The following is a 56,556-nucleotide window of genomic DNA, read 5'->3' as shown; positions in this document are numbered from 1 at the left end:
ACTTGGCTTTTCACCGATTGAGAACCTTACGCTCGATGTCTTTCGAGCAGTCTGCGAGGTCTACACGAGCGGTTCGGCGCAACCTTGGGAGATCGCCTTCAAGATCGCTGAGGAAAACCTCGGTGTGATCGACGGCCCGCTTGTCGTCGCCAGAACCACGGCCCTGCTGCGCGCCCTTCGCTCGGAACGGAAAATCGGATTTTCGTATCTAAGCATCGGTTGCCAGCACGTTTCACCGGACGAGCTTGCCGTCGCAGGCCTTCTCAAGGCCGCGCGCACCGGCGATGAACGTGGAATTCAGCGCGGACTGATGCTGGCGCTCGACCGGTCGAAAACATCGGCGCGTACGCAAGCCGCAGCGCGAGCGCTCGCCGCTCTTCAGCTGCAAATCGGCCCACCTGCATCGGATGCCCCAGCGGGCAACGACGACTTTCAGACCCAGACCGTCCAAGCGGTCTATCTCCACTAGGCGGAGTTCGATCGAATGTCCGCTGCAAGCGCTCTCCTGTCGAATAAGCAAATGGCGCGTAAAAGGTTCTCTTCCGGTTCCATTGGCGAGCAAAGCGGGAGTCATTCCCAATCGCTAGCGCCACCGCGTGATGATCCGGGGACGATCAGCTCCGATGTGCGGTACCGGGTCGACGAGCTGCTTCGGGGCGGTCGCGAAGCCGTGCTGCTCCACCGCGGGCAGGAGTATCGCCTGCGAATTACTTCCACGGGCAAGCTCATCCTCACGAAATGATTTTTACGAGAAAGCCGGGAAATCCACTATGCGCGAAGCGCGACGTCTACTTTTCATCGCTTTGTCGTTCGCCGCGACAGGGCTTGGTTGCCTGCACGTTCTTGCGGCGGCGGAAGAGAATGCGGCAGCAACGCCGCGTATTCTCTCCATCGGTGGCGACATCACGGAGATCCTTTACGATCTCGGGCAGCAAGACAAAATCGTCGCGGTCGATACCACGAGCCTCTATCCCGCCAATGCGTTGAAAGACAAAAAGGCGGTTGGTTACATGCGCGCGCTTTCGGCAGAGGGCGTGCTTTCCGTCAACCCGACGATGATTATCGCTTCGGAGCAAGCCGGGCCGCCTGAAGTGGTGACGGCTTTGAAAAGCAGCGGCATCACCTACGTCGATATCAGCGACAAGCCAAGTGCGGTCGGGGTACCCGAGAAGATCCGTCACGTCGGACGTGTTATTGGCGCCGAAGCTGCTGCGGACGCACTCGCTAAGAAAGTGGAGTCGCAGTTCGCGGCGCTCGAGACCGAGCGCAAGCACATCAAGACGCCGAAGAGGGCCGTTTTCATCTTGGCGATCGTCAATGGCCGGGCCACGGTCGGAGGATCGGGAACTGCAGCCGATGCCATTCTTCGGCTCGCCGGCGTAGAGAACGCCGCAGCGGCGGTCAGTGGCTATAAGCCGGTCAGCGACGAGCAACTGACGGAGTTTGCACCGGACGTCGTCGTTACGATGAGCCGCGGCGGGAGCGATCAGCATAAAGCGGCACAGGCACTGACCTTGCCCGGCCTCAGTCAATCTCCCGCTGCCAAGACCAACAAAATCATCGAAATGGATGGTCTCTACGTCCTTGGGTTTGGTCCGCGCGCGCCAGCCGCAGCGCACGACCTCATGAAGGCAATTTACGCGGAGGCGGGTCAAGCTGCTACGGCGCCGTGACGACGCTTGATGAAACCCGATTTGCAGCTCAGTCGGCCGTTCGACCGAAGCGCGGAAATGTTTTCATCGCGCTATCGCTCCTGCTCGCCGTCATTGCGGTATTCTCTCTCGCGATTGGACCGACAGGTATCTCTTTGCAGGCGTTACCGCGCGCGATCGCAGCGGCGCTCGGGTATGCGCCGGAAGGGACTGCCGAGCGCGACCGCTTGGTCCTTATCGATTTGCGCATGCCGCGTACGTTGCTCGCCGCGTTCGTAGGTGCGGCGCTAGCTACAGCTGGTGCGATGATGCAGGGTCTGTTTCGTAACCCACTCGCGGATCCCGGACTTATCGGGGTATCGGCAGGCGCCGCGCTCGCGGCTGTCGCAACGATCGTGCTCGGCAACACCGTCGGCGCGCCGATCGTTTCTCTGCTCGGCATTTACGCCTTGCCAGTCGCGGCGTTTTTCGGCGGATTGATCACAACAATCGGCCTCGTCGCCATAGCAGCCCGAAGGGGTCAATTGGCAATCGGCACCCTGCTCCTCGCGGGCATTGCGGTGGGGGCGTTTGCGAGCTCCATAAGCGGTTTCCTCGCCTATGCCAGCGATGATCGGGAGCTGCGTGACCTCACTCTTTGGTCAATGGGCAGTCTATCGGGCGCAAGCTGGCAGAAGGTTCTGGCTGTTCTGCCGTTCGCGATCGCGCTGACCTTCCTCGTTCCTCGGCTGACGCGAGCGCTCAACGGCTTTCTGCTCGGTGAGGCGGAGGCGCTGCACCTCGGGATCGATACCGAGCGCACCAAGCGCCTTACCGTCGTAACAACCGCAACAGCTGTTGGCGCAGCCGTCGCCGTCGCCGGCGTCATAGGCTTTGTCGGCCTCGTCGTACCGCACGTCATGCGGTTGATCTCCGGTCCCGACAATCGCGTCGTCATTCCAGGCAGCGCGTTGCTCGGCGCCGCGTTAGTCATTTTCGCCGACATCGTTGCTCGGATGGCTGTTCGACCGGCAGAGTTGCCTATCGGCATCGTACTCGCTTTGGTCGGGGCGCCGGTTTTTCTTCACCTCGTGCTCAAGCGTGGCGTTGGCGGTTGGGAGTAAAGTGATGCTCGAGGCGCGCAATGTCAGCGTGAGGCGCGGCAGCAAAGCTCTCATCGCGCAGGCTTCCCTCGCCATCGTGCCGGGACGGCTCACTGCGATCATCGGGCCAAATGGGGCTGGTAAGTCGACACTCTTGCGCACAATCGCGGGTGAATTGAAGCCGAGTGAAGGCAATGTTTTTCTCGACGGCACAGACATTGCGCGTATTCCCGTCGCGCGCTTGGCTGCGCGGCGATCCGTTGTTTCGCAAGCCTCGACGCTGACATTTCCATTCACGGTTCTCGAAGTCGTGATGTTGGGAGCGACGGTACCCGGGTTCGCGCTGCGTGATGCGGATGCAGCTGCGGCGGCCCAAGATGCACTTACGAGCGTAGGTCTTCATTCATTTGCGCCTCGTCTGATCAACGAACTATCCGGTGGCGAGCGGCAGCGCGTTCATATCGCGCGCGCGATTTGTCAGATGAACACGGCACGGCGCCATCCAGGCGAAAGAGCCGCCATTCTTCTTGATGAGCCGACAGCGAGCCTCGATCTCAAACATCAAGATGATGTGCTCAGCCTCGTAAAAGCGCAGTCACAAAATGGTCGAGCGGTTTTGCTTGTCATACACGATCTCAATCTGGCGGCCGCATTCGCGGATGAGATCGTGCTTATGGCCGAGGGACGCATCGTCGCTCAGGGTGATCCCAATGACATCTTGAATGAAGAACTCCTCAGTCACACGTTCGGGTGTCGATTGCGGGTCGAGGCATTCAGTGATGGCCGAAGACTGGTCTTGCCGAACGCAATCTCTCGTAAGATGGGCAGGGGAGTTGCAGCCGAATGATGACGTTACCGGACGAGTTTCACCGTACAGGCGCGAAGATCGCCGTGCCTTTGGCCATACCGGTCCTGATCTCAACGAACATCTCGCGCGCGGCTGACACCTATGGCAGCAAAGGCTTCGCCGTCATCAACGCAGCGCACAACTATCTCATCTTGCGGCGGCGCGCCGTTGAACTTCACGTTTCGAGCGTCACGCAGATCCCAGAGCCGCATTGCGTATCGGCGTATGTTCGCGTCGCTGACGTCGACGAGTGGCATGCCGCCTTCAGAAATGGCGCCGCCAAACGTCTCTCACCGGTTGAAGATAAGCCGTGGGGTATGCGCGAATTTCACTTTGTCGACGAGGACGGCAATCTTCTGAACATCGGGCAAATGATGCCCGATCATCAGGCGAATTAAACCTTGCCCGCCCTTTGCGATAATGTTGACTTTTTCTGTGTAGAATTTTAGGTTCCGGCGCTGCAGATTGCTTTTGCGAAAGCCTGATGCAGCATATCGATCAAGAATGTGTCTTGGAGCCTTCCGACTTCCCGTCTCTCCGCTCTAAGATCATAGACAGCGGGCCGGCACGCATGAAACCCCAGCTCCCGGCCCGCTGTTCCTGGCCATCATGAGGATCACGACATGTACATTGCTATGAACCGCTTCAAAGTCGAACCCGGCGCGGAGAAGGACTTCGAGCAGGTCTGGCTGTCGCGAGAGGTGAACCTGCACAAGGAGCCGGGCTTCATTTCGTTCCACCTGCTGCGAGGTCCTAAGAAGGAGGACCATGTGCTTTATTCTTCGCACACCGTTTGGCGGTCGTTCGCCGATTTCGAAGCTTGGACGAAATCGGAATCGTTCCGGAAATCCCACTCCGGCGCGGGGACGGCTAAGAAGCTTTATCTCGGACATCCGGAATTCGAAGGCTTCGAGGTCATCCAGGAAGTCGGTTCCGATGGGTCCAATACCGCGTTGACGGCGGCCGAGTGACCGGGATGAGCGAGATGATGACGCCTGAGGCTCAGACGCGGCCTCCATTGCGAGAGAAGCTCGCCAAGAACTCGGACGGCATTCTCGAGCAAATCGCGCGGGACTATGGCGTCAGCACGTTTGAGGCCGTTCAATCCCTTCCTGAGGCTCATCGCACGATCGTGGCCGGTAGCGCGTTTGAGACGATCATGGCGGCGCTGACGGCCTGGGGGTCGATCGTCTTCATCGTGCATACTCCCGATATCGTACTGGAGTGCGAGGGCCCGATACCGCCGGGCTCCATCGGACGAGGGTACTTCAATCTTCACGGCGATAGCCCCATCGGTGGACACATCAAGGCGGAGAACTGTACGGCGATCGCTTTCGTCATGCGGCCCTTCATGGGGCGTGAATCGCGATCGATTCAGTTTTTCAACGCCACCGGCGAAGCGATCTTCAAGATCTTTGTACGGCGCGACGAGAAGCGCGAACTCATCGCCGACCAAGTGAAGCTTTTCGACGAATTGAGAATGCGCTTCCTCGCATAAAGCTCCGGCATGGGGGGCCATGACAGGGGACGATCGGGCGGCGGGAAAATTCCCGACCGCCCGATTTCATTTGATTGAGCGTGATATCTTCAGATGGCGGGAAACCTGACTTCCGCCCTGAGGCCGGGGCTGTTATCCGATAACGCAATGTGAGCGCCGTGCAGTTCGACAATAGCCGCGACAAGGCTCAGGCCCAGCCCGCTGCCGTCGGTGGAGCGCGCCCGCTCCAATCGATAGAGCCGCCGGAAAACATTCTGGCGTTCCTGCTCAGGTATTCCCGGTCCATTGTCGGCGACCGTCACGACGTAGGCGCCGGGCTCGCTCGTCAGCTGAAGGGTGATATCCGTTCCCGAGGGGCAGTGACGGATCGAATTCTCGACGAGATTTGCAAAGAGTTGGACAAGGAGTTCTGGGTCGCCGCGGACCAACGCAGAGCCCGAATGAGATGGGGCATAGAACAACTTGTCGCCGGCGTCCTCCGCCACAACATCGTAGACATCGCGAACATCGGCGAGCAAGGGAGCCAGATCCAGCGTCACGAAGCGCGACTTGCGCGCTCCGGCTTCAATCTGAGTGATGCGGAGCAAGGCATCGAACGTTTCTGAAATAGAATCGAGATCGCCGAGGGCTGCGTCCACTGCGCGTCGAAATTCATCGACGTCGGATGCGCTGCGGCGCGCGTCGTCCAAGCGCTGCCGCAACCGGCCGAGCGGCTTCTTCAGGTCGTGGGCAATGTCTGATGAGGATTGATTGACGTTTTCGATCAACCTTTGCAGGTTGCCCAGCATGCCGTTCACTTGCTGAGCGACTTCATCAATATCGTCCTGCTGGCCGGAAATGGGGACTCGCGCGGAGATCTCTCCCTTGGAAACGCGGGCAAGGGGACGCGAGAAGGCATCGATACGATGTTGCGTCTCGCGTGCAAAATAAGTCGCGCATAGCGCAATCGCCAGAAACGCCGCGACCAGGCCATAGCCCAGAAGCTTCTGTAGAAATGATTTGACCTGCTTGACCTCGCTGTTGTCGCTGCCGACGAGCAGCTTGCCTTTGACAAGAGGGCGCCAGATGGCGAGGAATTCGTCATCCGGCTCGCCGCGGTCGAGGGTGAGAAAGACGTCGGAGCGCTTCAGCGTCATCCACTGATTGGAATCGCGCACGCCGCGCACATTGCCGGCGAGAAAGTTGCCGTTCTTGTCGACGAGCTCCATGATGAAGTCTGGGTCTCGCACTGACTGACTTTCGCTGGCGACCAGCGCAACGAGATCGTCGAACGTTCGCTCGCCGTCGAGAGCCGCGAGGGAGTCGAGCGTCGTCTCGACACGATCGTGAATATCGGCGACCAGCCGTTCACTCGCGACAAGGTAGACGACGGTGAACAGCGCCAGAATGGTCGTTATGAAAAAGATGGAAAACGTCGCCGCCAATCGAAACGGCGTGCGCTTCAGAAGATCACGAGCCGTCATGGACCGTGTATCCGCTCCCGCGAATGGTGTGGATCAGCTCCTTACCATAGGGCTTGTCGATCTTGGCGCGTAGCCGCGAGATGTGCGTTTCGACGACACTCGTCTTTGGATCAAAATGGAAGCTCCACACGCGCTCGAGCAACATCGTGCGCGTGACGACGCGCCCCCGGTTGCGAACGAGCACTTCAAGAAGCCGAAATTCTCGAGGCTGAAGATCGATGACGTCGCCCCCTCGGGTAACCTTCCGGCTGACAAGATCGATCTCGAGATCACCCACCTTGAGGCGTGTCTCCTCGCCTTTGGTATGAGGACGGCGGGCGAGCGCGTTGACGCGGGCGAGCAGCTCGGAAAAGGCAAACGGCTTTACCAGATAATCGTCGGCGCCAGCGTCGAGACCCTCGACGCGATCATCGACCCCGCCCAGCGCGGTGAGAAAAAGGACTGGCACTCCGCGTCCAGCGCTACGGATAGTTTTGATGATCGCGAGGCCGTCGAGGCTCGGAAGCATGCGATCAAGAATGATGACGTCGTAGTTTTCGGCGACGGCTTGGGCGACGGCGTCGCGACCGTCCGCAAGGTGATCGACGGTGTGGCCTTCTTCTTCCAGACCTCGGAGTATGTAAGCTGCGGTGTTCGCGTCGTCCTCAAGCAGCAAAATTCTCATGCCAATCGCGCCTCGCAGTCCCGCCCGCCAGTGGATCATCCATATTCCCGGCGGCAGCATTTAGTACAGGATTGGGCAAGGAACCACGCACAAGTGCATGTTCCTTGGCTCCGTTACCAAAATTTTAGCTGCGCTCACGCGGTTCGATTGCGACCGAACAGGCCGGAACGGCCTTCGACGGCTAAAACAATTGCGCTGGTTATCAGACTGCAAATTGCAAAGCCGGCCGCAATCGGAAACACCGAGCCGTCGAACGCACGAGCTATCAGGCCGCCCGCAAGCGCGCCGACCGCGGTTCCGAAGGCTCCGACCACCGAGGACGCCATTCCGGCATTGTGGCCCTGCGGTTCCATCGCGAGCGCGTTGAAGTTCGGGGCGATCAAGCCAAAAAGGAAAAAGTCGACCGCGAGCGCGACCGCGAAAGTGGCAAAACCCACCGCTCCTACGTAGGCGGCGATCGCGAGCAAAAGAGACACGCAAATCGAACCACAAAGCGCCGAGTGAGAGACGCGACGCATGCCTAGCCGCCCGACCAAGCGCGCGTTGACGAAGGATGCCGCGGCGATCGCGAGAGCTATCGCGCCGAACACAACCGGGAAAATGTCGCCGATGCCGAACACCTCGACAAATATCTGCTGGGCGCTTGCCACATAGGCGAGGAGGGAAGCGAACATGAAGCCGCCACAGACGGCGTAGCCCATCGTGACGGGATTTAACAACGCGGTCGCAAGCGACTGGCGTATCGTCAACGGACGCTCGGCGCCAAGCGCAGGACGGGCCGTCTCAGGCAGACGCACGCCGGACCACACGGCGACGATGGTCGCCATTGCCAGCAGCACGAAGAAGATCCAGTGCCAGTTGCCAATGTGAAGAAGCGCCTGGCCGACGCTTGGCGCGAGCACGGGAACGGTGATGAAAACCATCATCGCAAACGACATGACGCGCGCCATCTGTCGTCCGGCATAAAGATCGCGCACGACGGCAATGGCGATGATGCGCGGCGAGGCGGCTCCTACGCCCTGAACGAGACGCGCGGCAAGCAAAGTTTCGAAGCTCGACGCCCAAAGCGCGGCCACCGTGCCGACGATGAAGACCGCCAAGCCAGCCATCAGCATCGGTTTGCGGCCAAAATGATCAGAAAGAGGGCCGAAGAAGATCTGCCCTAGCGCGAAGCCTGCCATGTACAAAATGACGACGAGCTGCCGATCGTTTTCGCTCTGCACGCCGAAGGACGATGCGATGTCAGGCAGCGCGGGAAGCATGATGTCGATCGCCAGCGCCGTCAGCGCCATCAGCGATGCCGTCAGGCAAACGAACTCCACAAACGAGATCATCAAAGGTTCGGAAGGTACATCCTGTCGCGCCGCGGACGAATGCGCTGCGCGCTGAGAACTTGGCATTTTGTTTCCTGGTTTGTTTTTGGCTCGCCGAGGGCGCCTTGTCGAAAACTCGGGAGCGCACGTCGTGGCAGGTCCACTGCCCAAACAATTCGCCGCTGCTTAGCATGGTAAACTACCGGCCGTCATCCTGCTGCTTCTCGCACTGAGACATGCCTGGGAATTTTTCGCGCCTCATAATCGTGCGAGGGTGACGTGTCGCTAGAGACGCGAGGTGCACTTCGACCACTGCCTGAAAGCACAAGCACTAAACTCGAAGTTTCAAGGCAAGCTTCCTTGCGATCGCTGCCAACTCCGCACTTGAGGTCGGTCCGGTTCTGTCCTTAAAGGGATTGCGGGTTCCGGGGGAGCGGGCCGGCTGCGGGCGATTGGCTCCCGATTTCAACAGACGGCACATGGTCAACTTCTTCATTCACCGTCCTATCTTCGCTTCCGCAATCGCCGTGATCATGGTGCTCGCGGGTACCATTTGCTATTTCCTGCTTCCCGTCGCGCAGCTTCCCAACGTCACCCCGCCACAAGTCGTCGTCACCGCGATTTATCCCGGCGCCAGCGCGCAAGTCGTTGCGGATACGGTAACGACTCCGCTCGAACAGCTGATCAATGGCGTCGAAGGCATGACGTACATGTCATCGACGAGTTCCAATGACGGCTCGTCGAACATCACCATCACTTTCGATGTCGGATATCCGCTCAGCATCGCGGCGGTCGACGTTCAAAACCGCGTCTCGGAAGCTGCTTCGCAATTGCCGCCGATCGTCAATCAGGCCGGCGTCACCATCCGCAAGCAGAACCCGAATTTCGTCTTGATCGTGAACCTCACGTCGCCGGATCATTCGGTCGATCCGGTCACGCTCAGCAATTACGCCTATCTGCAGATCGTCGATCCACTCAAGCGACTTCCCGGCGTCGGCGACGTGCAGATTTTCGGCGAGCGGCGCTATTCCATGCGCGTCTGGCTCGATCCGGACAAGCTTTCGCAGCTCGGCGTCACCGCTGTCGACGTGCAAAACGCAGTTGCCGAGCAAAACATTCAGGTCGCCGCCGGCAAGATCGGTCAGTCGCCGGCGCCGGCCGGCACGCCTTTCGAAATGCAAGTCAACGCCACCGGACGCCTCAATAGTCCGGAAGAATTCGGAAACATCGTGCTGAGAGCCAATCCGAATTCAGGCGCCATCGTCCGGCTGCGCGACGTCGCCCGCATCGAACTCGGCGCACTGCAATATTCCTCGACCGCCTTCTTCGGCAAAGATCCCTCAGTCGTTCTCGGCGTTTTCCAGATGCCAGGGTCAAATGCGCTCGACTTACAAGAGCGCGTCATGGCCAAGATGCAGGAGCTGTCGAAGCGTTTTCCGAAGGGCATCGCCTACGGCATGCACTATGACACGACGCGGTTCGTGTCAGCCGCCATGCACGATGTCGTTTACACCTTGTCGGAAGCTTTGTTTCTCGTCGTGCTCGTCGTCTACATCTTCCTTCAGAGCTGGCGAACGACCATCATCCCGACCATCGCTATTCCGGTCTCGCTGATCGCGACGCTGGTGATCATGCAGATGCTCGGCTTTTCGCTCAACATGCTGAGCCTGCTTGGCATGGTGCTCGCCATTGGCCTCGTCGTCGATGATGCGATCGTCGTCGTCGAGAACGTCGAGCGACAGCTGGAGAACGGCCTGAAGCCGATGGACGCGGCTTTGAAAGCGATGTCGGAAGTGACGGGCCCGATCATCGCAACTACCGGCGTGCTGATGGCGGTGTTCATACCCGTCGCCTTCATTCCCGGCGTTTCCGGCCGCCTCTATAATCAATTCGCGTTGACGGTTGCGATTTCGGTCGGGCTATCGGCGTTCAACTCGCTGACGCTCAGTCCCGCGCTGGCAGCAGCCTTCCTGCGCCACAAGGAACCAACCAAATTCTTTCTGTTCCGCTGGTTCAATACCGGCTTTGACCGGCTTTCGCACGGCTACGCCAACCTCGTCCGCTTCCTCATTCGCATCCGCTGGCTGATGCTCATGCTGTTCGCGGGTGTGCTTGCGGCGACATACTTCATCGCCCAGCGCATTCCGTCCACATTCCTGCCGATAGAGGACCAGGGCTATTTCTTCGTCGTCGTGCAGTTGCCGGATGGAGCGTCGCTCGAGCGGACGGACGCGGTCGCGACCAAAGTGCGCGACATCCTGGAGAACACGCCGGGCGTCGACATCGTGGGCTCGATCAGCGGGCTCAACTTCCTGACGAATGCCGCGCAATCGAATTCGGCGGTCGAATTCGCGATCTTGAAACCATGGGACGAGCGTCCGCCCGAGCAAAGCGCCTCCGCTCTCGTCCAAGCCGTTCGCGGCAAATTGCTGATGATACCCGAAGCGGTCGTGCTCAGCTTCGATCCGCCTTCGATTGATGGACTTGGCACGACGGGTGGATTCGAGTTCCAGGTGGAAGATATTGCTGGGCGCGGAAGTGAGGCGCTGAACGAAGCGACGCAGGCGCTCCTGGCAGAAGCCCGCAAACAGCCCGAACTCGACCCGCAGCAACTTTTCAGTTCGTTCTCGACCTCGACGCCGCAGTTCAAGTACGACCTCGACCGATCGAAAGCGAAGCTCCTCGGCCTCAGCCTGCCCGACGTCTTCAATACGCTGCAAATCTATCTTGGCTCGCTCTACGTCAACGACATCAATCTGTTCGGACGGACGTTCCGCGTCACGTTGCAGGCAGATCAGAATTCGCGGTCAAAAGAATCCAGCCTCTCGCGGCTCTACGTGCGCAATGCGACCGGCGGGATGATTCCACTCAACACGCTTGGCACCTTGAAGCCGATCGTGGGGCCGGAAACGGTGCCGCACTACAACAACTACGCGGCAGCCCTCATCAATGGCGGGCCTGCGCCAGGATATAGTACCGGCCAGGCGATCGCAGCTATGGAACGGGCGGCCGCAACCGCGCTGCCACGTGATTTCAGCTACGAATGGACCGGCATTACGTTCCAGGAACTCAAAGCCGGCTCGATTGCCATCATGGTCTTCGCGCTGGCGAGCGTGTTCGTCTTCCTTATCCTGGCGGCGCAGTACGAGAGCTGGTCGATGCCGTTCATGGTGCTTTTGGCCGTGCCGCTCGCGTTGTTCGGAGCGCTGCTGGCAATCTGGCTGCGTAACATGCAGATCGACGTCTATTCTCAGATCGGCTTCGTGATGCTCATTGGCTTATCCGCTAAAAATGCCATCTTGATCGTGGAGTTTGCGAAGCGACGCCGCCTCGAGGGGCTGTCGATCGTCGAAGCCGCGATGGAAGCCGGACGCCTCAGACTGCGGCCGATCTTGATGACGGCTTTCGCATTCATTCTTGGCGTCGTGCCGCTGATGATCGCATCCGGTGCGGGCGCGGCGAGCCGTCAGTCGTTGGGTACGACCGTGTTCGGAGGCATGCTCGCAGCCACGCTGCTGACGCTTCTCTTCGTTCCGGTGTTTTACGCCATCATCGAAACGTGGCGCGAGGGACGTGATGCCGACACGGAAGGGCGCCCCGAAACTCCGCACCCCGTTGCCGCCGAATAGATAAGGACTTTGCAATGCGCGCTTGGAAAGCAGCTCTTCTTGGCTTGGTCGCCCTTGGCGCGGGCGCCGCTTATTACTACCGTCAAGCCCTTCCCATGCTGCTCGCGGAGGTCGAGGGCACAAGCTCGCAGCCGCCGCAGGGGGGCTTTGTGATGCCGGTGCCTGTCACGCAGGTCGTCAAGCGGCCGGTCAACATCTATCTCGATTACTCAGCGCGGACGGAATCTATCAACGAGATCACTTTGCAGGCGCGCGTTGCCGGTTATGTGCAAAAGCAGCACGTCGCCGACGGCTCGGACGTCAAGCAGGGGGAGTTGCTCTACACCATCGACCCGCGTGACTATCAAGCTGCGCTCGACAGAGCTAAGGCCGAAAAAGAGCGCGATGTCGCGGCGCGCGACTACGCAAGCTCGAATCTCGAGCGAGGCACGGAGCTCACGAAGAGTGGATGGCTCGCCAAGGATACCTTCGACCAGCGATCCAGCCTCCTCAAGCAATCTGAAGCGGCGATCAACGTGGACGAGGCGGCGATCCGCACTGCGGAACTCAATCTCGAATATACGCAGATCCGCGCGCCCTTCGACGGTCGGCTCGGGAAAAATCAAGCTTCGATCGGCGCACTCATCAGCGTTGCAGGCGCGCCGCTCAACACGCTCGTTCAGCTCGACCCGATCTACGTCACGTTCAACCCGGCTGAAACCGATCTTGCGGCCGTTCAAAAGGTCCATAAGAGCGGAGAGGTTGCCGCCGAAATCGTGGTTCCAGGCGATAACAAGGCCGCACACAAAGGCACGATTACCTTCATCGACAACAATGTCGATCGGCTGACGGGCACTCTGACCGCACGCGCTACCATCGCGAACGCGGACCATGTTTTGCTGCCCGGGCAATACGTCCGCATTCACGTACATGCAGGCTCCAATCCGGATGCGCTCTTGGTTCCGCAAACGGCCATTGGTTCAAGCCAGATCGGCAAATACGTCTACGTCGTGGGCGATAAGAACGTGGCCCAGCAGAAGCTCGTGACGCTGGGACCGACCGACGGCGACCTCGTGAGCGTAGTCGGGCTAGACGAGAAGGACGTGGTCATCACGGGCAACTTGCAGAAAATCGGACCTGGTTCGCCCGTGCAGCCGTTGACGTCGCCCGCGCCACAGGCGAAGGCGGCGATCCAGACCGGAAGCACCGTAAACTAGCGCGGGTGCGGCAGGCGCTTGCGCTTACCGCTTGAGCCATACTGCAGCAGCGACGCCGATCAGCATCGCCGGCACAAACACGACGATCGCCGGCGACGCGAGAGGAAGAGAAACGAGGGCCGGTCCGGGGCATAGGCCGACGAGGCCCCAGCCAACACCGAAGACTGCGGCCCCCAATACCAGCTGGCTGTCGATCTGGCGCGCGGTCGGAACTCGGAAGCTCTCGTCCAGCACAGGTTTGGGACGACGAAAGACGAGCCGGTATCCGATGGCCGTCACGAGCACCGCTCCGCCCATGACGAACGCTAAACTCGCGTCCCAGTGACCGGCGACGTCCAGAAAGTTCAGGACCTTCGCCGGATTCGCCATGCCCGACAGCAGAAGCCCAAAGCCAAACAGCAGGCCAGCGATCACGTTGACGAGCAAGATCACGAGCCCCCTCCGAGTACGTGACGCGTCACGAAGACAACAAGCATTGCAGTCGCCATAAATACCGCGGTCGCGACAAGAGAGCGTTTCGACCAGCGAGAAATGCCACATACGCCGTGACCGCTGGTGCAGCCGCCGCCATACACAGCGCCGAAGCCGACGAGCAAGCCGGCAATTGCGGCCAATGGCATATTATCAGTCATGACCTGCGTCACACTTTGACCCAATGCCACGATCCAAACGGCGGGCGCCAGGAGCAGGCCAAGCACAAACGCGAACGCCTCAAATGGCCGGCTCCCCTCCGACGGCCAGATGAGACGGCCCAAGATGCCGCTGATACCGGCGATGCGACCGCTCATAAGCATGAGCAAGACAGCGGCGCAGCCTATGAGCGCTCCGCCTGCGGCGGAAGCGAGCGGTGTGAATTCGGTTTGGACCGGCAAGGCAATCTTCCTCGGCGCGAATGATCAACCGATTTTACGCGGTTTTTACAGCTAACGCGTCGCGGTGATTTAGCACGTTCGCGCGCCGGAAGCTCCCTTTGGGAAAGGCAGCAGTCGAGGCAGCTCGAGAGTATCAATTGGCGGCGTGCTTATCCGTCGGCGAGTTCATAAGCGCGCGCTCGACGGCAAGCTTCAACGCCGTGAGCGCCTTATGCAAAACAATCAAGAGCTCGCGATCCGCTTCGGACAAATCGGCGTGCGCTCCCTCTTCCACCGCGCGACATAAATCGATGAAATCGAGCCGTTCCGGTGACATTTGAACTCTCTGAATTGTCGAAGCAAACAGATCGCTTTTCTGGACAATCCGACAACTGATCAATTGCTTTGCGTATTACAGCAGCAGCATTGGAGTATTCGGCTTGATATTACTACATCGACCTTAGCAGCGGATGGTCTAAACCAACCAGATGGCCGCCCTATGGCTGAATTGGGAATACAGGCGGCGTTTTTGGCTCAGTCCTAAGGCGGATAAATGCGTCTTTCGATGCATCGAATTTCTGCTAGCCGCCGCGCTGCAATAACCACGCAACAAGCGCAGCCTGGCGGTTGGTGCCCGTCTTCGCGAACAGCGCGGCAAGTTGTTTGCGAGCGGTATTGATCGAAATTCCTGCCTGTTTGCTGAACTCCGTCAGCGATTGCCCGCTCAAAAGTGCCTTAGCCAGTCGCGATTCCGCCGCCGTGAAGAATGCTGAACCAAGAACACCCGCCTCGCCGGCACCTCCGATCAGAAGCACAAGAGCAAGTTGCGCATCCATCGCTGGAAGCTTTAAGACGACGAGCGAAAGTCTGAAATTACTGAGCGGCAGCCGGCACTCGACAGGACCTCCGAGGGGCTGCTCTCTCACGAACACAGCATCCAGAGCTTTCATAAATGCCGCTTGGCTGTCTGGATCACGCAGGAACAATCTCCCCAGCGGATCGACGGCGAGCAGTCGTCCTTCCTTCAGCAATTGATCCGCTGGCGGATTTACAGCTTTGATGCCTCGCGTGGTGGAAAGGAGAACCGCTGCGCAGGCAAACTGAGCCGGAAGGCTATTGGTGGCGCGCTCGGGACGCGCCGACTTCGCAAGGGTGGCCGCGCGCCGAAGATGCGGCACCAATAGTTCGAGCTGCTTCGTATATCGATCGATATTATCCTGCATATGCCGGGGACTGGGCGCGATCGCCAATACGAGCAATTCGCGGCTATCGCTGGGGATCGTGCACCCCATGTGATGCGGACTGATCCCCTGCGGTTTCATCCAATCATTGTAGAACTCTGTACGAATGGCGTCCTCGGCGCTCAGCACATCGGTCGCCCGGCGAACGACTAAGGGCGGCAGCTTTCGGAATGCTTGGATTGGGTAAGGATTGATGCCGGCATAATGATCCTGGTAGCTGGCGATATAATCTGGCTCCAATCCGAACGGAAAGGCCAAGGGCGTCGTCTCCGACTCGATGTCGAAAAAATGCAGCATACCCACCGCACCATCGAAGGGCTTGCTGAGCGCCTGCAGAAACGCCGGCCATTCGCCGTCGAAGGCCGTGGCGTAAAGAAGATCCAGCAGCGCTGGCAAGTCCTCCGCAACGAAGGAGGTGATACTCATCAGAAATAACTTTACGCAGGGAAATATGGAACGATCGGCAATAGGAATTGAGATATGGTGCCGTCGGATGAATTCTATTGCAACCCCAATATAGTGACAGCGCCACGACGCCGCTTTCCTTATAGACCCAATTAGTGCTGTTTATCGCGGCGACTGCGATAGTTCCCGGTCAAGATCGAATGACTGGCAACCGCCTGCCTGCAAGAGGGCGTTGACCCCATCTGCCTCGTAGCGCAATTCAGAGATTTCGGCGGCCCGTTTCGTGTCGAAGTCTTTCGCACCAGTAAAAATATCGAATAGCGACGACTGCGTGTTGGGCGTTGAAGCGCGTAACGCCTTGATCCGGGCGATGTGGTCGACGACATAGGCCTTCGGGGCCGCGCAGGGGTCGGACGATTCAACGACAGGGCCACGATGTTTTGCAGAACTGGGACTTGCAGTGCTTGAAGCGACTAAGACGGCGAGTGCGATCGCGCGGCGCAAGGACGGCCCCTCTCCCATTTCCGTTCTCCCCTCGCTGCGCGCCACTTCGCCTGTCGCCCAGTCGCCACGCTCGGCTTGGCGATGGATGGAAAGATAGGCGCAGTCAGGCCCGGCCCAAGCGAGCCGAAAAGGAAAATGAAGTGAGATGACCGAAATGCCACGCAAACTGGGGGTTTAGTGCCCCTTGGTCCGGGGCACTAACGCCGATCACCCGCGCTTCCCGAATCCGCCGGGTTTGCGCGCGGGGGATGCTTGCGATGGGCGCGCCGACGGCGGCGGATCGATGTACCTGACGCCGACGCGATTGGGCGACGTCCACCTCACCTGGACGCGGCGACGCGTATTGGTGAAGGTTTCATGCAGTATGAACGTCTTCGGAAGCCACTCGCTGTCGGGCACAAGAAGCAGTGCGCCCCCACTCGAGACGTCGGCTATACGACATGCCAGCGACTTGCCATCGTCGAGTTCAATCCTCGCCGGCCGACTTACGGGCTGTCGCTCTTCCTTACGCATAAAAAGCACTTTGAAAGAGTCCGTTTAACGAAGCATTTACCCGCGCCTCATTCGAACGGCCTAGGGCGCCAAACTCGTACCGGACGCGTGCCAGCGCCAGGGCGCAAACGGACCTACAAAATCTCGGCGATGTCATGATCTTGCGGACCCATTCAGGTGTAATGAATGATGTTTATGGAAGGCCGAAACAATGTCAATTCGCGATCGGCAAATGATCGCGCGACTGGTAAAGTTTGTAGCGTTTTTTCGCAGAAATTATGCGCGCCCGCGCGCCCGTGAGAGATCGGTCAGTCATCATCCAGACATTGACGTCTTTGGGTGAAGCGAGGCTCGAAAGCCGATCAGGGAAACGGTTTGCCGTCACGATGTCGGAACCCGACCGCAATCCAACCGTTGCGTGACAAGTCTCTCAATCGGGAAAGACCGAGTCTTCAATCACTGCAAAGGAACAACAATGCGGGCGATCTCTCACTTGGCGCTCATCGGCTTGAGCATCGCCGCTCCGGCGTACGCGCAAGACACGGCTCCCCCCGCTCCAGCGGAGGTTCACGGCGAGCCGATATCGGTTCTGATGTTCTTCACAATCGGCATCGTTCTATTAATTGCGATTGGATCGTTTGCATGGTTTCTTCGCAAGAGATCCAATCGTTCTGCTGCGGATAAAGCTCTTAATCCTCGCAACCCGGAGAACCGCTAGCGAGGGGTGACGCGGCGCCGCTCGGACCGGGATCACCGCTCGACAGGCGAACTTGCATTTTCGGGGCGATAGATCATAGCTTGGGCATCGGCCAATGCGAGAACTCCCGTGCGTGCGTGCTTCGTGTTCGTCTCCACACTGATCGCCGTTATGCCTCTTGTCGCGCAAGCGGCAGACCCAGAGGTTGTGTGCATAAACCCAAAATACGGGCCGCCCGGCGCCGACGACACTGTCGCCTGCTACTCGGAGGCCGGCTGTGCGCTCGCTCGGTCGTTCGGGGCGGAAGCAATCGCCGACTACGATCCGGCCAGCGCGCCGTTTGCGCTCGCCCGCGGGAAGATCGGCGCCGTCATCACGTCCGATAAGAAGCTGATCGAGACGGCAAAAGCCAACGGCGCAGCGTGCAAACCGTAGCTCTGAGAGTTAGCAGCGGTCCCGTTTAGATCATTGGCCGTTATGATTTCATGGTGGAGCCGAGGGGAATCGAACCCCTGACCTCTGCAGTGCGATTGCATTATCGCGGTCCGCCACGACGACTCCCTATTGCCATTTAGTACCCGGAATCAACGCTTTATGGCGTCAGCAATTCTCCGTATCCGTCCTGAATTCGCCGCAAAATGTTAGCTAGAAGTTAGCTAGCGCACGTTCTTTCCGATTCGGCAGAGGACGGTTCGGGGGCACAGATGGGAAAAGTTGTTCGGGCGAAGGTCACCAAGGCGGCTATCGACCGCTTGGTTGCGGGTCAGACCATCCGTGATGTGGAACTCAAGGGATTTGGCGCTCGCCGCCAGGCGGACGCCGTGAGCTATTTTCTTCTCAAACGCATCAACGGGCGGCTCCGGTGGATGACCATCGGATTGCATGGCTCGCCTTGGACGGCCGAGTCCGCCCGCAAGGAGGCCCACCGCCTGCTCGGCTCGATTGCCAGCGGCGGGGACCCCGCAACACTCAAGCAAGAGCGCCTTGAGAACCCGAGCTTCACCGAAGCCTCAGAACAGTTCATGGCCGACCACGGCGCGAAGCTCAAAGCCGGTAGCCGTGTGAAGTATGAAATCCTGCTGAGGCTTTACCTGCGTCCAGCATTCGGGGTGCGTCGCTTGATGGACATCAAGCGGGCCGACGTTCTTCGCTTCCATTCCAAACTCGCCGACAAGCCTGCCACCGCCAATTACTGTGTTGCCATCCTCTCGAAGATCATGAGCTGGGCCGAGGAATTGGGCTATCGTCCGGAACACAGCAACCCCTGCTTCGCCATCGACAAGTTCCGCGAGAACAAACGCCAGCGCTATCTTTCAAAGGACGAGTTCGCCCGCCTTGGCCTAGTGCTGACCAAGGTGGCTGCCGAGAGCCTCGAAAGTCTCTACGTGGTGGCGGCAATCCGCCTTCTGATGTTTACAGGCGCGCGGGTGGGTGAGATCCTGACCTTGAAGTGGTCGTACGTGGACCTCGAACGCAAGGTTTTGCTGCTGCCGGATTCCAAGACCGGACAGAAATCAATTGCGCTCAACAATGCGTCGGTTGAGCTGCTGACGTCCCTCCCCCGCGTCAAAGGCAACCCCTTCGTGATTGTCGGACGCTATGACCGGAAGTATCTGGTCAATATTCAAAAGCCCTGGCGCCGCATTCGGGCGACGGCAGAGATCGAGGACGTCCGCCTTCATGACCTTCGCCACTCGTTTGCGAGCGCGGCTGCGGCAGCGGGCGGCTCTCTGCCGATGATTGGAAAGCTTCTTGGCCATAAGCATCCGTCCACAACAGCTCGATACGTGCACTTGGTGGAAGACGCCACACAGGCACTGAACCAGAAGACCGGCGAAAACATTGCGTTCGCGATCGATGGGAAAGCGCCCGAACAGCTTGCGCAAGATCCGGCCCTGCTCTCCAGGCTCCGCGACATCCTTCTGCAAGCGGAACAACTGATCGGGGACAGCCGTGAGGAACGGCCAGCGTCAGGAAAGTAGGGCTCGCTAACACGTTTCGGACCACGGAGGGCAATGGACACTTGGACAGGTGTACATCTGCCCACCTGGTCACTTGCACATGTACAGGCGTACGCGTGGACACTTGCACATGTCCACATGTACAGGCGTGCAGTTGCACACCTGAGCTCTTGGACACTTGGACATCAATCCCGCACACCCGGTTTTGAGCCAATATGCAGTTGGACAAGTGAACACCTGTGCTCTTGTGCACTTGTCGAGGTGTACACTTGGACAGATGTACAGTCGTGCATTTTGCAACACCCCCCTCAGTTAGATGCCCACGTTCTGACCGCATTGCGTTGACGGACGCACGCCTTCTTCACACGATGCGTGCATGACCACTCACACACCGCCGACCATCATTGCCTTCGCGTCACCTAAAGGAGGCGTTGGCAAGTCGACGTCATGCCTCTGCCTGGCGGGCGCTCTCGCGTCACTCGGCCACCGGGTGCAGGTCGTGGACTTCGACCAGACGCAGACGCTCTGGCGATGGTACTCCTCCAATGCCGCCGCGCGCGCGAACCCGCGCTTGACGGTCGAGCAGGGGCCCCACGGCGACATTTCTGGGTTCGTGCAGGATATCTACTACAAGCGCGATGGTTTCGTGCTCATCGACCTCGCCGGCACCTTGACCAACCAGATGCTGCATCTCGCGGCATTCGCCAACCTCACCATCACGCCTTCGAAGTTGAGCGAGCCCGACATCTTGGAAGCGAACAAGCTGGCGGTGCAGTTGCAAGAGATCGCCACGCGCATCCACAAACCCATTGCCCACCGCATCCTGCTCAACGAAGTGCCGTTCATTCTTGCTGGCTCGCAGGCGTACATGCTCGAGCAGATCGACGCGAACAACATCGCGCGTTTCGAAACCTTGATGCACTACCGCCCGGTTTACGCGGAATCCTTCCTCACCGGCACGCCGCCGCATTTCGGCGATGCCAACCGGGGTCCCATCGCGAAGGCGGTGCAAGAACTCGACGGCATCGTGATGGAAGTCATGACGGCGATCGCTCAATCCCAACAGAAAGCCGCCGCATGACCGCGACGAAGCCCGCCTTCAAGGCCCTCGACTTCCAAAAGCTCCAGTCGGTGGTTGAGGAATACGCTGCCGAGAAAAATGTACCGGCCCTGGCGTTTCCTGCGGAAGCTTCCGCTGCGACGGTCGCGACAAGCGTTGATCCTGTACCGCTTGAACCCGCCAAAGTTCGCCCGAAGCGCGCCACCAAGACAGCACAGCCGGCGCCGGTGCGACGGCTTGCGGTGGAACTGCCCGATTATCTCTTCACGGCAATTTCGAAGAAGGCCGCAGAGGAGGGAACGACCAAGCGCTACGTCATCCTTGACGCACTCCGCGCCGCCGGGTTCGTGGTCAATGAGATCGATTTCAACGAGGACGGCCGCCGTGTGCAATAGCGCTTGTCCAAGTGGACACTTGTACATCTGCACAGTTGTGGGTGAAGGAGAGGGGGTCGCATGACGCTCAGCCTGGACGCGCAGGTCCGCGATCCGGACCTCCTGCAGCGGATTGCCGAAGCGCCCTCGTTCGTGCGCAGCACCGTAGCGTCGTCCTGCGAACGCGAGCAACAACGCCGAGACAGGCTCGCCTCATTGCCCCACGGCCAACGGCGCCGTGTGCTGACGCATCAACTTCTCCACGAGAAGGACGGAGTGCAGCGCCAGGACCTTCGCCACATCCACAGTGTGCTTGCGATCTGTGCGCTCCCTTACACCCGCCAGCCAATCACCACCCGTACCTGGGAGCGGGAGCAAGGACAGATGAAGCTCATGGTCCAGGCCGGCACACTCGCCGGCAAGAACGGTAAGTGGGAGGACCAGCCGCTTCCTTACGGTTCCCGCGCGCGGCTGATGCTGCTTCACACCTGCAGCGAAGCCCTCCGCCAGAAGTCGCCGGTGATCGAGATTGAGGACAGTCTGACCGGCTTTATCCGCGCAATGGGTTTTGCCGCCACCGGTGGCAAGAACGGCACCATCACCTCGTTCAAGCAGCAGATCAACGCGCTCGCGAGTTGCACCATGCGCATTGGGCTGTGGGACGCCCACGGCTCCAAGACGGTGACCACGCAGCCGTTCACCTCGCTTGAGGTCTTCTTCTCCAAGGACTCCAATCAACGAACGCTGTGGCCATCGACGTTGACGTTCAGCCAGGATTTTTATCAAACGCTGACCAAGCACGCGCTACCGATCAACATGCACGCGGTGAAGGCGTTCTCGAGTTCGCCGCGTAAGCTCGACATCCTGTTCTGGCTTGGCTACCGGCTGAATTCCTTGGAGCGTCCGATGACGATTTCTTGGGATAGCTTGCGGGACCAGTTTGGCGCGGGCTATGGGCGAAGCGACAACTTCCGGCGCGACTTCGCGCAGGAGATCCACCAGATCATGGAAGTGTTCCCGAAACTCCCGGCCAAGGTGTCAGAAGTTGGTTTCACGCTGGCACCGGGGTCGTCGGAGGCCTTGGCCATTCCGGTGAAATCACCCAAGGGTCGAAAGTTATGAGGAAAGATTGCGCATAAACGGTAGGAACGGGCACGCATTCCCTGGCGCATAATCGGTAGGAGGCGACCTCGCGCATTGGCGCGTTTTTGCTGTTTCACCGTTCTGTATGCTACCTACGCATAAACGGTAGGAGGCTCTGCGACCTCCATGTGTTAGGTGAGCTCGGCGTCGTCACGCATAAACAGTAGGGAAGGGCTCGCTGGCAGCGACGCATGATCGGTAGGAAGGCTCCGCCGGGAAATTGGCTGTCGCCAACGCGTTTGCAGACCTTGCGCGCATATCCGGTAGGACAACCGCGCATTATCGGTAGGATCTCGCCCGTGGCCTACGCATAAGCGGTAGGGGTTTCGCGCATAAACGGGAGGCGAGCGGCGCATAATCGGTAGGCTTCTATATAGAACAGAACACTTCAGAACATCCCGAACATTCTTCTTCAGAACACTTCCGGAATTTCAGAAAAGGAATCTTTAAAATTATGTTGGGGTGGTTTGACGGTTCTTACTGAGCTTCTCTATGTGTTTCGTCATATTGGTAGACTGCAACCGCCTATCTCATGCAAATCGCTTTTGAAGAGCCTTTGAGGGGCTAGCGGCGGTATTCGGATGTTGACCCGTAACTCTGCCGGTCAAGCCAGGCCAGCAGCTCGGACTGGCGGTACAGCACGCGTGAGCGCTTTCCAGGACCAGCCTTGATGTAGCGCGGCCCGGTTCCATCGACCCGCATGCGCTCGAGAGTCCGACGCGAGATGCGCATCAGGCCGGCCGCTTCCGACGAGATCAGAAAAACCAGGGCGGGGTCGCTCACCGTTCCTCCAAGCAAATCACCAGCACGATAACTCGTGCAGTCGGTCCCCACAGCAGTTTCACGACAACGACCCAGAACATTCTGCCTAGCGGTCCCTGCGCGAGAAGGCGAGGGGAGGGGACTTTGCTGCGAGGTCGCTCTTTCTGCATCGGATCAGCGCCTATCTCACGGCTCACCGTCGGGCAGAGTGCCCTCCGCGATCACGGCCGCCAAGGGCCGCTGCAGACGGGTCCCATCCCATCTTCGCGCCTACGGTTTCAGCCCGGCAGTCATGCTCTGCGTCGTGCCCAAACAGCCCACGGGCCGCGAGAGGCGCAACCCGAAACCAACGAAAGAAACGACCATGTCGCAAACCGAAAAGACCACCACCCTTTACGCCTATGCCGTGCAGGACGGCCGCAAAGGTCAAAAGTCTTACTGGACGCGCATCGGCCGACTGTTCCCGCACGAAGACGGGAAAGGGCACGACCTGCTGCTCAACGCGCTGCCGGTGAACGGCCGTGTGGTCATCCGCCAGGAAGAACCGCGCGACCAGGCCGAGTAGGACCTAGCACCCGACCCGGCAATCCGGGTCGCGGCGAACGGACCGTCAAAATTCTTTGACGGTCCGTTTTCGTTGGGCCATCCTTGAACGCAAGAAAGCTCTCAACATGAAATCTGCCTCCCGCACGCGCGTCGCCAAGCGCAGCAAAGCCGTAGCCGCTCGCCCGGTTCAGAAGCCCGTTCGGACGCAACAAAGCCTCGACCCTCAATTCCTCGCGGCGGCTAAAGCCAGCCGGAAGAAATTTGGTGCGCTCTTCAAGCGCCTCGCCAAAACATGAAGCGCCGCTTCCTGGCCGTCGAAGAAGTCCTGGCACTCCACCGGGATGTCCTCGATCGCAATGAGTCCGACGCGGTGCTCAATCGGGGAAGTCTGGAATCAGCTGTCGCGCGCCCGGCTGCTTACCATCGCGGTCTGTTGCGGCAAGCAGCGGTGTTGTTCCACGCAATGATTCAGAACCATCCGTTCCTTTCGGGTAATAAGCGAACTGCTTTCAACGCGCTCAATGTCTTCCTCAACCTCAATAAGGTCGAGATCTGGGTGACGAGCAATACGGTCTACTATTGGCTGATGGACGCGCTCGAACACCGAACGTTTAGCGAGCGCGTCATTGAAAGTTGGCTCCGCAGCGTTACCCGACGCCATCGGCCGTAGCCGCTTATCGCGCTCGTGGTAGGCGCCGGATATAGGTCTCCTGCTCCAAGGCGCGAATCCGCGCGTCAAAGGGGGGATGGGTTGAGAACATTTGTGCGATTGATGAAATTCTTCCCCGCGCCATGAAGCGCGCGTGCGTGTTCTCCGCAGAGGTGAGGGGAGGGGCATTCTCCAGCTTTCGCAGTGCAGAGATCATCGCTTGCTTGCCGGCAAGCGAAGCGCCCACCGCGTCAGCGTAAAATTCCCGCTTGCGAGAGTTCGCAAGGATCATGAGTTCGGCCGCCCACGTCAGCGCCCAGCGCGCGCCCTGCTTGGCTTTCTGGAAGACCATGTAAAACACCATGGCGTTCTGGAAGGTCCGCATCATCACCATGCGGCGCATGTCCCCGCTCACGACGTGACCGAGCTCGTGGCCGATGATCGCCGCGACTTCATCGGGCGAGAGCACTTCCAAAAGCGGCAAACCAAACGCGATGGTCGCGTTGTTGCGGTGGGTACCCATCGCGAACGCATTCGAGACATCCATCGTGCCGATCCTAGGCGGCGGAAGCTCGAGGTCGCGGGCAAAGGAAGCGGCGATGACCGCAAGTGGATGGTCCGGAGGCACCGCTTTGAAGTTCATGTCGCGGAGCGTGCTGTTTCCCGCCCAGCCGATGCCGAGCCAGCTCCAAATTGTCGCCCAAGCTGGCACAGAGAAAAAGCTGATGAACATCGTCGCGAAAACGAGGGCACCGACGCCAAAGAACATCGAGATGATCCCGTTCCACACCAGGCCGAACCACGTCAGCGCAACCAGAGCCATCCATGTGCCCATGGTCGATTTGTTCATGGCCCTTCCGTTGAGACGTGCGCGCGTTTTGGGCGCGTCAGTCGATCGCTGAGCGGTCTGAACAGGCGGGGGCGTTGTATGATTGTTGTACGAATTCTCAGGCGCGGTCTGCATGCGCGGAAGGGCAAGTCGCGAGATCCGCGTCCATCGCTCCAATATCCCGATCGGAGGGCGGGGCGGCTCAACACTCCGCTTCTGGCGCTCGGCGACATCAAACTTCTCGATGAGACGGTCCAGCCCCTCAAGCGCGCGGTCGGCATCGGCCCCCATGTAAACGGACCGCAGCTCCTGCGAAAGACCGGTGAACAGCCCGTCGAGCCACCCTTCTTCGATCGCGTCCCGGTAATAGTGCTGATGAAGCGCTTGGAGATAGGGTCTGGCAATTTCTTGGCGGTCCCACTCCGGGGGCGGCTTTATCGTCGTAGCTTCCATATTGGACCTCAGGTGTAGATGGGAACCAGCGTGCGGGAATGGACTCGGGTTGTGTCGGAAGCGACGGTCCGCCAATGGCGGCGCCGCAGAAGCAGCGGAAAGCCGTTTGCCTGTTTCGAAAACATGACGCTGGTCGACGCGTGCGTCTCGCCAGGTCGGCGCTGACCAAGCACCGTGCCGACTTCGAAGGGTGTCAGAAGCTGTTTCGGGGCCAGCATCACCGGATCGCCAAGATTGATGCTCTGGCCGACGTTGCGCCCGTTCGAGAGACCCGACGATTGCAGACTGGTGGAAGAACCGTCGTTGATACCGACGCTTTGCGACCAGCTCAGTTGCGCGTCGCGATACGCGAAGGTTCCCGTGCCGAGGTTTTTGGAGATGAAACTCTTGGTTTTTGCGTCGGATATCGCGCCGAAGAACACCTGATGGTCCGTCTGGGAGAGGAAGACGTTGGCGGCGTCGCCGTAGATGGTCTCGAGCTGCGCCACGTCCTGGACGAAGAACCAGAACCACGCCCCCGACGAGCGCATCTGGGCGACCGCCTCGCGCATGAAGGGCATGTCCCGCAGCGCGGCGAATTCGTCCAGGATGAAAAGAACCGAGGCATCCTTGGCCTCGCGTTGCTCCTCGAGCGCCTCGAAAGCCATGCCAATCATCGCCCTGAGGAAACGGAAGCCGATCGGGGTCTGCTTGAGGGGGACCGTGAGATAGACCGTGACTGGCTCCATGTTCAGGTTGGCGAACAGGAAGTCCGACTTGCCTGTGACTTCGGCAAAGCCTGGATGACCATCGAAGAAGGCCATGTTGGAATTGATTTCGGAGAGGAACGAACTGAGCAGCTTGTGCTCGTAACCGAGGAAGCTCCGGCCCTGGCCGGCGATCGAGCTCACCGGTGACTTCGTCATCCCCATCAGTACATCTTGGAAGTATTCACGGATGCCTGGCTTTTTCTCGCCGACCAGGAGGGGAAGGGTGCAGATGCGCCTGACCTCACCCAGCGTCCGCATGTGTCGGCGGCCCTCGGGGCGGGTGATCTCCACCACCAGCATGATGATAGCGGTGAGCAGGTTGATGGCTTCGTTTTCGAAGAACACCGCATCGCCGCCGCCCGTGCGGACGATGAACATCTCGGCCAGTTGGCGGGCGCGGGTGCCAAGCTCCCTGCCGACATCAAGCTCATCGAGCGGGTTGTAGTGGTCGGTATGCTCGCCTTCGCGTGCGTACGGCGCGAGCCGGAACACCTTGCCGAACTCCGCGCGTCGTTTGTGCGTGGTCTCGTACAGCTCGCCCTTGGGATCCAGCACCACAACCGAACCCGGATAGGTGAGGAGGTTCTCGATGATCTGTGTTGCGCTTTTACCTTGGCCTGTGGCCGCCACGGTGAGGATGTGTCCCGGGTAGGTTGCACGCACATCAAGGCCGGTGTCGCCGTCCTCGTTGATGAGACCGCCGAGGCGAAGGGAGGGTCTCCGCTCTTCCCCGCCGTCGCCACAGAGAGACGCGGCGTCGACCTCGTGGCCCCACCTGGCGGAGCCGTGGATGGGGGGAGGGGACTTGAGCTTGTCGTCCTGCGCGGCGACGATCTCACGGGCCTTGCGGCCCAGCGCGGTCTCATAGGACGGCAGGCCCGTGTTCAACGTGGAATTGATTTCGCGTCCGGTCTGTTTGCGGCGTCGTCTGCCCCTCAACATCGCGATGATGAAAAACCCGATGAGCAGGCCGACCATTACCGCTGGCATTCTCGCTCCGCCTTGCCATTCGAATTGACGACGCAACTCGCGTATACAATCGCGCGGGGGAGAAGCGCGCCGATGAGCGCGCGGGTCTCCCCCTGACCCCCTCTGGCCGCACCACCGTCTTCGAGACGGTTGCGCGTCCTACCTGCCGACGCCGGGGCCATCGCGACGCCCTCTTCTTGCCTCCGCCGTGACTCGCTTCTTGCTTACGCTTCGAAGACGAGTCCCACCTCCGGCCGTGTCCTAAGCGCGTTCTCTACATTTCGTCGGCAGGTCCAGGGCGCACTTATGGGTTTGGGCCTTATCGGCCTCAAACCCGTGCGCCAGAAAGTCGTGGAAGCATTTCTCGAATTGGCGAGGCAACAGACGCCCCATGGAAAAAAGTAGACCGCTTATTCAAATGATCGATCGGCCGGGTCGGCCGCTTGCGATTCGTGTTTTTCATTATGAGCGAAGCTCAAATATTCTGAATCAATTTCCCGATGCCGTTATTCGAAGAGCTGTGAATAAAAGCCGGACGCGGGAGGAAGACCGCCTCCTCAAAGCCGCGCGCTCGCTGTCGAGGCCAGGTTACCGGATTGTCGAGCGTCACGTGATTTACCAACGGGCGCTCAAGATTCAGGCAGAGATCCATGCCAGGAATTTGCGCTCGATAAAGGTGAGACGGTTTCCTCCGCAACAAAACTTTCGGTTGTCGCCCGACCGGTCGGCAACGAGCGTGACCTTCAGTCCTCGCAGTGTCCGCGAGCAGGAGCTCTCACTCACTCAGTTGTATGCACGTGACGTGGGCGCCGCCCCGATAAGCTCGACGCGTTCGTTGTCGTCTCCGTCGCGGGGAAGATGATGGCGATCTACAGTCTAAGACTCTTGCCCATCGGGAAAACCACCCAGCGCCGTCCGTTCACCGCCGGAGCCCATATCCGCTACATCATGCGTCGTGGTGCCGTGACGCATCACATGGCGGCGCGGATGCCTGACACGTCCCGGGAGGCCATTCGCTGGCTTCGTGCCGAAGAGCGCGCGGACCGCAAGAACGCGCGCGTCGCCGACAAGCTCGTGTTGGCGCTGCCACGGGAGTTGGATCCTGATCAGCGCGTGGAGCTGGTTCGGGGGTTTGCCGAGACGTTGACTCAGGGCCGGGCATCCTGGTTCGCGGCTATACACGCCAACGGGAAAGACCGGGATAATCCCCACTGCCATCTGCTCGTAAGGGACCGTGACGTGGCGACCGGGGAACGGGTGGTGATGTTCTCGGCCGGCGCCAAGGAGGTCAAGTTGCGGGCACATCGCGGAAAGAGTCCGCCCACGACGTTGAAGATGATCCGCGAGCTTTGGGCACGCACCGCCAACGAGGCGTTGAGGTGCGCCGGCCGGTCCGAGCGGATTGATCACCGACGGCTGGTTGACCAGGGCGACTATCGGCGGGCGCAGGTGCACGAGGGGCCAAATGTGCGGGCGATGCATCGTCGTGGGGCCCGGCCGGTCTCCAAGGAACGGGTCGTTCGCAATCCCGCGATCCGAAGGAAGGGAATGCCTGCGACGCGGGTGGTCCCTTACGCAGACATTGATCAGGGCTTGTCGCGTGTTGAATACAATGCGTCGCTCAAAGAGTTTCCGGACCTAACCCTCACAGAGATCCTTGCCTTGGAAACGCGTTCCGGGCGGGCTCGGTCCAGTGGTCGCGATGACAGGGGAAGGGGTCGCTGAGCATCTTGGCGAGGTGGGCCATTCCGCATAGGTTGGCCGGTATGGCCGACGATCCCTCACTCAAAGCCATTGTGACCGAGCTTGCCCGCGAGACATCGTCCTACGGTCAAAAGCGCGGGGAGCTTGAGCGTTTGCTCGAGGGGATGGTGCCGGACCCCGCTGACGCGGTGGGTGACCTGATGTCATGGTCCGAGGAATTCGGCCGTGAGCATGCGATTGAGCTCTTTCAGAACGATCTGCACACCTACCCGGCCAATCCCGAAGTCACCGAAGAGCTATGGCCAGAACGTGCGCGGCAGGTGAGTGAAGGCGTGGACGCTCTTCTCGATTCTCAAGATCGCTTGGATGAGCTGACACTCGCGCGCGAGCGTGCCGAGGGGCGGCAAGGGACGGCCGAGCGCGCCTTGAATATACAGGGGGAGGAATTCGAACTCGACGGCGGCTCACGAATACTTCGCGACCGGGAGGGGCACGAAATTGACCTTGGGGTGGAACCTGAGTTGTCGCTGACCCAGGAGCACGCGCGCGATGTGGGGGCGGGGCCTGCGCAGCCTGATCGAGGTGATCACGACAGGACAAGAGAGCGGTCTCGTTAGCTTTCCTGATTTCCAGATTGGAGCTTAATCCCCAAAAGCGTTGGCCAACTTTGTACCGATAATGAAAGGCAGCCTGAGTTGCTGCAATTTACTCAAGTAATTAAACCAATTGATCTCTGTGTTCATTTTGCAAAGCTTGTGTCATCTTCCGATCGATTATGACGGGGATTCATTCGACCAACTTCGGTTTTCTTGCTCCGCACGATAGCCAACTCGTGCGGCTGGCTGCGTTGGCAGAGCGGTATTTTGCAGAAGACCCGTCCACCTCACTCACAAAGCTTCGGCAGTTTTCGGAGCTGCTTGCTAAAAGTGCAGCCGCGCATTTTGGCCTGCTGGTAGCTCCCGAGTAATCACAAGCTGACCTTTTACGCCGTCTCAAATTAGAGGCCGGTTTGCAGCGGGAAGTCCTCGATGTTTTTCATTTTCTTAGAAAGGCCGGTAACACCGCGACCCATGATTACACGGGCACGCACAGCGAGGCTCTGACGGCCCTCAAACTCGCAAGGCAACTGGGAATTTGGTTTTACAAAACTGTTTCACGAAATCTGAATTTCAATGCCGGGCCTTTTCAGCCACCGCCAGATCCCGCCGACGCAACGAAGGCGTTGCACGCCGAGCTCCAGGTTCTACGGGAGGAACGCGATAAGGCACTAACCCGGGCGCAACTGGCCGAAGCTGCGCGTGAAGCCGAGACGCGAACACGCGAGAGTGCCGAGCATAGAGCGGCGCGCGACGCGGACGAACGTGCCATTTGGGAAAAGCTCGCACTCGAAGCGGACAATTCGGCGGCCGCCGTGAAGGCGGAACTCGCCTCCGTGCAGGCGAAGGCCGTCGCTTCACCTCCTGATGAAATCGCGGAACTGATTGACCAAAGCCAGAAAGCCGCCCGCGCCATCTCTCTCGACGAGGCAGACACGCGTCGGCTTGTCGATGCCCAACTTCGCGCGCGTGGCTGGGAAGTCGATACAGAGCGGCTGACGCACGCCTCCGGCGCTCGGCCCGCGAAGGGGCGCAATATGGCCATCGCGGAATGGCCAACTGTTACCGGTCCGGCTGACTACGCGTTGTTTGTGGGAACGACGCTGCTGGCTGTTGTAGAAGCCAAGCGCCAACGGAAGAATGTGTCGGCCGCATTGGGACAGGCGGAACGCTACTCTAAAGGCTTCAAGGCCGCAGAGGGCGTGGCGATGGCTGGAGGGCCATGGGACGAGTTCAAGGTACCATTCCTGTTCGCGACGAACGGTCGGCCGTATCTAAAGCAGATCGAAACGGAGAGCGGCATTTGGTTTAGGGATTCTCGTAAACCTACCAACATTGGAAGGGCACTACCTGATTGGTACACACCGCAAGGATTGAAAGCCGAATTCGACGTCGATCGCGAGGCGGCTGATGAGCGCTTGAAAGCCGAGCCATTCAATTTCGGATTTCCGCTTCGCCCGTATCAGCAAAAGGCGATTGAAGCGCTCGAGAAGGGGATGGCTGAAGGGCGACGCCAGCTGCTCACAGCAATGGCGACAGGCACCGGCAAGACGAAGCTGGCCATCGCGCTCCTCTATCGCCTTTTGGCGGCCAAACGCTTCCGGCGCATCTGTTTCGTCGTTGATCGCAGCGCCCTCGGCAACCAGACCGAAGCAGAATTCACCACCACCAAGGTTGTGAGCGGTAAGGCGTTCGCCGCCATCTATGGCCTCAAAGGCCTCGAGGACGTTTTGCCGGATGCCGAGACCCAGGTTCACATTTGCACCATCCAAGGCTTGGTCAAGCGCGTGCTTTACGCCAGTGACCCCAAAGATGTGCCGTCCATCGACCAATATGATTTGATGCTGGTTGATGAGTGCCATCGCGGATACACCCTCGACCGAGAGCTGTCCGAGCCGGAGCTCGAGTTCCGCAACGAAGACGATTACATTTCGAAATATCGGCGCGTGCTTGAACACTTCGATGCGGTGAGGATCGGACTTACAGCGACGCCGGCTCTCCATACATCCCAGATTTTCGGGGATCCGGTTTTCACCTATTCATATCGAGAAGCTGTGATCGACGGCTATCTGGTAGACCATGAGCCGCCATACCAGATCAAAACCAAGCTCAGCGACAAGGGCATTGTCTTCAACGCCGGGGATCAAGTCGAGCTGTTCAACACCGCCACCGGCGAGATCGACCTCGCCCGCGCGCCCGACGAGCTGAAGTTCGACGTTGAACAATTCAACAAGCAGGTGATCACGCAGGCGTTCAACCAGGTCGTGTGCGAAGAGCTCGTCAAGCACATTGACCCGAGCTTTCCTGGAAAGACGCTGATATTTGCGGCCACAGACGGCCATGCCGACATCGTCGTTGCCGAAATGAAGAAAGCCTATGCCAAGGCGGGCATTCCGATTTCAGACTCGGCGGTTCGGAAAATTACCGGCAGTGTCGACCGTGTGCAGGATCTCATCCGGAATTACCGCAACGACACCAATCCTCGTATCGCCGTGACCGTCGACTTGCTGACCACTGGCATTGACGTCCCGAGCATCACCGACCTGGTGTTCTTGCGGCGGGTGAACAGCCGCATCCTCTATGAGCAGATGCTTGGCCGTGCAACGCGCTTATGTGCGGACCTTTATGGCCCGGGCAGGAGCAAGGAGGTATTCCGCATTTTCGACGCGGTGGACCTTTACAAGAACCTTGAACAGGTCACCTCGATGAAGCCCGTGGTGGTCAATCCTAAGATCACGTTTGCGCAGCTGTTCGAAGAGTTGGTGAAAGCCGGCAAGGCCGAACACCAGGATACGATCTGCAAACAGCTGGCCGTTAAGTTGCGCCGCCGCCTGGGACGGCTTTCCGATGAGTCTCGGCAGAAGTATGAGGCTGAGGCAGGTGAGACACCCGAAAACACTCTCAAACGCCTCCTAGCGGGCCAACCGAGCGAGCTGGCGGGGTGGGTAAAGGGAAAACTGCATCTCGGAAAGATTCTGGATTGGAATCCCGAGAGCGGCGGAACCTTCCTGCCAATTTCAAAGCACGACGACGAAATCACAGAAGTGACCCGTGGGTATGGTGCGGGACAAAGTCGGCCGGAAGACTATTTGGGAAGCTTCGAAGCCTTTGTCCGCGAGAACCTCAACAAGATTGTCGCGCTGAATGTTGTTGTGACGCGGCCGCGTGAGTTGACGCGTCAGCAGTTGAAGGAGCTTCAGCTTGAGTTGGCTAAGAACAACTTCAACGACACCAAGCTCCGCCAGGCGTGGCGACAGGCGAGGAATGAGGACATTGCTGCGTCCATCATCGGATTTGTGCGCCAAGCGGCTCTCAAGGAGCCGTTGCTCCCCTATGATGAGCGGGTGAAGCGCGCCCTTGCCACCATCCTAAAATCCAAACCCTGGACCGATCCGCAGCGGCAGTGGCTGCAGCGAATTGGGGAACAAATGCAAAAGGAGATTGTGGTCGATCGTCAGGCACTAGACGCGGACCCCTTCGCTCAACATGGTGGCTTCAATCGCCTCAACAAGCAGTTTGGCGGTGAGCTCGCGGGAATCCTCTCGCAGATCAATGATGAACTATGGAAGCAGGCGAGTTGAGCCGTATGACAGCTACCTCGACTATTGTTGCTAAGCTCTGGAACCTCTCGAAGGCGCTCCAGGGCGCCGGCGTGTCCTATCAGGGATATATCACCGAGCTAACGTACCTTCTGTTCCTCAAGATGCTGGAAGAGACCAAGCACGAGGAGCGTTTGCCCAAGGGCTATCGCTGGGCCGATCTCGTGAGCAAGGGCGGCGTGGAGCAGCTCGACTTCTATCGCAAGCTGTTGCTGGACCTGGGCAACAGCAAGATCGCGAAGGATCCGTTGGTCAGCGCCATTTTCACCGACGCGCAGACGGCATTGCGCAAGCCCACCGATCTGAAGCTTCTCACCACGACGCTTGACGAGCTCGACTGGTTTTCGGCGCGGGATGATGGCCTCGGGAATCTTTACGAAGGCTTGCTCGAAAAAACCACGAGCGAAAAGAAATCGAAAGCCGGGCAGTATTTCACGCCAAGGCCGCTCATCGATAGCATCGTGCGCCTGGTGAAGCCGCAGCCCGGCGAAGTTATTCAAGACCCTGCGTGCGGGACTGGGGGCTTTCTCATTGCGGCCGACCGTTACATCAAGAGCAAGACGGATGAGCTGTTCAAGCTCAGCGCGGAGCAGGCTCATTTCCAGCGGTGCGAAGCCTTTGGAGGGGCGGAATACGTCCCGGAGACGCGACGTCTGTGTTTGATGAATCTCCAGTTGCACGGCATTGAAAGCTCGGTGGGAGACATCGACAGCCTGTCGAGCGATGGGGAGGCGTTAGGGAAGGCCGACCTCGTCCTTACCAATCCGCCCTTTAACAAGATGCCGCAATCCGTCTCGCGCGCGGACTTCTCGATTACGGCCGATGAGCGTGTTGGGCCGTTGCCGTTCGTTGAGCATGTCATTCGCGCGTTGAAGCCGGGCGCCCGCGCGGCCGTAGTGGTGCCCGACAACGTTTTGTTTGCGGACGGAGTTGGAGCTCGGCTGCGAACTTGGCTGATGAACATGTGCGACCTGCACACGATCCTGCGGCTGCCGACGGGCATCTTCTATGCGCAGGGCGTGAAAACCAACGTGCTGTTCTTCACGCGCGGCAAGACGGACGAGGGGAATACCAAGGCGGTGTGGGTTTACGACCTGCGCGCCAACATGGATGCGTTTGGGAAGACTCGGCCACTCAATGTCGAGGACTTTGCCGGATTTGAAAAAGCTTTTGGCGCTGATCCGTATGGGAAGGCTAAGCGCAAGGATGAAGGGGAGGAGGGGCGGTTCCGGTGCTTCAACAGGAAGAAGATTGAAGACCGCAATAACAATCTTGATATCACATGGCTGAAGGATACGGAGGCCACGGCGGAGGAGGGACTAATTGAACCAGAAGACATAGCAGCCGCGATTGTCGGCCACCTCAAAGCTGCGCTGGCGGAGATTGAGGGGCTGAGCGAGGATCTGGAAGTCGAAGTGGTAGCCGTTGCCAAAAAGGAGGCGGCGGAATGAGAGTAACTAGTCCCGCAAAAATGTGGCGATCCGTACCACTCGGCACATTTGCGGCCTCCACGAAAAATTTAGATCCCGCAAGATTCCCTGACGAATTATTCGAACTATACAGCGTACCCTCCTATTCGGAAGGGATGCCCGAGGTAATTGCAGGGCGAGAAATAGGGTCAAGCAAGCAGATCGTTCAACCTGGCGATGTCTTGCTTTGCAAGATCGTCCCTCATATCAACCGCGTTTGGGTGGTGCCGGAACACACAGGGCACCGCCAGATCGCGTCGGGGGAATGGATTGTTTTCCGCACGGGATGCTTGGAGCCCAAGTATTTCAGACATCTGCTTTCAGCGCCCGATTTTCGGGAGCAATTCTTACAGACCGTTTCAGGCGTCGGCGGCTCACTCATGCGAGCGCGCCCCGCGTCGGTTCAGCTCATTGAAGTCCCAATCGCTCCTTCTTTGGAGCTAAGTCACATTGTCGCTAAACTCGACAGCCTCACAGCCCGCTCAACCCGGGTTCGGAATGAACTCGACCTCATCCCGCAACTTATTGAGCGCTATAAACAAGCGATTCTTGCGGATGCTTTTTCCGGAGAGTTGACCGCGGACTGGAGGCGGAAAAATCTTCACAAGTTAACTTGCGCTGAATCCTTCGTGCACGACCGCCAGCTCAAGGCGATTGCGATTGCTAATGAACCTGGTCGCGGTCGAGATGAGAAAACCGCCCTCCTAAAAACCGACGATGATCTCAATAGAGATATGAACTCTTTGCTTGAAACGAGGATCTTGCCGTCACAGTGGTGCTGGGTGGGTTTAGGACAGGTTTTTGGTGTCTATGTAGGCGCCACCCCTAGCCGAAAAGAATCAAAATTCTGGAACGGAGGCATCCCGTGGGCAAGCAGCGGTGAGGTTGCCTTTTGCAGAATTAATTCGACTGAGGAGATGATTACCCAGGCCGGATTGGATAGGTCGTCAACAAGGCTTCATCCGCGCGGAACAGTGCTCCTCGGTATGATAGGCGAGGGAAAGACACGCGGACAGGCGGCCATACTTGATATATACGCCTGCAACAATCAGAACTGCGCCGCGATACGGGTCGCGGAAGCTGAATACTCGCCCGAATACGTTTATTGGTATCTCTATTTCGCTTATCAACAGACGCGGACGACGGGCGCTGGCAACAATCAGCCTGCGCTCAACAAGGAACGTGTACAGCGCCTACCAATTCCGCTAGCGCCGCCAGAAGAAGCCAAAATCATCGCGGATGCCATTGCGACAGCCTTTGCTTGGCTCGACAAGGTTGTTCAAGAGCATTCGAGTGCAAAGCGACTGCTCACAAAGCTTGATCAAGCCATACTGACTAAAGCATTTCGCGGTGAACTCGTGCCGCAAGATCCAAATGACGAGCCTGCAGACATTCTGCTTCAAAGGCTAAAGCTTAACGCCGCACCAAAGCGGCGGAAGAGTTAATGGCTTACGTTCCCCGCACGCTCGTGGTCGACAAACTCCAACCCGATGAGAAGACCATCGGAGAGGATGAGATCAGCACGATCCAAAATCCGATAGTCATCCTCGGTGAACCAGGGATAGGTAAAAGCGACCTAACAAAATCCATTGCAAATTCGCTGAGCGCTGTACGGGTGAGCGCCGGTACGTTCTCCCGAAGCGAAGATCTTTCGCCCTACACCGTCGGACATTCGGGAACGCTCATTATTGATGGCCTGGACGAGGTATCGACCGCATCGGGAGAGACCGCGCTCGATGTCGTTTTGAAGAAGCTGGATAAGCTCGGTCGACCGCGCTTCATTCTGTCTTGTCGTGCAGCAGATTGGCAGGGTTTGTCGGATCGTTGGAAAATCGAACAGGATTATGGCTTCCGTCCTGTCACGCTGCAGATCCTGCCGTTTACGCAGGAGCAAGCACGTAGTTTCCTTGCAGGCTATGACAACATCGATGCGGACAAGTTGCTCGAAGAGATCGCCAACCGAGGCCTTGAGGAGCTTGTTGGCAACCCGCTAACTCTAGGCCTGCTCGCCGAAGTGGCCGGTGAAGGTCAAGGAATTCCAGACAACAAGCCGGAACTCCTGGATAAGGCGTCTCGCATGTTGGTCAGGGAAATGAATCCCGCCCATGTGAATTCGCCGGCTGCCCAAGCGCATGTCGAAGATTTGTTGGTCTCGGCCGGGGCTATCATGGCACACCTGCTGCTATCGAACATGGCTGGCATCTCGACCGGTGTGCGCGAGAATCTTCCGGCTGGCTTTGTTCATGTATCCGATATCGCAGGTATTCCGGATGCACCTCTCGCACAGGAGGTTTTAAAGACGCGGTTATTTCGATCGGACGGCGAAGGCCTGTTTGTTCCGCTACACCGCGTCATAGCTGAGTTCTGGTCAGCATATTGGCTTGCGCGAAGATTGAAAAACGGCCTTTCAGAAAGGCGGCTGTTCCAGATCCTTGAGTTTGCGGGAGGAGTTCCGGGTCCGCTCCGAGGCGTGCACGCATGGCTTGGCCATTTTAGTCCTTCGGTCGCCGACCGGTGTATTAAATCAGACCCCTACGGCGTGCTCCGCTATGGCGAGACTGACAAACTGCCCACACCGCGAGCTAAACTGCTCCTGGTGACGCTTGCCGCCCTTGCGAACGAAGATCCCTACTTTCGTAGTGAAGATTGGGGCATGCGCGCCGTGTCTGGTCTTGCACGGGCTGAATTGAAGGATGACATTATTTCTGTCGTCCGAAGTCCTGAAAGGCACTTTCACCTTTCTTCTCTGCTTCTGGAGGCGCTTCCAGGCTCAACGCTTACAAAGGAAATAGTGCCCGAGCTGAAGGAGCTCATTGCCGACAGTTCCGCCGCGTATTCGGAACGTCTGCATGCTGCCCATGCGCTTATCGCCAGCCAAGCCCACCTTGATTGGCCCACAATCGTTTCCACTCTTGCAAAAGGAGGCGGCAACGACAAGCGCTTGGCGCTAACAATAATCGGCCTCTTATCGGGCAAAGGCATATCGGCCTCAGAAATTGTCGACGCCCTTATCGCTGAACTCGGCATCGACAGAAATGAAACATCTGAAGACTTTATTTCAGGCACTGACTACACGCTGGTTCGAAACCTCCCGCCAGAGATTTGTGCTGAGGTGTTGGACGTTCTGGCCGACCGCATCGCAGCGAAGAAAACATCACCTTATTGGAGCCCCAACTACCGGATTTCGGGAGCCGTCCAACGATTGATCGCAAAGGCCCTAGAGGGAGTTGAAGTTCGAGCCGATTGCTTTTGGAATTGGATACGCCACATCGATGCACGCGCGAGTGCTTCCAGCGACAGTAGAGATCAGATTTCCGCCACCCTTAGAACGGACACCCCATTTAGACGAGCGGTTCAGCGCGTGGCTCTGAATGATACGTCCATTGAGAATGGTCCATGGATGGCCATCGTTTCCGAGCTCCCACAATCCAATCCGGGACTTTATTTAGACCGAAGCGACGCGGCTTTTTTTCTTTCCGAGATCTTAGAAAAGGATTCCCTTGCTGACGCCGATATCACGTTGTGGGCTGACTTGGTTCGGTCGCAAGGCCGGATAGACAAGCTTGATGATGTGTTCCAAGGAGTTATCGAGCGATCTACGGTCAAGCATGTCGCTTTAGCCGAAGAGTGGGCGGAACTGACAAAACCTCCAGCCCGAGACTTTGAGAAGGAGGAGCGGCGACGACAGGACAGATATCGCAGGCAGCAAGCTCTGACCTTCGCCAAGCATCGCCGAAACTTCGAAAGGGTCAAAGACGATATCCGGACGGGAAAAGCCTTCGGTGCTCTTCATTCGTTGGCTCAAGCGTATCTAAATCGCTATTCGGATCTGAATCACGAGTCCGAACCCCTGCAGCGACTGCAGGAATGGGTGGGTGAGGATATTGCCGAAGCCGCGATCCAAGGTTTTGTCGCAAGTCTTGGACGCACAGGCCTCCCCACCATCACACAAATCATTGAAATTCGTTTTGAGGGCAAACATTGGAACATTGAGCCTATATTGGTTTGTGGCGTTGCTGAGCTTGTGCGTCGCGGAGAGTCGCTAGATCAAGTGGCACCATCGGTCGCCAACGCAATTTTGGCGGTTTGGTGGGAGATGCCGGAGTTTCACGGTCAGAAACTTGGTGAAGACGTAGAGCGCTGCCTCGAAGACAACGTCTTTGAAACTCAGGCAGGTGCCGAAGCATTTCTGACCGCAATCATCGAGCCCAATATTGCCGCAGGAAAAGAAAATATATCTGCCATTTATCGTATGGCCAGGAACCCGCGCTTTAGCGGCATCGCGGGTCCTTTGGCGTTACGATGGCTGAATGCATATCCAGCCGCAAACTTAAGTGTCCAACAGGAACTTCTTCAAATTGCCCTGCATTCGGGCACTTCGCCACAGTTGTTCGAGCTGACAAGGGAGCGCCTGAAGGATCAAGGACAATTAAGTCCCGAAGCCCTTCGGATGTGGCTCGCCGCCGCCTTCCTCCTTTATCTGCCCGATTTGCGAGGTGAGGCGCTGAAGCACGCCACCGGTGATAAAGATATTCTGTGGTCAATCATAGATCTTCGACGGCCAGACCGATTTGAAAACCGGTCGCTCTCATTATCGGTTAGACAGCTCGAGCAACTTATTCAGACCTTCGCGCCTCTTTGGCCGGTCGTGCCACATCCTCCCTCGGGTTGGAGAGGAAGTCATGAGCCACACGATGCCACCGATTTCATCTATGGCTGCATCACGGCACTCAGCAGCATTCCGAGTTCGGAGGCTTCGCAAGCTCTCGATCACCTGGCCACGTTGGAATCGATGGCCGCTTACGGAGAATCCATCAAACATGCGCGCGCGCAACAACGTCGCCTCCGCCGGGATCAGGAATATGTACCTTTAACATTCAATCAGGCGAAGCAGACTCTTGCGGATGGCCTGCCCGGTACAATCGATGACCTGAAAGCATTGGTTGTCGATCGCCTTGAGGAAATGCAGCACTATCTTCGTAATGCCGAAACTGACGGTTGGGATGCTTACTGGAATGGCGACCGGCCAAAGGATGAGAACACCTGCCGGCATCGCATTGTCGATGCTCTTCGACCCAAGCTCCCATCATCCATTAGCTTGGTTCCTGAGAACCTAATGCCAGAACAGAACCGCTGCGATATTGTGGCAAGTCTGCAGACGCTTGGCCTTCCCATCGAAGTCAAAGGCCAGTGGCACCCTGAAGTCTGGAACGCGTCCCAAACTCAGCTCGATGATCTCTATGGACGTTCGTGGAGAGCCGACGGGAGGGGAGTTTACATCGTGCTGTGGTTTGGCGATGTCCCCGGCAAGCAGCTGACTGCTCACCCAGACGGCTTGCCACGTCCGACATCGGCAAATGAACTTCGCAAAATGCTTCTCGATCGGTTGGATGATTCTGAGAGGGCCCGTATCGACGTCTTCGTCCTCGACGTATCGAAGCCTCAAGGGAAGGCGAGCAAAGATGCGGTCAAAACCCCGAAGGGGAAGAAGGGAACAAAGGCGTCGGCTAACTAAAACGAAATGGATTTAACATAACGATCATTATGCGACGTAAGTATATGAATTGTAAGCAATAAGTTGCGGCTTCGGCCGATCGAGATTTATTATTGGTGCCGGTTCCGATTGAGTTTTCTGCCACCACATCCAGTTGAGCCGGGCCACCTTATTGTGCAGGAGCCAGGTCCTTGGCGTCCGGTGCCGTCGGATTGCGCTGGAGGTCAGCGATCAATGCCTTCATCTCCCCGATCTCCCGAACCTGCGCATCGATGATTCCATCCGCGAGCTTGCGAACGCGGGGATCGCGAATATGCGCACGTTCGCTTGTCATGATTGCAATGGAATGGTGAGGGATCATCGCTTCCATGTAACTGACGTCGCTTACTGTCTGCTGGCTACGGACGAGCCACAACGCGATTGCAAAAGCGACAACACTTGCAGCGACCATCGCTAAATTGATACGCGGGTCTTTGTACATCGACCACATAAAAATAAGCATCAAAATTGCCATCACTGCGCCCATCACAACTGCCATCCACATGCGCGTCTGGCTGTAGAAAACATGGTCAAGCGCGTAAGTGTTGAGATACATCAATCCAAACATTACGACAGTGGCGCTGGCGATCATCGCTGCGAAACGCGCATACGACATTAGAAACTCCTTGCTTTGTTATTCAGAACATTAGTGCCCCAATAAATAGCCGGAGGCTTCATCTGTAACCACGCTGACGATGCGCTGTTCCCGATAAATTCGCCGTACGAATTTCTCACGATGCTATTTGCTTTTCTCAGACTCGAAGAAGCCCGCTCAGCGCATTCCGGTCGAAATCCCCAATTTGCTCATGGCTTCCAAAGCGCCTTGGTGGCGGGGATTCAATTTGAGCGTTTGCCGAATGTCCGCCGTAGCCTCTCGCGGGCGTCCTAGCCGGAGATTTACGATGGCTCTGTTATAGTACGCCGGCGCAAACGCTGGGCCCAGGTGCACGGCGGCGGTAAGGTCCCGCAAAGCCAGTGTGAGATCCCCGATACGAGCATATGCGTTGCCTCGATTGAAGTAGGCTCCGGAAAAATTTGGATCCCGCCGAATTGCATCGCCATAGTTGGCCAAAGCTTCGGCTTCATTTCCCGCCGCGAGGTAAACATTGCCTCGATTGTTATAAAGACCAGCCTGGTTTGGGTTCAACTGGATGGCCTTGTCGAGGTCCGCGAGGGCGTCGCTATGGTTGCCCACCATTTCGGAAGCGTTAGCCCGATACGCGTAGGCATCGGCCAAATTCATCGGTGCCGGCGCGCCGCCTTCGATCACAATACTACAGCCTTGCATCACCCGGACGGGACTGCCTGACGCGCAGTCCGACACCACATCGGCGAGCGGGCTCTGGGCTCCCGCTGATATCGCGAGGACAAGGATAGAAGCCCTAAGAAAGGAGCGATGCTGTTTCATGGCGATCTATCGCGATGCGGTGGACGTTGCCGGCGCAGCGGGCCCTTTTCGGCAGATCGGTTCCGATCCCACGTTCGTCCCCTCTCCAGGGTCACCGGATCCTTCTGCCCGAATTTACGCGTATAACACTCAACGAACCGCGGTCCATTATGGCAGTGCCGATACGTGCGATTGTCGACCAGGTTCACCCCAGATGGTCGATGGGGGCCCTGTAAATGCAATGTCGGAAAAGCCGTAGCGTCGACGACGCTCCCCGCCAGAACACCCATGATGACCACCATCCCCGCTGATAGACGCGTGAACGATTTCGTTTTTTGCGTCGCTTGCATATTGAGTCCTGCGGCCGAAACAGCCTGTTTGAAAATTGTACGAAGCGCGGTCGGCTGACGGGGGTACGGCGGCCCCCGCCGTCGGTCACTTGGCCTTCTGAACCATCATGACCGTGATCTGACCGTTGACCTTATCCGCGCTGAATTTGATCTTGTCGCCCGGCTTCACTTCCTTAAGCATCGCCGGATTGTTGGCTTTGAACACCATCGTCATGGCGCCCATGTCTAGGTTGGTGATCGCTTCGTGCTTGATCGTCATCTTGCCGGCGGACTCATCGACCTTCTTTACGACGCCGTTGATCATTGGAAGGTCTGCGGCTTGCGCCATCCCGGACATCGCCAAAGCTGCGAAGGCAAGTATATGTAGGTGGGGGGACCGTTTCATGGGGATACTCCTGGTGCTGGTTTTGGATGCGGAATGCTCCGCTGATGCGATCGTGTCATTTGACCACGACCTTTCCGTGCATCCCTGCTTCGTAATGGCCAGGGATAAGGCATGCGAACTCGAACTCGCCTGGCTTTGAAAAGCGCCAGAAAAGCTCCGCTGTCCCACCGGGTTCTACCGTTTGGACGTTGGGTTCATCGTGAACCATTTCTGGGTTCTTCTGCATTTCGATGAGGTGGCTGGCGTTCTGCGCGACCGACGCGAGGTGGAACTCGTGTTTCAACGCGCCGGCATTGCGGATGACGAACTGAATCTGTTCGCCTCGCGCCACCTCCACGCTCGCGGGCGCGTACACCATCGCTCCGTCCCGCTCAGACATTGTGATCTCAATGGTTCGGAACTGCTTCGTAGGATCTCCGGGCTCGCCGGCCGCAAAATCATCATCGTCGTCATGCGCGCTTGCCTGCATGAGCGTCGGCGGCATTGCGTGGATTGCCGTGCCGAGCACGAATGCGACGGCAAAAGCTTTCATGGTACGGTTCATCTCTACTCCCTATTGCTGATCAGTGATTCATGGGGCCGGTGGGTTTGACGACATGCAGTTCGACATCGCCGGGCGTTGTGGAAGGCTGCGGCGCCTCATCCGCTTTCGCGAGATCTGCGGTCCATTCCCGCGCGACTGACCCTTCGGGATGCTTGAACCAGCCCGGGTCCTTGTAGTCGTTGCGATCCTGACCCTCGCGGACCTTCATAACCGTGAACATGCCGCCCATTTCGATGGGGCCGTATTGGCCAAACCCCGTCATCATCGGCAACGTGTTATCCGGGAGCGGCATCTCCATCTCGGCCATGTCGGCGCCGCCAGCCTGGCCCATGGGCATGTAACCGTCGGGAATGACCTTCGCGATCTTCTTCTGCATGCTTTTGAGATCGACGCCGACATAGGTCTTCACGTCATGTCCCATCGCATTCATGGTGTGGTGGGACTTGTGACAGTGGAACGCCCAATCACCTGGATTGCTCGCGACGAACTCCACCGCGCGCATCTGGCCGACCGCGCAGTCGACAGTGACTTCAGGCCAGCGCGCTTCCGGCCGCGTCCAGCCGCCGTCTGTGCAGGTCACTTCGAACTCATGGCCATGAAGGTGAATCGGATGGTTCGTCATGGTGAGGTTGCCGAACCGGATGCGCACGCGATCATCCTTGCGCACCACCATGTGATCGATGCCGGGGAACGCGCGGCTATTGAAGGTCCACAGGTTGAAATCGAGCATGGTATTGACCTTGGGCACGTAGGAGCCTGGCTCGATGTCATAGGCGTTGAGGAGGAACACGAAGTCGCGGTCAACGCGGTGCAGGTTGGGGTCCTTCGGATGCACAACGAAGAAGCCCATCATTCCCATGGCCATCTGCAGCATTTCGTCGGCGTGCGGATGGTACATGAAGGTGCCCGACCGCCTGAGCTCGAACTCGTAGACGAAGGTCTGGCCAGGTTTGATCTGTGGCTGGGTAAGCCCCCCGACGCCGTCCATTCCGTTCGGCACCGGCATTCCGTGCCAATGGATTGTGGTGTGTTCCGGAAGCTTGTTGGTGACGAAGATTCGGACCTTGTCGCCCTCGACGCCTTCGATGGTCGGACCGGGTGACTGGCCGTTGTATCCCCACAGGTGCGCCTTCATTCCCGGTGCGATCTCGCGCACCACCGGTTCCGCGACTAGGTGAAACTCTTTCCAGTCGCCATTGCGGCGCCACGGAAGAGTCCAGCCATTGAGCGTGACCACCGGCTGATAATCCGGGCCGCTCGTGGGATAAAGCGGGGACTGCATGAGCGGAGACGGCTGGGTTGGTGCTTCAGGCACGGCCGCGAATGCGGCTCGTCCCGTGACTTGGCTCACGCCGGCAAGCGCGATGCCTGAACTTGCGATGAAACTGCGGCGCGAGAGACTCATGCGCTGACGTCCTTCCTATTCACTTTGTGCGTTAGCTTGGGTCTGCCCCGACGGGCCACCAGAAAGCCCCCCTCCTCCGGTTGTCGCGGCATGCAAGTCGGCTTCAGCAATCCAGAAATCACGCTTAGCTTCGATCGCCCGCTGGTTGGCCGCGATGCGATCGCGCGAATCGGTCAGCAAGCCGAATAGGTCGGAGAGCATGCCGTTGTAGTTGAGGAGGGTTTGCTCGGAGATCGTATCTCGCAGCGGCAAGACGGTTTTTTCGTAGTAGCGAGCGATGTCGTACGAGCCCCGGTATGCTTGGTAAGCCTGACGGGCGTCGGCGCGGGCGTTGACCGACTTGTCGATAAGCAAATTGACGGCGCGCAGATACGTTTCTTCCGCCCGGCGGGTCTTCGTTTCACCAAAATCATAGATCGGGATTTCAAAGGTGAGCCCGTAGCCGCTGCGCGGTGTGCGTTCTCCCTGTCGAATCTCGTTGCGGTCGACTCCGCTCGCTTCGAGCGTGTTGATGAAGCGCGTTGCGTGGGTAAGGCCATACTCCTTGGCCAGCGCCGCAAGCTCCATGCGGGCGATTTGAATATCGACGCGCGTCGTGACGGCTTGCGTCTCCACGTCAGCCATCGTTCGCGGCGAGGATGGGAGGGGCGGCAGCTTATTCGGCAAGCGGTAGGTTAGGTCACTGCCCCAAAGCCCAAGTGCGCGGTTGAGAGCCTCGCGCTCGCTGCGCTGTCTGAGGCGCGCAGTTGCGAGTTCGCCGACGACTTCCGCATAGAAGGCGTGTTCCCGGGCTTGCTCGAGCTTAGGCATTGCGCCGGTCTCGCCAAGCTTTTTCGCGAGTTCCGACACAGCCTCGGCCGAGATGCGGGACTGTTCCAAAAAGGTGACCGTTTGCGCCGCAGCCACCGCGCGGTAGTACGCGCGGCGCGCTTCCCATGCGGTAGACAGGGTGGCCTGGACCGCCCGCGCCTGCGCCACCTTGAAACGGTCTTCGGCGATTGCCCGTCGACGCGGCAGAGTCAGCAACGCGAGAATATTCTGCGTGACCTGGCGTTCGATCTCGAGTTCGGCGCCCGTGAGATGCACCAGGGAGAATGACGGCGCGGGCGGCAGGCTTGCTTCGACCAGCTCCGTCTCGGAGACGCCCAGTTCGTTGTAGGCCGCCTGGAGCGCGCGGTTGTTGAGCAAAGCAATCTCGACAGCTTTGTTGACGGTGAGTGGAGTGGCTATGAGCGCGGTTACGCGCGCGTGCGCGGCGGCTGCGTCGGCCTCGTTCCTGATTTTAAGCGCCGCTGTTCCGACGATGGCGCCAGTTTGGTCTGCGACAAGTGTCATTCCGCCGTCCTTCGAAAACGTCGCGCATCCGCCGAGAAAAAGTCCGACAGTCGCGATTGCGATGATGGTGCCGGCGCCCCCGCGCCGCCCCATCCCCTTCTCTCCCCCGTGCATGGACTTCACATCTCCTTCGGCCTGCGCTGATCAGTGCATGTCATGTTCGGGCACATCCTTTCCGTTGGATGGTGCGGGCGCGACGCGTCGGTTTACGTCGCCCCACGGCGCAGGGTCGACCGGCTGAAAGGCCTTGGCGCCGGCATTGACCGGTGCGTAACCCTGGCCATTGTCGGTACGGACCGGCCGGTCGGGCATAGGACCGCTATACGGCCATGGAGGTGGGTCATCGCTCCAGCCTGCGAGCGCGGGGATGAGCAATGCTATCGCCAAGCGATTCAGCATTGGAACCTCGTCGGGTGATGAGGGCCGGACGCGTGCCTGCTAGGGCGCGCCCTGATTTGATGTTGATGGTGCGGGCGTCGTGTCCGACCCGCAAACGGCTGAGGTCCTCAGCCGCGTCCTGCTGGACGCACTTAGACTCTTGGCGGCCTTTCCAGACCGAAGAGGCTTCTCATACGCGTGGCTGCTTCGTCGGTCGGAAGCCCAACGCGTTCGACACTGGTGTGATAAGGCAGGCCGGTCGAGCCATCGGTGATAGCTGAGGCAGACGGCCCGCAAGGCGCGCAGTGAGACATGCCTTCACAACAGCATGAACCCGTGCAGTGCCCGGACGGAAGTGAAGATCCGTTTTCGAAGGAGCGGGAATGGCCCGCTTGGTTGGAGCCGCCGCTTTCCGTATCAACTGATGCGCTTAGCGAACGTTCATGGCCGTAGGCGCCATGCGCGTTTGCCGCCGCCGGGAGTCCCAGCAGCGCGACGAAAGCCACCGCCAACAATGTAAGCCAGCCGCGCACGTTGATTCGGATCCTTAATCCTCCCGGCATTGTCGAGACCATTCGATCCTAACTCAAGACCTCATATGGGCAAGGGTTCCACTGTCGCAAGCGATGTTGTCGCGGCGCAACTCCGATGGTCATGATTGCGGCTCGATCACCCTGCCATGGGCGGCTCGATACGCTCCAGCGGGGAGTCGCCACCCTTTGACCAGCGCGTAGATGGCAGGAATGACGATAAGCGTCAGCAGCGTGGATGACACCATGCCCCCAATCATCGGCACGGCGATGCGTTGCATGACTTCAGAACCCGTGCCGGTGCTCCACATAATGGGCAGAAGTCCCGCCATGATGGCGACCACCGTCATCATCTTCGGTCGCACGCGTTCGACCGCACCGACCATGATGGCACGATGGAGATCGGAGCGGGTAAAGGGCCTTTGCTCCAGGAAGCACTCCGCTTGAATTTCTCGCGAAGCGTGGTCGAGATAAATCAACATGATGACACCGGTCTCGGCGGCGACGCCGGCGAGCGCGATAAACCCCACTGCGACAGCAACGGACAGGTTGAAGCCGAGCCACCAGAGGAGCCAAAAACCGCCGATGAGTGCGAACGGCAGCGACAGCATGACGATGAGGGTCTCGGTCAAGCGCCGGAAGTTGAGGAACAGCAGCAGGAAAATGATCATCATTGTCACTGGCACCACCAGCTGCATGCGGGCCTCGGCGCGTTCGAGGTATTCGAACTGGCCACTCCACACCAGGTAGGTTCCGGGTGGGAGCTTCACCTGCTCATTCACCGCCTTGCGCGCGGCTTCCACGTAGCCGCCGAGGTCGCGGCCCCGGATGTCGACGTAGACGTAGGTGGCGAGCTTGGCGTTCTCGGTGCGGATGGTAGTTGGGCCCTGCGTGAGCTTGATGTCGGCGATCTCGCCCAAGGGCACCGTTCCGCCATTCGGCAGTGACACCACCACGTCCTTGGCGATCGCCTGCGGGTCGGAGCGCAGGTCGCGCGGATACCGAAGCGCGACCGTATACCGTTCGCGGCCCTCCACCGTTGTCGTGAGGGGTTCGGCGCCGAGCGCCATCGAGATCACATCCTGCAGGTCGGAGATCATGAGGCCGTAGCGGGCCAGCTGCTCGCGATTGGGCAGAATTTCGAGGTAGTATCCCCCCATCACACGTTCGGCATAGGCGCTAGAGGTGCCTGGGACCGATTTCAGGACGGTTTCGACTTGTCGGGCGACCTGATCCATCTGGGTGAGGTCAGAACCGATTACCTTGACGCCCACGGGCGTTCGAATTCCTGTCGACAGCATGTCGATGCGCGCCTTGATTGGCATCGTCCAGGCATTGGAGACGCCGGGGAACTGCAGCGCCTTGTCCATTTCCGCGATGAGGCTGTCGGTCGTGACGCCTGGCCTCCATTCCTCTTTCGGCTTGAGGTTCACCACCGTCTCGAACATCTCGGTGGGCGCCGGGTCGGTGGCGGTTTGAGCGCGTCCCGCTTTGCCGTACACCGAGGCAACCTCCGGGAACGACTTGATGATGCGGTCCTGCGTCTGCATCAGCTCCGCCGATTTTGTGATCGACACGCCGGGCAAGGTGGTCGGCATGAACAGCAGCGTGCCCTCATTCAAGTTGGGCATGAACTCGCTGCCGACCTGCGTAATCGGCCACACCGATACAGCGAGGATCGCCACGGCCAGCATGATGGTCAGCGTCTTGGCCTTGAGCACACCCTTGATCACCGGCCGGTAGACGGCGATCAGCAATCTGTTCAGAGGGTTCTTCGCCTCGGGGATGATGCGGCCGCGCACGAAGAGGATCATCAGCGCCGGCACGAGCGTCACCGACAGGATGGCGGCGGCCGCCATCGCGAAGGTTTTGGTGAAGGCGAGCGGACCGAAGAGCCGACCTTCCTGCGACTCCAGCGTGAAGATCGGCAGGAACGACACGGTGATGACCAGCAGCGAGAAGAACAGCGCCGGGCCGACCTCCGTCGCTGCCTCTATGAGAATCTCGGTTCTGGGCTTGCCCGGCGGCGCGCGCTCGAGGTGCTTGTGGGCGTTCTCAATCATCACGATGGCGGCATCGATCATGGCGCCGATTGCGATGGCAATGCCGCCGAGGCTCATGATGTTGGAGCCGAGGCCGAGCAACTTCATGGCGGTGAAGGCCATGAGGATACCCACCGGCAGCATCAGGATGGCAACGAGCGCGCTGCGGAAATGCAGCAGGAAGACAATGCACACGATCGCGACAACCACGCTTTCTTCGAACAACGTGTGTTTCAAGGTCTCGATGGCGCGGTTGATGAGCTGCGAGCGGTCGTAGACCGGAATCACTTCCGTGCCTTTGGGAAGCGACGGCATGATTTCCTTCAGGCGTTCCTTGACGTTGTCGATGACGGTCAGCGCATTGGCGCCGGAGCGCTGCAAGGCGATGCCGCTGGCCACCTCCCCTTCCCCGTTGAGTTCCGCGATACCGCGCCGCTCGTCGCCTGCGATTTCGACATGAGCGACGTCCTTGAGCAGCACCGGCGTGCCACCGTCAGACTTGACCATGACGTTGTTGAGGTCGTCGATGCTGCGCAGGTATCCTCGGCCACGCACCATGAACTCATGCTCTGACAGTTCCAGCGTCCGGCCGCCGACATCCATGTTGTTGCCACGGATGACGTCACGGATTTTGGATAAAGGAATGTTGAGCGCGCGCAGGCGGCTTGGGTCAACAACCACGTTGTACTGCTTGACGAAGCCGCCGACGCTGGCGACCTCGGCGACGCCTTCGGCCTTCGAGAGTCCGAAGCGTACGTCCCAGTCCTGCATCGAGCGCAGGTCGGCGAGGGATTTATTCGGCGACTGCAGGACGTACTGGTAGACCCAGCCGACGCCGCTGGCGTCGGGGCCCAGCGTCGGGGTGACACCGGTGGGCAGGCGCTTGGCGGCAGCGCTAAGGTATTCGAGCACCCGCGAGCGCGCCCAGTAGATGTCCGTGCCGTCCTCGAAGATGATGTAGACGAACGACACGCCGAAGAAGGAGAACCCGCGCACCACCTTGGAGTGCGGCACCGTCAGCATCGCTGTGGTCAGCGGATAGGTGACTTGGTCTTCGACCACCTGCGGCGACTGGCCCGGGAATTCGGTGTACACAATCACCTGCGTGTCCGAGAGGTCGGGGATGGCGTCGAGCGGCAGTGTCCTCACCGCCCACACGCCCGCCACCACCACGAACGCGGTCGCGATGAACACCAGCATCAGGTTTTTCGCCGACCAGGCGATGAGGCGGCCGATCATTGGCTGGCCTCCGTATTCGAACGCGACGTCGGAGACGTTTCCTTAAACCCGCTCAGCGCCGATTGGAGATTGCTTTCCGCGTCGATGAGGAAGTTGCCGTTGACGACGACCTTGTCGCCTTCGGAAAGGCCGCTCAGCACTTCGCGGAATCCGTCACCTGTCCTGCCGAGTTTGACGTCGCGGGGCTCGTAACGGCCGTCGCCGAGATCCACCAGCACCACCTGTCGGTTGCCGCTGTCAATCACAGCGCTGGACGGGACCGCAAGCGCATCGGCGTTGCCGCCGGTGGCGATCTCGACATTGCCGTACATATCCGGCAGCAGCGCAATATCTGGATTTGGCAGCTCGACGCGGACTTGCGCGGTGCGCGTCTCCTTCACCAGGTGTGGGTAGACCACCGTCACCCGCCCCTCGAACGTGCGGTTCGGATACGCGCGCGTGGTGACTTTGACTCGCTGTCCTGGTTTGACGGCGGCGATATCTCCCTCGGCAACATCGGCCATCATCCAAACCGAGGTGTGGTCGACGATGCGGAAGCCGACGTCGCCGGCCTTGAAGCCCTGGCCGTCGCTCCAGTTGCGTTCCAACACGTCGCCGCTGATGGGGGCGCGGATGGAGAAGGTGTCCGGCACCTTGCGGTCGCGTTTGACCTCGTCAATGAAGTCCTGGGTGACGCCAAGGTTTTGCAGACGGCGCCTGGCACCAACCACACCGCCGGGGCCTTTGAGGCCGGGGGGCGTGAATGCGTCGTCGCCACGGGTCCATCCGGAATTCTGTTCGATGAGCAGACGGGCAGCCTGGTCGAGAATCGCTTGGCCGAACACCGTCGCCAGAACGTCGCCCTCGTGGACGTGCGTGCCAGTGGTTGCATCGCCGACCTTGACCACGTAGCCGTCGAATTTGGGCGCCACAACTGCGACGCGGCGCTCATCGATCGTCACCGTGCCCGGCGCCTGGATAGTGCGGGTAATGGGATGCCGGCTCACCGCCACCGTTTCCACGCCGGTACGCTGGATCTTGCCCGGAGAGACTTTCACCGAACCGTCGTCGCTGTCCTCACCCTCATAGACCGGGATGTAGTCCATCCCCATCGCGTCCTTCTTGGGCGTGGGGGAAGTGTCCGGCAGGCCCATCGGGTTGCGGTAGAACTTGATCTTCTTGGCGCCCGCTGGTGCGTCGGCGACCTGCGCAGGCGCAGCCTTGGCCTTCGGATCGAACGACACGTCCTCGCTGGCCAGCACAGGCACGTAGGCTTGCCCGCCGTCAGTGTTGCGCGGCGTCAGCGAATAGAGCGGTTTGCCGTCGGGGTCACGGTAATAGATCACCGGTCCTGTCGCCGCCGGGTGATTTTCGGTCATGGCGGCGGCGGACGTCGGCAACTGGAGCAGGCCGGTCTGGCCGGCCCACAAGCCGGCTCCCGCCGCAACCAAAATGGCTGCGACGGAGGCCAATCCCTTGAGCGGGCTCATTGGGTGGCCTTGACGATGAGCTTGTTCTCGACCGTCCCGGTCTCGCCCTGAACCTTGGCGCCAAGAGACAGGGACCACCTGCCAGCCATCCCGAGTTCAGTCTTAAACGTATAAACGCCGGGTTCAGTCGATGAGGTGAGCTCGATTGGGGCGGCCATCATTTCCATGCCGTCCGGGCCCATGTCGATGCGCTTGGCAAAGATCACGGCGTCGGCGATGGCGCGGCCCGAGGGCTTGTGCACCAGCTTAACCGAGAGGGTTGCCGGGCCCTCCTTCACTTCCTTATCGAGCAGTTGGAACTCGTAATCTTTCACATCGGCAAGCGCCGTACTGGCCATAGCCATGAGCAGCGCGACGCCGGTGGCGGCCGCGCGCAATGAGGAACTCTTCATAATGGATTTCTCCTGTTGTCGTGAACCGGCGCGGGCCCCAATGGCCACGCGCGCGAGGAGCCACGGCGTCAGCCGCAGCCGCAGTACGCCCGGGGGGCGCGGTTCAGACGCTGGGAGGTCGGAGGAGCGGCGCTATCGATGAGCCGGTGGTGACGGCGATCGGCACGGGCACGAGGCGCTCCGCGATCACGTCACGGGAAAGCCTCGCCTCTGACACCGGGGCGGGCAACGGTTGGAAACATTTCACGAGACAACTGCCCATCTCGGGGCAGACCTTCTGCGGGCAGTCCGGGCACGACTTCATCGGCTTCTGGCAGGGCATCTCGCCCTTGGCATCCGCCATCGTCATGGAATGGGAAACCGCAGGATGGGTCCCGGCCATGGCCAGGGCATAGGTCGCGGTGAGAGGCATGGACAGGAGCGCCCCGAGCATGGCGAACATGCCGAGCGTCACGAACCAGCGCTGGTAAAAGCGGTTTCTCACGGAACTCAAGGTGGCATAGCTCGGCCGTTGGGGCAAGCCACCCGTCCGAAAGGGCCGCACAACGGATTTAAGCAGGTTTGCCAAGGGGTGACACTTCTTGGCGCTCAATCCACGCCCGCCGCAAAATCTGCACGGACGTTGACTGCTCGTGATGGGAAAGCGTCAGGAGCAAATAAAACCCCGACTGATGTTTCAATCGGATGAGTTGACGAACATCAACGCGCGGCACACCCTCCTCCGATACCCCCCCGGGGTAACACGAAAGGGCCTGATCCATGTCGCCGCAGCATTCTCACCATCCCTCCGGCGCTCATTCCGATGCGTCCGGCAGCTCCGCCCGGGCGAAGGATCCGGTATGCGGGATGTCGGTCGATCCCCTTACCGCGAAAAACGCGTACGCCCATGCCGGTCAAACGTATTACTTCTGCAGCTCCCGATGCAAAGACAAGTTCATAAGCGCGCCAGAGCAGTTCCTCGCGCCGGCACAGAGCGCGGGGACGCCATCCATGCCGGCCGGCGCGATCTACACCTGCCCGATGCATCCGCAGATCCGACAGATAGGGCCGGGCACGTGCCCCATTTGCGGCATGGCGCTGGAGCCGGAAATCGCCAGCTCTGAACACGGAGAGCATCCAGAGCTCGCGGACATGCGCAAGCGGTTTTGTATTGCTCTTATCCTGTCAGTGCCTGTGATCGCCCTGGAAATGGGAGGACATCTTACCGGCTTGCACCAATGGCTCGGTCAACAATCGTCAAACTGCCTCCAGCTGTCGTTTGCGACGCCCGTCGTCCTCTGGGCAGGGTGGCCGTTTTTCGTCCGAGGCGTCGCGTCGGTACGAACGGGCAACCTGAACATGTTTACGCTGATCGCGATGGGCACTGGCGTGGCTTGGATCTACAGCGTTGTAGCCACGCTTTCTCCGCAGCTGTTCCCCATCACAATGCGCGGAATGGACGGCGCTGTCGCGGTGTACTTCGAAGCGGCGGCGGTTATCACTGTCCTGGTGCTCCTGGGGCAAGTGCTCGAGTTGAAAGCGCGCGAGGAGACGAGTGGCGCTATACGCGCGTTGCTCGATCTCTCCCCAAAGATGGCTCGGCGCCTGCGTGACGACGGAACTGACGAGGATGTTGGCCTGGACCAGGTCCGCGTGAGCGACAAGCTGCGTGTTCGCCCGGGTGAACGGGTTCCAGTCGACGGTCTAATTGTCGAAGGCCGAAGCTCGATCGACGAATCCATGGTGACCGGAGAATCGATGCCGGTGACGAAAAACATCGGCGAAAAGGTCATCGGTGCGACGATGAATCAATCGGGCGCGTTCGTCATGCGAGCCGACAAGGTCGGACGAGACACGATGCTCGCTCAAATCGTGCAGATGGTGGCGCAGGCTCAACGCAGCCGCGCTCCCATTCAAAGGCTTGCAGACCAAGTCTCGGCCTGGTTTGTGCCCGCCGTTATTGCCGTGGCTGCATTGGCGTTCATTGCCTGGGCGATTTTGGGGCCAGAGCCACGGTTCGCGTATGGCCTTGTGGCGGCGGTCTCGGTGCTGATCATTGCCTGTCCGTGTGCGCTTGGACTCGCGACTCCGATGTCGATCATGGTTGGCGTCGGCCGAGGCGCCCAGTCAGGCGTGCTTATCAAGAGCGCCGAAGCGCTCGAGAGATTTGAGCGGGTCGACACGCTCGTTATCGACAAAACCGGTACGCTCACGGAAGGTAAGCCCAGCGTTGTCGCCATCAAAGCTTTCGGCATCGACGAAAACGAGTTGCTCCGCCTCTCAGCGAGCCTCGAGCGGAATAGCGAGCATCCTCTCGCGGCCGCCATCGTTCGGGCCGCAAATGAGAAGGGCTTGATCCTAACCTCACCCCAGAGTTTTGACTCACCCGTGGGCAAGGGCGTGAAAGGCTCCGTCGATGCACGACATCTGGTCATCGGCAACAAACACATCATGCGTGACGCAGCTATCGACACGGCTAGCCTTGACGATGCGGCCGATCAGCTTCGCACGGAGGGAGCAACAGCGATCTATGTGGCTGTAGACGGCCGAGCGGCCGGATTGATCGCAATCGCCGATCCCATCAAACCAACCACTCCCGAAGCCATCTCAGCTCTCAAGGATGCAGGCCTACAGGTGGTGATGCTCACCGGCGACAACCAAACCACCGCGACGGCGGTGGCTCGAAGGCTCGGCATTTCTGATGTCGAAGCCGAGGTGTTGCCGGAAGACAAAGGAAAGATTGTCGCCAAATACCGGTCTCAGGGTCGGGTCGTCGCGATGGCCGGTGATGGCGTCAACGATGCCCCGGCTCTTGCGGCCGCCGACGTTGGCATAGCCATGGGCACGGGGACGGATGTGGCCATGGAAAGCGCAGGCGTCACACTCCTCAAGGGCGATCTTACCGGGATTGTGCGCGCGCGCCGCTTGTCAGCGGCAACCATGTCGAACATTCGGCAGAACATGTTCTTCGCCTTTGTTTACAACGCCGCCGGGGTCCCGGTCGCGGCGGGCGTCCTCTATCCCCTATTTGGCGTCCTTCTTTCTCCTATCATTGCAGCGGCCGCAATGTCGCTCTCGTCGGTAAGCGTGGTGGGTAACGCCCTCCGCTTGAGACACGTCCGGCTCGATCGGACCTGATTGTCTTGACAGGGATCAATGTCGGACCGGTGCACCGGAAGCATTGTGCGACTGAAGGAGAAAGGCCATGGAACAGGTCTATCCTCAATCGGGACGGTCGCTAAAGCCCCGAGCGACGCTCGTCTTCCTGGCTTTTGCGGCCATTGCCGTAGCGCTGCTTTGGCAGGATCACAGCGCGCACCTCCTTGGCATCATCCCTTGGCTCTTTTTGCTCGCATGTCCTTTGGCGCATGTCTTTATGCATCGAGGGCACGGCGCTCAACGCCAACAACCGTCGGCTCAGCGGCCTTCGACAGACACTGAAGGATAACAGACATGAAGGAAACTTTTGCGGGAGTCGCTGTTGCGACAATGCTGGCTCTTCCAATTGCTGCATCTGCCGAGAACGCCGCACCTAAAGCGGACTCGACAACAACATCATCATCGATGAACTGCCCCATGATGGGTGGCATGCAAAGCAACATGGGCAAAATGGCAACCGAAATGAATGCCATGATTGGCCGTATGCAGGATCCCTCCATGAAAGAGCACATGCAGAAGATGCATGACCAGATGGTCGACATGATGAGCAACATGGGCGGGATGAAGGGCGGCGCGATGATGGGCGGGCAGACACCGCCAAAAAATGGCGCCTCAACGCCGTCGCCAGATCTACCGGACGAGCATAAAGCCCATCACCCCGAGCAGTGATTTACGCCGCCCAGAAGTGCCATGACCAAAACCGAGCCCCTGACCTATTTCCCGTCGATGTTCGCGACCTGTATGCTGTTTCAGGTCATCTACGTGCTGTGCGTGGTGCTGTGGGCATTGTTCCCAGAGCTTAGGGGCCACGCTTTTCTGCTCGACATTTTCCCGCAGTTCAAACTGCTTGACGTTCAGAGTTTTTTCTACGGCCTGATCGCCAGTGGCGTGTACGGTTGGATCGTGTCGGCAACTTTTGTGTTGTTCTACAATTTATGGCCGACCGTAGCGGGCCTACTCTGGAGAAGGGCCGCTTGAAGTTGACGTCATCGCACGTCGAGGATCTCGCTCCATTCGGTGGTGTAACGCCTTGACCGCCGCTCCGCACGTAGCGCCCAACGTTGTCGCGTGCCGCACGCGGCGTAACGCAGGGTTTGCCGCCCGTGCTGCAGATTCACCCGGTCGATAACATGCATGAGGTCTTTGCTCTTCTGGCTGTCCGGGGCTGTCAAGAGGTCGCCCTGGATCGAGCCGCAGGCCGATAGCTCTGACAGTTCCACACCCGCTTTCTTGTAGCGATAGCCCTCGCGCCAAAGTTTTCGCGTTAGCCACATCGCAGCCCGGAGCAATCGCGCGGTGTCGGCAGTGGCGATCGGCAATGCCACCGCCAAGCCATTGTCGTATTGCGCGTCATTGGCGTTGAAAGGATTGGTCTGCAGGAACACGCCGAGACGGCACGCGTTGAGGCCCTGTCGCCGGAGTTTTGCTGCCGCGCGCTCCGTAAAAGTGCTGACGGCTTCTTCCATGCCGCGCAAGGTGGTCACAGCTTCACCGAAAGACCGCGAGGCGATGATTTGCTTGTTGGCGGGATTGATCTCCACCAGGTGCTGGCATGGCGTTCCCCGGAGCTCCAACATGGTGCGTTCGAGGACAACACCGAAATTCCTGCGGACAAAGTCGGGATTCGCGTCGCGTAATGCGAGGGGGGACGCAATGCCGAGCGCGCGAAGGCGTTTGTCCAGGCGGCCCGCGATGCCCCAGATATCAGTGAGCTCCAATGCTCTTAAGGCCTCGGTTTGCGCGCCTTCGGTGAGGATTTCGCACACCCCTCCCCGCCCCGGGTTCATCTTGGCTGTACGGTTGGCCACCTTAGCCAGTGTTTTGGTGGGTGCGATGCCGACGGACACAGGGATCCCAGTCCACTTCAGTACCTCAGCACGAAGTTGATGGGCATGCGGGAGCAGACGTGCCTCACATCCCTCCAGGCTCAGGAAGGCTTCGTCGATGGAATAGATTTCAAGCCTGGGAGTAAAGGTCCTGAGAACTGTCATGACCCTCGCGGAGAGATCGCCGTAAAGCGTGTAGTTGCTGG

Annotated in this window: 53 protein-coding genes and 1 tRNA gene (1 of these 54 only partly in view); 29 read left to right on the top strand and 25 right to left on the bottom strand. The window is 59.1% G+C overall.

From position 1 onward, the window contains the following. The 8 genes from EKK30_RS10495 to hutX all read left to right on the top strand — a co-directional run. Positions 1-469, top strand: the 3' portion of a protein-coding gene (locus EKK30_RS10495; protein WP_290984358.1) for a hypothetical protein. Its footprint begins 92 nt before the window's first position; 469 of the gene's 561 nt are visible here — the last part of the coding sequence; its start codon lies beyond the left edge, outside the window; its stop codon occupies positions 467-469. A gap of 15 nt (positions 470-484) precedes the next feature. Beyond that, positions 485-742, top strand: coding sequence for a hemin uptake protein HemP (locus EKK30_RS10490; protein ID WP_290984355.1), 258 nt, complete (start codon positions 485-487; stop codon positions 740-742). Between the two features lie 28 nt (positions 743-770). Continuing rightward, the gene (locus EKK30_RS10485; protein ID WP_290984353.1) at positions 771-1,673 is read left to right on the top strand and encodes an ABC transporter substrate-binding protein; all 903 of its coding nucleotides are present in this window, start codon (positions 771-773) and stop codon (positions 1,671-1,673) included. Continuing rightward, on the top strand, positions 1,670-2,755 hold the full coding sequence (locus tag EKK30_RS10480; RefSeq protein WP_290984350.1) for an iron ABC transporter permease: 1,086 nt from the start codon (positions 1,670-1,672) through the stop codon (positions 2,753-2,755). Before EKK30_RS10485 ends, EKK30_RS10480 begins: the two co-directional genes overlap by 4 nt. Before the next feature lie 4 nt (positions 2,756-2,759). Continuing rightward, positions 2,760-3,581, top strand: a complete 822-nt coding sequence (locus EKK30_RS10475) for a heme ABC transporter ATP-binding protein (RefSeq protein WP_290984347.1) — start codon at positions 2,760-2,762, stop codon at positions 3,579-3,581. After that, positions 3,578-3,979: a VOC family protein gene (locus EKK30_RS10470; protein WP_290984344.1), complete on the top strand. Its 402-nt coding sequence runs from the start codon at positions 3,578-3,580 to the stop codon at positions 3,977-3,979. Before EKK30_RS10475 ends, EKK30_RS10470 begins: the two co-directional genes overlap by 4 nt. Positions 3,980-4,204: 225 nt before the next feature. Further along, complete coding sequence (locus EKK30_RS10465) at positions 4,205-4,552, top strand: antibiotic biosynthesis monooxygenase (RefSeq protein ID WP_290984341.1); 348 nt, start codon at positions 4,205-4,207, stop codon at positions 4,550-4,552. Positions 4,553-4,557: 5 nt separating this feature from the next. Next, the gene (gene hutX / locus EKK30_RS10460) at positions 4,558-5,079 is read left to right on the top strand and encodes a heme utilization cystosolic carrier protein HutX (protein WP_290984338.1); all 522 of its coding nucleotides are present in this window, start codon (positions 4,558-4,560) and stop codon (positions 5,077-5,079) included. 89 nt (positions 5,080-5,168) lie between these two features. On the opposite strand, the gene EKK30_RS10455 is transcribed toward hutX, so the two are convergent. The 3 genes from EKK30_RS10455 to EKK30_RS10445 all read right to left on the bottom strand — a co-directional run bounded on the left by EKK30_RS10455 (position 5,169) and on the right by EKK30_RS10445 (position 8,606). Continuing rightward, on the bottom strand, positions 5,169-6,542 hold the full coding sequence (locus tag EKK30_RS10455; protein ID WP_290984335.1) for an ATP-binding protein: 1,374 nt from the start codon (positions 6,540-6,542) through the stop codon (positions 5,169-5,171). After that, positions 6,529-7,206, bottom strand: a complete 678-nt coding sequence (locus EKK30_RS10450) for a response regulator transcription factor (protein ID WP_290984332.1) — start codon at positions 7,204-7,206, stop codon at positions 6,529-6,531. The genes EKK30_RS10455 and EKK30_RS10450 overlap by 14 nt, the downstream gene beginning before the upstream one ends. Positions 7,207-7,340: 134 nt before the next feature. Continuing rightward, complete coding sequence (locus EKK30_RS10445) at positions 7,341-8,606, bottom strand: multidrug effflux MFS transporter (protein WP_290984329.1); 1,266 nt, start codon at positions 8,604-8,606, stop codon at positions 7,341-7,343. A 392-nt stretch (positions 8,607-8,998) separates the two neighbouring features. On the opposite strand from EKK30_RS10445, the gene EKK30_RS10440 reads away from it, so the two are divergent. Both EKK30_RS10440 and EKK30_RS10435 read left to right on the top strand, forming a co-directional pair. Further along, positions 8,999-12,148, top strand: a complete 3,150-nt coding sequence (locus EKK30_RS10440; RefSeq protein ID WP_290984326.1) for an efflux RND transporter permease subunit — start codon at positions 8,999-9,001, stop codon at positions 12,146-12,148. A 14-nt stretch (positions 12,149-12,162) separates the two neighbouring features. Further along, positions 12,163-13,344, top strand: a complete 1,182-nt coding sequence (locus EKK30_RS10435) for an efflux RND transporter periplasmic adaptor subunit (protein WP_290984323.1) — start codon at positions 12,163-12,165, stop codon at positions 13,342-13,344. A gap of 24 nt (positions 13,345-13,368) precedes the next feature. Here EKK30_RS10435 and EKK30_RS10430 read toward each other — a convergent pair whose 3' ends face one another. The 6 genes from EKK30_RS10430 to EKK30_RS10405 all read right to left on the bottom strand — a co-directional run bounded on the left by EKK30_RS10430 (position 13,369) and on the right by EKK30_RS10405 (position 16,858). Further along, positions 13,369-13,776 (bottom strand): YeeE/YedE family protein, encoded by a 408-nt coding sequence (locus EKK30_RS10430; protein ID WP_290984320.1) that lies wholly within the window; start codon positions 13,774-13,776, stop codon positions 13,369-13,371. Continuing rightward, a complete protein-coding gene (locus EKK30_RS10425; RefSeq protein ID WP_290984317.1) occupies positions 13,773-14,216 on the bottom strand; it encodes a YeeE/YedE family protein in 444 nt (147 codons plus the stop codon). Before EKK30_RS10425 ends, EKK30_RS10430 begins: the two co-directional genes overlap by 4 nt. Before the next feature lie 133 nt (positions 14,217-14,349). Next, positions 14,350-14,532, bottom strand: coding sequence for a hypothetical protein (locus EKK30_RS10420; protein WP_290984314.1), 183 nt, complete (start codon positions 14,530-14,532; stop codon positions 14,350-14,352). Positions 14,533-14,776: 244 nt separating this feature from the next. Further along, on the bottom strand, positions 14,777-15,862 hold the full coding sequence (locus EKK30_RS10415; protein ID WP_290984311.1) for a helix-turn-helix transcriptional regulator: 1,086 nt from the start codon (positions 15,860-15,862) through the stop codon (positions 14,777-14,779). A 141-nt stretch (positions 15,863-16,003) separates the two neighbouring features. Further along, the gene (locus EKK30_RS10410; RefSeq protein ID WP_290984308.1) at positions 16,004-16,363 is read right to left on the bottom strand and encodes a hypothetical protein; all 360 of its coding nucleotides are present in this window, start codon (positions 16,361-16,363) and stop codon (positions 16,004-16,006) included. A 189-nt stretch (positions 16,364-16,552) separates the two neighbouring features. Next, positions 16,553-16,858 (bottom strand): PilZ domain-containing protein, encoded by a 306-nt coding sequence (locus tag EKK30_RS10405; protein WP_290984305.1) that lies wholly within the window; start codon positions 16,856-16,858, stop codon positions 16,553-16,555. Between the two features lie 454 nt (positions 16,859-17,312). Here EKK30_RS10405 and EKK30_RS10400 point away from each other — a divergent pair, with 454 nt between their 5' ends. Both EKK30_RS10400 and EKK30_RS10395 read left to right on the top strand, forming a co-directional pair. After that, positions 17,313-17,555: a hypothetical protein gene (locus EKK30_RS10400; protein WP_290984303.1), complete on the top strand. Its 243-nt coding sequence runs from the start codon at positions 17,313-17,315 to the stop codon at positions 17,553-17,555. Positions 17,556-17,663: 108 nt separating this feature from the next. Next, positions 17,664-17,969, top strand: coding sequence for a hypothetical protein (locus EKK30_RS10395; RefSeq protein WP_290984301.1), 306 nt, complete (start codon positions 17,664-17,666; stop codon positions 17,967-17,969). A gap of 51 nt (positions 17,970-18,020) precedes the next feature. Here EKK30_RS10395 and EKK30_RS10390 read toward each other — a convergent pair. Beyond that, positions 18,021-18,095 (bottom strand) — tRNA-Ala (locus EKK30_RS10390). Between the two features lie 143 nt (positions 18,096-18,238). Here EKK30_RS10390 and EKK30_RS10385 point away from each other — a divergent pair. The 4 genes from EKK30_RS10385 (at position 18,239) to EKK30_RS10370 (ending at position 22,051) form a co-directional block, all read left to right on the top strand. After that, the gene (locus tag EKK30_RS10385; RefSeq protein ID WP_290984298.1) at positions 18,239-19,516 is read left to right on the top strand and encodes a site-specific integrase; all 1,278 of its coding nucleotides are present in this window, start codon (positions 18,239-18,241) and stop codon (positions 19,514-19,516) included. A 355-nt stretch (positions 19,517-19,871) separates the two neighbouring features. Then, positions 19,872-20,576: a ParA family protein gene (locus EKK30_RS10380; RefSeq protein ID WP_290984295.1), complete on the top strand. Its 705-nt coding sequence runs from the start codon at positions 19,872-19,874 to the stop codon at positions 20,574-20,576. Further along, positions 20,573-20,950, top strand: a complete 378-nt coding sequence (locus EKK30_RS10375; protein ID WP_290984293.1) for a hypothetical protein — start codon at positions 20,573-20,575, stop codon at positions 20,948-20,950. The genes EKK30_RS10380 and EKK30_RS10375 overlap by 4 nt, the downstream gene beginning before the upstream one ends. Before the next feature lie 60 nt (positions 20,951-21,010). Further along, positions 21,011-22,051 carry a replication protein RepA gene (locus tag EKK30_RS10370; RefSeq protein WP_290984290.1) on the top strand — a complete coding sequence of 347 codons (1,041 nt, stop codon included), beginning with the start codon at positions 21,011-21,013 and terminating at the stop codon, positions 22,049-22,051. A 585-nt stretch (positions 22,052-22,636) separates the two neighbouring features. Here EKK30_RS10370 and EKK30_RS10365 read toward each other — a convergent pair. Next, a complete protein-coding gene (locus EKK30_RS10365) occupies positions 22,637-22,855 on the bottom strand; it encodes a helix-turn-helix domain-containing protein (RefSeq protein ID WP_290984287.1) in 219 nt (72 codons plus the stop codon). Between the two features lie 343 nt (positions 22,856-23,198). On the opposite strand from EKK30_RS10365, the gene EKK30_RS10360 reads away from it, so the two are divergent. The 3 genes from EKK30_RS10360 (at position 23,199) to EKK30_RS10350 (ending at position 24,050) form a co-directional block, all read left to right on the top strand. Continuing rightward, the gene (locus tag EKK30_RS10360; RefSeq protein ID WP_290984284.1) at positions 23,199-23,399 is read left to right on the top strand and encodes a hypothetical protein; all 201 of its coding nucleotides are present in this window, start codon (positions 23,199-23,201) and stop codon (positions 23,397-23,399) included. Between the two features lie 106 nt (positions 23,400-23,505). Continuing rightward, complete coding sequence (locus EKK30_RS10355) at positions 23,506-23,676, top strand: hypothetical protein (RefSeq protein WP_290984282.1); 171 nt, start codon at positions 23,506-23,508, stop codon at positions 23,674-23,676. Continuing rightward, complete coding sequence (locus EKK30_RS10350; RefSeq protein ID WP_290984279.1) at positions 23,673-24,050, top strand: type II toxin-antitoxin system death-on-curing family toxin; 378 nt, start codon at positions 23,673-23,675, stop codon at positions 24,048-24,050. Before EKK30_RS10355 ends, EKK30_RS10350 begins: the two co-directional genes overlap by 4 nt. A gap of 4 nt (positions 24,051-24,054) precedes the next feature. Here EKK30_RS10350 and EKK30_RS10345 read toward each other — a convergent pair whose 3' ends face one another. Then, the gene (locus EKK30_RS10345; protein WP_290984277.1) at positions 24,055-25,311 is read right to left on the bottom strand and encodes a M48 family metalloprotease; all 1,257 of its coding nucleotides are present in this window, start codon (positions 25,309-25,311) and stop codon (positions 24,055-24,057) included. An 8-nt stretch (positions 25,312-25,319) separates the two neighbouring features. Continuing rightward, a complete protein-coding gene (locus EKK30_RS10340) occupies positions 25,320-27,050 on the bottom strand; it encodes a type IV secretory system conjugative DNA transfer family protein (RefSeq protein ID WP_290984274.1) in 1,731 nt (576 codons plus the stop codon). Positions 27,051-27,890: 840 nt separating this feature from the next. On the opposite strand from EKK30_RS10340, the gene EKK30_RS10335 reads away from it, so the two are divergent. The 6 genes from EKK30_RS10335 (at position 27,891) to EKK30_RS10310 (ending at position 39,912) form a co-directional block, all read left to right on the top strand. Next, positions 27,891-28,754 carry a MobA/MobL family protein gene (locus tag EKK30_RS10335; RefSeq protein ID WP_290984272.1) on the top strand — a complete coding sequence of 288 codons (864 nt, stop codon included), beginning with the start codon at positions 27,891-27,893 and terminating at the stop codon, positions 28,752-28,754. Positions 28,755-28,795: 41 nt separating this feature from the next. After that, positions 28,796-29,350: a hypothetical protein gene (locus tag EKK30_RS10330; protein ID WP_290984269.1), complete on the top strand. Its 555-nt coding sequence runs from the start codon at positions 28,796-28,798 to the stop codon at positions 29,348-29,350. 392 nt (positions 29,351-29,742) lie between these two features. Then, complete coding sequence (gene hsdR / locus EKK30_RS10325; RefSeq protein WP_290984267.1) at positions 29,743-32,910, top strand: type I restriction-modification system endonuclease; 3,168 nt, start codon at positions 29,743-29,745, stop codon at positions 32,908-32,910. A 5-nt stretch (positions 32,911-32,915) separates the two neighbouring features. Continuing rightward, positions 32,916-34,379, top strand: a complete 1,464-nt coding sequence (locus tag EKK30_RS10320) for an N-6 DNA methylase (protein ID WP_290984264.1) — start codon at positions 32,916-32,918, stop codon at positions 34,377-34,379. Further along, on the top strand, positions 34,376-35,842 hold the full coding sequence (locus tag EKK30_RS10315) for a restriction endonuclease subunit S (protein ID WP_290984262.1): 1,467 nt from the start codon (positions 34,376-34,378) through the stop codon (positions 35,840-35,842). The genes EKK30_RS10320 and EKK30_RS10315 overlap by 4 nt, the downstream gene beginning before the upstream one ends. After that, positions 35,842-39,912, top strand: coding sequence for a hypothetical protein (locus EKK30_RS10310; RefSeq protein WP_290984260.1), 4,071 nt, complete (start codon positions 35,842-35,844; stop codon positions 39,910-39,912). The genes EKK30_RS10315 and EKK30_RS10310 overlap by 1 nt, the downstream gene beginning before the upstream one ends. A 148-nt stretch (positions 39,913-40,060) precedes the next feature. Here EKK30_RS10310 and EKK30_RS10305 read toward each other — a convergent pair whose 3' ends face one another. From EKK30_RS10305 to EKK30_RS10255, 11 genes are all read right to left on the bottom strand, one after another. Continuing rightward, a complete protein-coding gene (locus tag EKK30_RS10305) occupies positions 40,061-40,546 on the bottom strand; it encodes a DUF305 domain-containing protein (protein ID WP_290984257.1) in 486 nt (161 codons plus the stop codon). A 156-nt stretch (positions 40,547-40,702) separates the two neighbouring features. Further along, the gene (locus EKK30_RS10300; RefSeq protein ID WP_290984254.1) at positions 40,703-41,338 is read right to left on the bottom strand and encodes a tetratricopeptide repeat protein; all 636 of its coding nucleotides are present in this window, start codon (positions 41,336-41,338) and stop codon (positions 40,703-40,705) included. A gap of 414 nt (positions 41,339-41,752) precedes the next feature. Continuing rightward, complete coding sequence (locus EKK30_RS10295; RefSeq protein WP_290984251.1) at positions 41,753-42,052, bottom strand: copper-binding protein; 300 nt, start codon at positions 42,050-42,052, stop codon at positions 41,753-41,755. A 55-nt stretch (positions 42,053-42,107) separates the two neighbouring features. Then, on the bottom strand, positions 42,108-42,596 hold the full coding sequence (locus tag EKK30_RS10290) for a cupredoxin family protein (RefSeq protein WP_290984248.1): 489 nt from the start codon (positions 42,594-42,596) through the stop codon (positions 42,108-42,110). A gap of 19 nt (positions 42,597-42,615) precedes the next feature. Beyond that, positions 42,616-44,001, bottom strand: a complete 1,386-nt coding sequence (locus EKK30_RS10285; RefSeq protein ID WP_290984245.1) for a copper oxidase — start codon at positions 43,999-44,001, stop codon at positions 42,616-42,618. A 15-nt stretch (positions 44,002-44,016) separates the two neighbouring features. Further along, positions 44,017-45,429, bottom strand: a complete 1,413-nt coding sequence (locus EKK30_RS10280; protein ID WP_290984242.1) for a TolC family protein — start codon at positions 45,427-45,429, stop codon at positions 44,017-44,019. Positions 45,430-45,480: 51 nt separating this feature from the next. Next, a complete protein-coding gene (locus EKK30_RS10275; RefSeq protein ID WP_290984240.1) occupies positions 45,481-45,735 on the bottom strand; it encodes a hypothetical protein in 255 nt (84 codons plus the stop codon). A 631-nt stretch (positions 45,736-46,366) separates the two neighbouring features. Then, positions 46,367-49,525, bottom strand: a complete 3,159-nt coding sequence (locus EKK30_RS10270; RefSeq protein ID WP_290984238.1) for a CusA/CzcA family heavy metal efflux RND transporter — start codon at positions 49,523-49,525, stop codon at positions 46,367-46,369. Then, complete coding sequence (locus EKK30_RS10265; protein ID WP_290984237.1) at positions 49,522-50,994, bottom strand: efflux RND transporter periplasmic adaptor subunit; 1,473 nt, start codon at positions 50,992-50,994, stop codon at positions 49,522-49,524. Before EKK30_RS10265 ends, EKK30_RS10270 begins: the two co-directional genes overlap by 4 nt. Continuing rightward, positions 50,991-51,386 (bottom strand): FixH family protein, encoded by a 396-nt coding sequence (locus EKK30_RS10260; protein ID WP_290984235.1) that lies wholly within the window; start codon positions 51,384-51,386, stop codon positions 50,991-50,993. Before EKK30_RS10260 ends, EKK30_RS10265 begins: the two co-directional genes overlap by 4 nt. Positions 51,387-51,489: 103 nt before the next feature. Further along, on the bottom strand, positions 51,490-51,870 hold the full coding sequence (locus tag EKK30_RS10255; RefSeq protein ID WP_290984233.1) for a hypothetical protein: 381 nt from the start codon (positions 51,868-51,870) through the stop codon (positions 51,490-51,492). A 275-nt stretch (positions 51,871-52,145) separates the two neighbouring features. Here EKK30_RS10255 and EKK30_RS10250 point away from each other — a divergent pair, with 275 nt between their 5' ends. The 4 genes from EKK30_RS10250 to EKK30_RS10235 all read left to right on the top strand — a co-directional run bounded on the left by EKK30_RS10250 (position 52,146) and on the right by EKK30_RS10235 (position 55,502). Continuing rightward, on the top strand, positions 52,146-54,503 hold the full coding sequence (locus EKK30_RS10250) for a heavy metal translocating P-type ATPase (protein WP_290984231.1): 2,358 nt from the start codon (positions 52,146-52,148) through the stop codon (positions 54,501-54,503). A 67-nt stretch (positions 54,504-54,570) separates the two neighbouring features. Beyond that, positions 54,571-54,813 (top strand): DUF2933 domain-containing protein, encoded by a 243-nt coding sequence (locus EKK30_RS10245; RefSeq protein WP_290984229.1) that lies wholly within the window; start codon positions 54,571-54,573, stop codon positions 54,811-54,813. A 5-nt stretch (positions 54,814-54,818) separates the two neighbouring features. Further along, a complete protein-coding gene (locus EKK30_RS10240; RefSeq protein WP_290984227.1) occupies positions 54,819-55,193 on the top strand; it encodes a hypothetical protein in 375 nt (124 codons plus the stop codon). Between the two features lie 21 nt (positions 55,194-55,214). After that, the gene (locus tag EKK30_RS10235; protein ID WP_290984225.1) at positions 55,215-55,502 is read left to right on the top strand and encodes a DUF5676 family membrane protein; all 288 of its coding nucleotides are present in this window, start codon (positions 55,215-55,217) and stop codon (positions 55,500-55,502) included. 8 nt (positions 55,503-55,510) lie between these two features. Here the strand turns inward: EKK30_RS10235 and EKK30_RS10230 are convergent. Next, a partial coding sequence (locus tag EKK30_RS10230) for a Y-family DNA polymerase (RefSeq protein ID WP_290984223.1) occupies positions 55,511-56,556 on the bottom strand: 1,046 nt, incomplete at its 5' end.

Origin of the sequence: Hyphomicrobium sp. (assembly GCF_003987855.1) — a bacterium.
Taxonomy (GTDB): domain Bacteria; phylum Pseudomonadota; class Alphaproteobacteria; order Rhizobiales; family Hyphomicrobiaceae; genus Hyphomicrobium_B.
This window is presented reverse-complemented; position numbering and strand designations above follow the sequence as displayed.

What these genes read in the sequence shown, in the direction of transcription:
- EKK30_RS10280 (WP_290984242.1), bottom strand. Translation starts at nt 45,429, where the DNA reads ATGGGGCGGCGCGGGGGCGCCGGCACCATCATCGCAATCGCGACTGTC.
- EKK30_RS10415 (WP_290984311.1), bottom strand. Translation starts at nt 15,862, where the DNA reads ATGAGTATCACCTCCTTCGTTGCGGAGGACTTGCCAGCGCTGCTGGAT.
- hutX (WP_290984338.1), top strand. Translation starts at nt 4,558, where the DNA reads ATGAGCGAGATGATGACGCCTGAGGCTCAGACGCGGCCTCCATTGCGA.
- EKK30_RS10260 (WP_290984235.1), bottom strand. Translation starts at nt 51,386, where the DNA reads ATGAAGAGTTCCTCATTGCGCGCGGCCGCCACCGGCGTCGCGCTGCTC.
- EKK30_RS10250 (WP_290984231.1), top strand. Translation starts at nt 52,146, where the DNA reads ATGTCGCCGCAGCATTCTCACCATCCCTCCGGCGCTCATTCCGATGCG.
- EKK30_RS10405 (WP_290984305.1), bottom strand. Translation starts at nt 16,858, where the DNA reads ATGCGTAAGGAAGAGCGACAGCCCGTAAGTCGGCCGGCGAGGATTGAA.
- EKK30_RS10370 (WP_290984290.1), top strand. Translation starts at nt 21,011, where the DNA reads ATGACGCTCAGCCTGGACGCGCAGGTCCGCGATCCGGACCTCCTGCAG.
- EKK30_RS10240 (WP_290984227.1), top strand. Translation starts at nt 54,819, where the DNA reads ATGAAGGAAACTTTTGCGGGAGTCGCTGTTGCGACAATGCTGGCTCTT.
- EKK30_RS10400 (WP_290984303.1), top strand. Translation starts at nt 17,313, where the DNA reads ATGCGGGCGATCTCTCACTTGGCGCTCATCGGCTTGAGCATCGCCGCT.
- EKK30_RS10330 (WP_290984269.1), top strand. Translation starts at nt 28,796, where the DNA reads ATGGCCGACGATCCCTCACTCAAAGCCATTGTGACCGAGCTTGCCCGC.
- EKK30_RS10290 (WP_290984248.1), bottom strand. Translation starts at nt 42,596, where the DNA reads ATGAACCGTACCATGAAAGCTTTTGCCGTCGCATTCGTGCTCGGCACG.
- EKK30_RS10285 (WP_290984245.1), bottom strand. Translation starts at nt 44,001, where the DNA reads ATGAGTCTCTCGCGCCGCAGTTTCATCGCAAGTTCAGGCATCGCGCTT.
- EKK30_RS10350 (WP_290984279.1), top strand. Translation starts at nt 23,673, where the DNA reads ATGAAGCGCCGCTTCCTGGCCGTCGAAGAAGTCCTGGCACTCCACCGG.
- EKK30_RS10385 (WP_290984298.1), top strand. Translation starts at nt 18,239, where the DNA reads ATGGGAAAAGTTGTTCGGGCGAAGGTCACCAAGGCGGCTATCGACCGC.
- EKK30_RS10245 (WP_290984229.1), top strand. Translation starts at nt 54,571, where the DNA reads ATGGAACAGGTCTATCCTCAATCGGGACGGTCGCTAAAGCCCCGAGCG.
- EKK30_RS10295 (WP_290984251.1), bottom strand. Translation starts at nt 42,052, where the DNA reads ATGAAACGGTCCCCCCACCTACATATACTTGCCTTCGCAGCTTTGGCG.
- EKK30_RS10470 (WP_290984344.1), top strand. Translation starts at nt 3,578, where the DNA reads ATGATGACGTTACCGGACGAGTTTCACCGTACAGGCGCGAAGATCGCC.
- EKK30_RS10450 (WP_290984332.1), bottom strand. Translation starts at nt 7,206, where the DNA reads ATGAGAATTTTGCTGCTTGAGGACGACGCGAACACCGCAGCTTACATA.
- EKK30_RS10340 (WP_290984274.1), bottom strand. Translation starts at nt 27,050, where the DNA reads ATGCCAGCGGTAATGGTCGGCCTGCTCATCGGGTTTTTCATCATCGCG.
- EKK30_RS10305 (WP_290984257.1), bottom strand. Translation starts at nt 40,546, where the DNA reads ATGTCGTATGCGCGTTTCGCAGCGATGATCGCCAGCGCCACTGTCGTA.
- EKK30_RS10440 (WP_290984326.1), top strand. Translation starts at nt 8,999, where the DNA reads ATGGTCAACTTCTTCATTCACCGTCCTATCTTCGCTTCCGCAATCGCC.
- EKK30_RS10270 (WP_290984238.1), bottom strand. Translation starts at nt 49,525, where the DNA reads ATGATCGGCCGCCTCATCGCCTGGTCGGCGAAAAACCTGATGCTGGTG.
- EKK30_RS10445 (WP_290984329.1), bottom strand. Translation starts at nt 8,606, where the DNA reads ATGCCAAGTTCTCAGCGCGCAGCGCATTCGTCCGCGGCGCGACAGGAT.
- EKK30_RS10235 (WP_290984225.1), top strand. Translation starts at nt 55,215, where the DNA reads ATGACCAAAACCGAGCCCCTGACCTATTTCCCGTCGATGTTCGCGACC.
- EKK30_RS10475 (WP_290984347.1), top strand. Translation starts at nt 2,760, where the DNA reads ATGCTCGAGGCGCGCAATGTCAGCGTGAGGCGCGGCAGCAAAGCTCTC.
- EKK30_RS10310 (WP_290984260.1), top strand. Translation starts at nt 35,842, where the DNA reads ATGGCTTACGTTCCCCGCACGCTCGTGGTCGACAAACTCCAACCCGAT.
- EKK30_RS10455 (WP_290984335.1), bottom strand. Translation starts at nt 6,542, where the DNA reads ATGACGGCTCGTGATCTTCTGAAGCGCACGCCGTTTCGATTGGCGGCG.
- EKK30_RS10265 (WP_290984237.1), bottom strand. Translation starts at nt 50,994, where the DNA reads ATGAGCCCGCTCAAGGGATTGGCCTCCGTCGCAGCCATTTTGGTTGCG.
- EKK30_RS10420 (WP_290984314.1), bottom strand. Translation starts at nt 14,532, where the DNA reads ATGTCACCGGAACGGCTCGATTTCATCGATTTATGTCGCGCGGTGGAA.
- EKK30_RS10300 (WP_290984254.1), bottom strand. Translation starts at nt 41,338, where the DNA reads ATGAAACAGCATCGCTCCTTTCTTAGGGCTTCTATCCTTGTCCTCGCG.
- EKK30_RS10485 (WP_290984353.1), top strand. Translation starts at nt 771, where the DNA reads ATGCGCGAAGCGCGACGTCTACTTTTCATCGCTTTGTCGTTCGCCGCG.
- EKK30_RS10465 (WP_290984341.1), top strand. Translation starts at nt 4,205, where the DNA reads ATGTACATTGCTATGAACCGCTTCAAAGTCGAACCCGGCGCGGAGAAG.
- EKK30_RS10375 (WP_290984293.1), top strand. Translation starts at nt 20,573, where the DNA reads ATGACCGCGACGAAGCCCGCCTTCAAGGCCCTCGACTTCCAAAAGCTC.
- EKK30_RS10380 (WP_290984295.1), top strand. Translation starts at nt 19,872, where the DNA reads ATGACCACTCACACACCGCCGACCATCATTGCCTTCGCGTCACCTAAA.
- EKK30_RS10410 (WP_290984308.1), bottom strand. Translation starts at nt 16,363, where the DNA reads ATGGGAGAGGGGCCGTCCTTGCGCCGCGCGATCGCACTCGCCGTCTTA.
- EKK30_RS10360 (WP_290984284.1), top strand. Translation starts at nt 23,199, where the DNA reads ATGTCGCAAACCGAAAAGACCACCACCCTTTACGCCTATGCCGTGCAG.
- EKK30_RS10320 (WP_290984264.1), top strand. Translation starts at nt 32,916, where the DNA reads ATGACAGCTACCTCGACTATTGTTGCTAAGCTCTGGAACCTCTCGAAG.
- EKK30_RS10315 (WP_290984262.1), top strand. Translation starts at nt 34,376, where the DNA reads ATGAGAGTAACTAGTCCCGCAAAAATGTGGCGATCCGTACCACTCGGC.
- EKK30_RS10335 (WP_290984272.1), top strand. Translation starts at nt 27,891, where the DNA reads ATGGCGATCTACAGTCTAAGACTCTTGCCCATCGGGAAAACCACCCAG.
- EKK30_RS10355 (WP_290984282.1), top strand. Translation starts at nt 23,506, where the DNA reads ATGAAATCTGCCTCCCGCACGCGCGTCGCCAAGCGCAGCAAAGCCGTA.
- EKK30_RS10435 (WP_290984323.1), top strand. Translation starts at nt 12,163, where the DNA reads ATGCGCGCTTGGAAAGCAGCTCTTCTTGGCTTGGTCGCCCTTGGCGCG.
- EKK30_RS10275 (WP_290984240.1), bottom strand. Translation starts at nt 45,735, where the DNA reads ATGCTGAATCGCTTGGCGATAGCATTGCTCATCCCCGCGCTCGCAGGC.
- EKK30_RS10345 (WP_290984277.1), bottom strand. Translation starts at nt 25,311, where the DNA reads ATGGAAGCTACGACGATAAAGCCGCCCCCGGAGTGGGACCGCCAAGAA.
- EKK30_RS10490 (WP_290984355.1), top strand. Translation starts at nt 485, where the DNA reads ATGTCCGCTGCAAGCGCTCTCCTGTCGAATAAGCAAATGGCGCGTAAA.